The following is a 56,017-nucleotide window of genomic DNA, read 5'->3' as shown; positions in this document are numbered from 1 at the left end:
CTCATCGGCGGCGCTGCCGCCGTGGCGCTCTCCGGTGCGGTCATCGCCGGTTCGGCCCTCGCCGGTACGCCCGACAAGAGCAGTGGCACGAACAACGCGCGCACCCTCGCCGCCTCGCCCGGCACGATCACCTGCCCGGACGTCGCCTCCCAGCTGCCCGCGATCCCGGCCTCCGCGAAGGCCGAGGTGGACCGGAACCTCACGCTCCTCCAGACGCAGATCCAGGAGGCGAACAAGCGGCTGGTCGACACGGTGGGCCAGGGTGGCCCGAACTTCGTGAACAACGCGATCCTCGGCCCCCTCAAGGACAAGCGGGTGGCGACCATCAACCGGATCGCCACCGCGATCGGCCGGACGGCGGCCAAGCCGACCGGCCTGGACTCGCTGGCGCCGTGCACCCTGAACGCGAGCGGGACGAGCACGAACACGGGCAGCGGTACGGCGACGGGCACCGCCTCCGCCACGCCGAGCACCGCCGCCACCCAGCAGCAGTCGACGGGCAGCACCGGCAGCACGAACACGAACACCAGCGCCGTCGGCACGATCACCTGCCCGGACGTCGCCTCGCAGCTGCCGGCCATCCCTGCGTCCGCGCAGGCGGAGGTCACCCGCAACCTCACCCTGCTCCAGACCCAGATCCAGGAGGCCAACACCCGGCTCCAGAACACGGTCGGCCAGGGTGGCCCGAACTTCGTGCAGAACGCGATCCTCGGCCCGCTGGCGGACAAGCGGAAGTCGACCATCGACCGCATCGCCATCGCGATCGGCCGGACCTCGACCAAGCCGACCGGCCTCGACTCCCTGGCCGCCTGCACGCTCACCAAGTGACGTGACAGGCAGCTGTGGCCGCCCCGTGTACAGCGCCGGCCGGGGCGGCCGCAGTGGGGCCTGTCCGGATCCCGGAATTCCTTAGACGTGTGAAGTAACCGCGTCGATAATTTCCGGGTATGGGAAAGACCTATGAGCGCATCGACGGCAGGCTCCGCACGTTCATCGAGGAACAGCCCCTGTTCTTCACCGCCACGGCCCCGCTCGCGGGCGACGGCACGGTCAACCTCTCCCCCAAGGGCCTCAAGGGCTCCTTCGCCGTACTCGACGAACTCACCCTCGCCTACCTGGACTTCGCCGGCTCCAACGCCGAGACCATCGCCCATCTGCGGGAGAACGGCCGTATCACCCTGATGTGGTGCGCGTTCCAGGGCCCGCCGAACATCGTGCGGGTGCACGGCCGCGGCGAGGCGGTCTTCCGCGACGACCCCCGCTTCGCGGAACTCCTCACCCGTTTCCCGGACATCGACCCGGCCCTGCACGGCCTGCGCGCGATCATCGTCGTCCACGCCGAACTCATTCGCGACAGCTGTGGTTACGCGGTCCCCTACCTGGCGTACGAGGCCGACCGGGACCTGCACGGGAAGCGCTTCGCGCGGGAGGACGACGCCTCGCTGAGCGCGTACTTCGAGAAGAAGGACCACATCGCGGTGAGCCTGGACGGCCTACCCGGGCTGCCGTTGCCGCTGCCTCCGTCTACCGTCTGAGCCATGCGCCCAGGCTTCGTCGTCACCCTTGTCTCCGCGTCCCTGCTGCTGCTCGGTGCGGCACCGGGAGACGGGGACACCTCTCCGCTGCCGGCCCGGATGGCCGACACGGGCGGCGGCAGCCAGCTGATCACCGCCGAGGCGTCGGCACTGAGCTCGACGTCGGGGACCCTGACCTGGTGGGAGCGCCGGGACGGGCAGTGGGAGCAGGTGGGGTCGGCCGCCGCGCGGTTCGGGGCGAAGGGGCTGGTCGAGGGGGCCAAGCGGCAGCAGGGCACGAACACGACACCGACCGGGCTGTACGACCTCCCGTTCGGGTTCGGTCTCCAGGCGGCGCCGACGGGGACCACCGTCGAGTACCGGCCGGTGACCGCGAATTCGTGGTGGTGCCAGGACAACGACTCCGCCTCCTACAACCGTTGGGTCGAGCCGCTGCCGTCCGACTGCCGGGCCGCCGAGTCGGAGAAGCTGTCGTCGTTCACGACGCAGTACGGGTATGCGCTGGTGATCGGGTTCAACTATGCGCAGCCGGTGCGGGGGCGGGGGGCCGGGATCTTTCTGCATGTCAACGGGGCGGGGGCTACGGCCGGGTGCGTGTCGGTGCCGGAGGATGCGATGCGGCGGATTCTGCAGTGGGCGGATCCGAAGGAGGCGCCGCATATTGCGATCGGGACAGTGGACGGGGATACGGCTCTTACCCGGTACTGAGGGTGCGGTTGCGCCGTCGGGGTGCGGGAGTGTCGGCGGGTGCCGGTTGTGTGTGGCTGGTCGCGCCCACGCGGCGGAGCCGCAAATTGATACAGTCCCGCGCCCCTAGGTATCTCCGCTGGTCGCAAGTTCGACCGTGAACGTTGTTGACCCTGGGACGCTCTCCAAGGCGACCGTCCCCCCGTGCGCCTCCACCACCGCCGCCACGATGGACAGGCCCAGGCCCGCTCCGCCGCCGGGGGCGTCCGGGCGGCGGCGGTGTTCTGCTCGGGTGAAGCGTTCGAAGACGCCGGGCTGGATGTCCGGCGGGATGCCGGGGCCGTCGTCGTGGACGTGGAGGACCGCCGTCCCGTCGTCCGTCTCCAGGGTCACCGTCACCTTCGTGCCGGCGGGGGTGTGCAGACGTGCGTTGGCCAGCAGGTTGGCCAGTACCTGCTGGAGGCGGTGGGTGTCACCGGTCACCGTCACCGGTTCCTCGGGGAGGTCGAGGGTCCAGCGGTGGTCGGGGCCCGCGGCGCGGGCGTCCGTGACCGCGTCCAGGACGAGGTGGGTGAGGTCGACCGGGTGGCTCTCCAGGGGGCGGCCGGCGTCCAGGCGGGCCAGCAGGAGGAGGTCGTCGACCATCTCGCCCATGCGGGAGGACTCGGCGGCGATGCGTTCCAGGGCCCGGGTGATCCCGGGAGGCAGCGGGCCCGGGTGGAGCAGTGCCAGTTCCGCGTGGCCGCGGACCGAGGCGACCGGGGTGCGCAGTTCGTGGCTGGCGTCGGCCGCGAAGGAGCGCAGGCGTTCCTCGCTGGCATGGCGTTTCGTCAGCGCGTCCTCGACGTGGCCCAGCATGCGGTTGAAGGCGGCGGCCACCCGGCCGACCTCGCTGCGGGGGTCGGATTCGGGGGCTCGGGGCGGCAGCGCCACCTCACCGCTGGCGAGCGAGAGTTCGCTGACCCGGGTGGCGGTGGCCGCGACGCGGCTCAGCGGGCGCAGGGACCAGCGGACCCAGAGGGCGCCGGCCACCCCGGCCGCGGCGAGGGCGAGGCCGAAGACACCGGCGGCGACCAGTTCCAGGCGGTGCACGGTGGCCCGTACCGGTTCCAGGGGCAGACCGGTGATCAGGACGTCGCCGTCGCGGCCCGTCCAGGCCAGGAGCCGGTAGTCGCCGATCGAGGAGAGGCGGACCGTGTGGCCGCGGCCGTCCACCGGCAGTGCGGCGAGGGCCGCGCGATCGTGGTCGGTGAGGGCGACGGTCAGGTCCGGGTCGGCGCCGGAGGGGATCAGGGCCGCGTTGGTGACCCGGCCCTTGAGCGTGCGGGCGCCGAAGGTGCCGGCGGCCTGGCGGCGGGTGTCCCCGTGCTCGTCGCCGTCCCGGTCGCTGGGTTTGAACTTCCCGTGTTCGAGGGACTGCGGGAAGCTCGGGCCGGTCTGCTGGAGCTGCTGGTCCAGGCGCCCGGTGAGGAAGCCGTTCAGCTCGACCACCGCCGCGACGCCGACGGCCGCGCAGCTCACCGCCAGCAGCACGACCAGGCCGGCGGTGAGGCGGGCACGGAGGGTGCGGGGGATGCGGGGGCGGGGCAGGCGCCGCAGCAGCCGTCGTAGGAGATTCACCTGGTCACCTGGTCACTCACCTGGTCGCCGGCTTGAGGACGTAACCCGCGCCGCGGACCGTGTGGATCATGGGCTCGCGGCCCGCGTCCACCTTCTTGCGCAGGTAGGAGATGTACAGCTCCACGACATGGGCGCGGCCGCCGAAGTCGTAGGACCAGACGCGGTCGAGGATCTGCGCCTTGCTGAGGACGCGGCGCGGGTTGCGCATCATGAAGCGGAGGAGCTCGAACTCGGTCGGGGAGAGCTCGATCAGCTCGCCTGCCCGGGTCACCTCGCGGGCCTCCTCGTCCATGGTCAGGTCGCCGACGACCATCCGGGGGCCGTCCTCCTGCTGGCGGGCCATGCCGGCGCGGCGCAGCAGGCCGCGCAGCCGGGCGACCACCTCCTCCAGGCTGAACGGCTTGGTCACGTAGTCGTCGCCGCCCGCGGTGATGCCGGCGATGCGGTCCTCGACGGCGTCCCGGGCGGTGAGGAAGAGCACACAGACGTCCGGCTTGACCTGGTGCAGCGAGCGGAGCACGGCGAAGCCGTCCGTGTCCGGGAGCATCACGTCGAGGACCACCGCGTCCGGCAGCAGCTCCCGCGCCGTGGTCAGCGCCGCCGCGCCGTCGCCGGCCGCGCGGACCTCCCAGCCCTCGTAGCGCAGGGCGCCGGTGAGGACCTCCGCGAGGTCGGGGTCGTCGTCGACGACGAGGACGCGGAGCGGCGTGCCGTCGGGGCGGGTGAGGGCGGGGCGGCCGGAGCGGGTCGTGTTCATCGCGTCTACCAGCATCACCCCTGCGGGCGGCGGGGAGGGACCCCGGGTGCTCTGAGTTTGCTCTGAGTGCGCTGAGCGGGGTGGGGACTGAGAGGTCGCTCAGAGGTTCGGGCTGCACAGTGGCGGGACCGAACGGAGAAAGGACCTCCTCATGACGACCGTGGACGATCGGCGTGCGGCACCCGCCGTGCCCGCCGTGGCCACGCGCCGCTCCCCCGCCGCCGCCGTGCTCGCCGTGCTGTGGGCCGGGGCGGCGGCCGTGATCGTGCTGTGGTGGTCGGACACCGGCTCGGTCGTCGGAGCGGCGGGCTGGCTGACCGGGGCCGGGCGGATCGCCGGGCTGCTGTGCGGGTACGCCTGCGCGGTGCTCGTCGGCCTGATGGCCCGGGTGCCGCTGCTGGAGGTCCGGGTCGGCTCGGACCGGGTGGCCCGGTGGCATGCGATGGCCGGGCGGTACACGGTGTGCCTGCTGGTCGCGCACATCGTGCTGATCCTCACCGGGTACGCGGCCCAGGACCATGCCTCCATCGTCCACGAGACGCTGAACGTCGTCCTGGACTACCCCGACATGCTGAAGGCGACCGCCGGCACGGTGATCCTCTTCGCCGTCGGCATCACCTCGATGCGCGCGGCGCGCCGCCGTACCAGCTACGAGTTCTGGTACTACGTCCACCTGCTCACCTACGCGGCCGTCTTCCTCGCCTTCTTCCACCAGCTGACGCTGGGCAACGACTTCAACGGCAAGCCGGTCGCCACCGCCTTCTGGTACGCGCTGTACCTGGGGGTCGCGGCCCTGGTGGTGTGGTTCCGGGTGCTGGCGCCGGTGCGGCTCAACCTCCGGCACCGGCTGCGGGTGGAGTCCGTGCAGCAGGAGGCGCCCGGCGTGTACTCCGTCGTGGTGCGGGGCCGGCGGATCGGTGAACTCGGCGCGCAGGCGGGGCAGTTCTTCCGCTGGCGGTTCTTCGGCGGCGACGGCATGGGCTGGACGTCCACGCCGTACTCCCTGTCGGCGCCGCCGCGCGGCGACCTGCTGCGGATCACGGTCAAGGCGCTCGGCGACCACAGCACGGCCGTCGCGCTGCTGCGCCCCGGTACCCGGGTGTGGGCGGAGGGGCCGTACGGCTCCCTCACCGCCGACCGGGCGAGCGGGCACCGGTCCCTGCTGATCGCGGCCGGCGTCGGGGTCACCCCGCTGCGGGCGCTCTTCGAGACGCTGCCCGGCGAGGTCACGCTGCTCTACCGGGCGCGTACCGCCGAGGACCTGGCGCTGGGCGGCGAGCTGGAGGCGATCGCGCGGTGGCGCGGGGCCCGGGTGCTCTACGCCCTCAACGGCCCGCACGGCGAACGCCCCGCCCTCACGCCGGACGCGCTGCGGGCGACCGTCCCCGGTCTCGCCGGGCACGACGTGTACATCTGCGGCCCGCACGGCTTCGCCCAGGAGCTGTACGGCGCGCTGCGGGCCGCCGGAGTGCCGGACCGCCGTATCCACCACGAGTCGTTCGAGCTGTGAGGCCCCTGTCGTGCACGCACTGAACAAGAACCGGCCGCTGCGCCGCATCATGCTGGCGAGTGCCGCCACCGTCTCCGGGATAGTGATGCTGCTGGCGCTGAAGCCGCACACCGCCCCGACCGTGATCACCGACTCGGCGGCCGCCGCCCCGTCGGCCGGCGCGAGCGCCTCACCGGGCGCGAGCAGCGGCTCAAGCGGCTCCGGCTCCGGCAGCTCCGGCTCCAGCTCCGGCAGCTCCGGCTCCAGCTCCGGCAGCTCCGGCTCCAGCTCCGGCAGCTCCGGCAGTTCCGGCAAGTCCGGGAGCAGCAGCACCGGCACCAAGACCGTGACCGGGGACACCGTCCAGACCCGCTGGGGTCCCGTCCAGGTGAAGGTGACCATCAAGAGCGGCAAGATCACCGACGTCACGGCCGTGCAGTACCCGTCGGACAACCCCCGGGACCAGCAGATCAACGACTACGCCCTCCCCCAGCTGCGCAGTGAGGCGCTGGCGGCGCAGAGCGCGAGCATCGACACGGTCTCCGGGGCCACCTACACCAGCCAGGGTTACCAGCAGTCACTCCAGTCGGCACTGGACTCCGCGGGTCTCTGAACACTCGGGCAGTACGGCACGTATCTGTGGGCCAAGGGTCAATTCCCTACGGAGGAACCGTGACCACCACGCTCGCAGGCGGACGTGCCGCCCGACGACAGACGATGCGCCGCATCCGCCCGCGCCGCTCCCCGGCAGTTCCGCTGCTGCTCGCCGTATGGGCGGGTGCGGCGGCCGTGCTGTGGCTGTGGTGGCACAACACCCCGTCCATCGCCGACCAGAACGGCAAGATCCTCAACGCGGGCCGGATCACCGGCCTGCTGGCGGGCTATCTGATGGCGCTGGTGGTGCTCCAGATGGCCCGGGTGCCCGCGCTGGAGCGGCGGGTCGGCTCCGACCGTGTCGCCCGCTGGCACGCGATGAGCGGCCGCTACACGCTCTGCCTGGTCTTCGCGCACGTCTTCCTCATCATGTGGGGCTACGCGCTGCAGGCCGGCAAGACGCTGAACGACATCGTCCAGCAGACCATCGACTCCGTGAACCAGCTCCCCGACATGGGCAAGGCCGCCATCGGCACCGGCCTGTTCGTCGTCATCGGCCTGACCTCGATCGGCCCGGTCCGGCGCCGGATCCCGTACGACACCTGGTACCACGTGCACCTGCTGACGTACGCGGCGGTGTTCCTGACCTTCTGGCACCAGATCACCACCGGCAACGACTTCGCCCTCACGCCGATGGCCAAGACCTTCTGGTACGGCCTGTACGGCGCGGTCACCGCGCTGGTGGTCTGGTACCGGATCCTCACCCCGATCCGGCTCAACCTGCGGCACCGGATGCGGGTCGAGGCGGTCATCGAGGAGACGCCCGGCATCGTGTCGGTGCTGATCGGCGGGCGCAAGCTGCACCGGATGGGCGCGGAGGCCGGCCAGTTCTTCCGCTGGCGGTTCCTGGCCCCCGGGATGCGGTTCAGCTCGCACCCGTACTCCCTGTCGGCGGCACCCCGCCCCGGCATGTTGCGGATCACCGTCAAGGCGATCGGCGACCACAGCGCGCGGCTGCGCGAACTACGGCCCGGGACCAAGGTGTGGGCCGAAGGGCCGTACGGGGCGATGACCGCGTCCCGGCGCAGCCGCGGCAAGGTCCTGCTGGTGGCGGGCGGCGTCGGGATCACGCCCATGCGGGCGCTGTTCGAGACGCTGCCCGGCGCCGCGGGCGACCTGACCCTGCTCTACCGGGCCAACACCACGCAGGACCTGGCCCTCTGGGACGAACTGGCGAAGATCGCCAACGAGCGCGGGGCCCGGCTGATGTACGCGGTCAACAGCCCGGAGGGTGAGCGGCCGGACATCTCCGCCGAGAACCTCCAGCGGAAGATCCCGGACATCGACAACCACGACGTCTTCATGTGCGGCCCGCCCGGGTTCGCGCAGGGCGTGTACGAAGCACTGCGCGGCGCGGGAGTTCCCGCCCGCCGCATCCATCACGAGTCGTTCGAGATGTGAGCGACGGGACCACGCGGGAATCCAGGGAATCGGGAGTTCGTAAGCGATGAGGAAGAGTCACCCCATCAGGCGTGTGGTGCTGGCCACCGCGGCGACCGTGTCCGGTGTCGTGCTGCTGCTGTCGCTGAAGCCGTCGTCGGACCCAGCGTCCGCGTCGGCCGCGGGTGCGGCCCCGTCGGCCGCGGCTGCGGGCCAGGAGTCGCCGCAGGGCGGCACCGGCGCCGCCGGGGCCACGACCGTGGACGGAGACGCGACCCAGACGCAGTACGGCGTCGTGCAGGTCCGGCTGACCGTCGCCAACGGCAAGATCACCCAGGCGCAGGCGATCCAGGCGCCCAAGGGCGGCACCAGCGACCAGAAGACCGCGCTGTCGGTACCGACGCTGAACAAGGAGACGGTGGCGGCGCAGAGCGCCAACATCGACTCGGTCTCCGGGGCGACGTACACGAGCACCGGCTACAAGCAGTCGCTGCAGTCGGCGCTGGACAAGATGAAGGAGGCGGCCGCCTCCTCGTCGTCGGGCTCGTCCTCCTCGTCCGGGTCCGCGCAGGCGCAGGCCAAGACGGTGACCGGGCAGGTCGCGCAGACCCAGTACGGGCCGGTCCAGGTCCGGATCACCGTCTCCGGCGGGAAGATCACCAAGGCGGAGGCCGTGCAGGCGCCCAGCGGCGGCACCAGCGACCAGAAGACGGCGCTCTCCGTCCCGAAGCTCAACCAGGAGGCGGTGGCGGCGCAGAGCGCCAACATCGACTCCGTCTCGGGGGCCACCTACACCAGCACCGGCTACAAGCAGTCCCTGCAGTCGGCGCTGGATCAGGCTGGTGGCTGAGGCCGTGGCGGAGTCCGCGGAAGCTCCCGCCGCGGTGCGTCATGCGGAGGAGGTCATGGGGACAGTCTTCTCCTTCGACGTCCGCGGCGGGGATCCGGAAGCCGTACGGGCGGCCCTCGAAGAGGCCGTCGCCGGGCTGCACCGGGTCGACGAGGTGTTCAGCACCTACCGCGAGGACAGCCAGGTCTCCCGGCTGGCGCGGGAGGAGATCGGCGTCGCCGACTGCGATCCCGAGGTCGCCGAGGTGCTGGAGCTGGCGGCCGAGGCGGAGCGGGTGAGCGACGGCTGGTTCAGCACCCGCTACCGGGGCCGGCTCGACCCCACGGGGATCGTGAAGGGCTGGTCCGCCGAGCGGGCGGCCCGGCTGCTCCGGCAGGTGGCCGGGGTCAGCGGGGTGAGCGTGAACGGCGGCGGTGACGTCCAGATGTACGGCGCGCCCGAGCCGACGCGGGCGTGGCGGGTGGGGATCGCCGATCCGCTGCGGCCGGGCGGGCTGGCGGCGGTGATCTCGGCGGCGGGGGTGGCGGAACTGGCGGTCGCCACGTCCGGTACGGCGGAGCGGGGCGCCCATATCGTCGATCCGCGGACGGGCAAGTCGGCGGTGACGGACCTGGTGGCGGTGACGGTGGTGGGGCCGCGGCTGACGTGGGTGGACTGCTGGGCCACGGCGGCGTTCGCGATGGGGTCGCGGGCGGGGTTGGCGTGGCTGGAGTCGCTGCCGGACGTGGAGGGTCTGTTGATCACGGCCGGCGACGAGGTGCGCTGCACCGGGGGCCTGGCCGCGCGTCTGGGCTGAGGTGGGGGTGGGGACACTTACCCGCGCCGGCAGGGCGCAGCTATGCAGCCGACGCGACTACAGCGCCCCCGTAAGGGGCGCTGGGGGTACCCCCGGCCGAAGGCTGGGGGAGGAACTGCGCGACAAGCCCCCACCGGCCCGCAGCCGAACATCGACCGCAAAGTTTTTTCATTTCGTCCCGCAAAACGCCATCTCTCCCTCCCTTTCGGCCGTACCCCCTGTGAAGCAAGTTTCGGGAGGAACACCATGGCCGTCTTCAGCAACCTCATGCCGTTCAACCATCGGGACCGCGACCGCGATCGCAACGACCGCCACGGAGACCGTCACGGCCACGACCACAACCACGGCCACGACCGTCACGGGCACCGGCACGACCACGGCGGCGACCGGCACGGCCACGGCCACAACCACTACTGACCACCCCTGAAGGCTGAGCGGACCGGCGCCGGGTCGGCCGGTCCGCTCGCCGGCGGTTTCCGAGGAACCCTGTCATGGCGCCCGACACCGTGGTCACGGCCGCTCCCCCGGTCTCCCCGCGCGAGGTCTTCCGGCGGTTCTGGCCGTACACCCGAGGCGGCCGCCGCTGGCTCGTGCCGCTCGTCCTGCTGGGTCTGACCGCCCCCGCGGTCGACGCCGCGGAACTGTGGCTCTTCAAGTTCGTCGTCGACGACGTGCTCGTCGCGCGGGAGTTGCGACCTCTGCTGTGGATCGCACCGGCCTACCTCGGCCTCGTCCTGTGCTCCGGCGCCCTCGGCTCCGCCGACGACGTGACGTCCACCTGGGTCGGCGAACGCTTCCTGCTCACGCTGCGCTCCGAGGTGTTCCGGCATGTCCAGGGACTCTCGCTCGGCTTCTTCGAACGCCGTCGGCTCGGGGACGTGCTGTCCAGGGTCACCGGCGACGTCGACGCGGTGGAGGCGTTCCTGCTCTCGGGTGTCGCGGACGCCCTGTACTACCTGATCAGCCTGGGCGTCTACCTCGGCCTGCTGTTCTACCTCCGCTGGGACCTGACCCTGCTCGCCCTCGTCGTCGTACCGCTGTTCTGGGGCGCGGCCCGGCACTTCTCGCGGCTGATCAGGGAGGCCTCCCGGGAGCGCAGGCGCCGTGGCGGGGCGCTCGGCGCGATCGCCGAGGAGTCCCTGGGCAACGTCGTCCTCGTGCAGGCGTACAACCGGCAGGCGTGGGAGGCGGGCCGGTTCGAGCGGGAGAACGCCGGGCGGTTCCGGGCGGCGATGGCCTCGGCACGGATCCACGCCGTGTACGAACCCGCGGTCGAGTTCGTGGAGGTGGCCGGCGGCCTCGCGGTGCTGGCTCTCGGCACCTGGGAACTGGCCCAGGGCCGGCTCACGCCCGGCGGACTGCTGGTGTTCCTCGCGCTGATCGGCAAGCTGTACAGCCCGGTCCACGGGCTGTCCGGGCTCGGCACCACCTTCTACACGGCCTCCGCCGCCGCGGAACGCATCATCGAACTGCTCGACGAGCGGCCCCAGGTGACCGAGGCGGCCGGGGTGCGCCGGATCCGCCGGGCGCGGGGTGCGGTGGAGTTCGACGGGGTGTGGTTCCGCTATCCCGGTACCGCGGCCTGGGCGCTGTCGGACGTGTCGTTCCGGGCGGCTCCCGGGGAGACGCTGGCGCTGGTCGGGGCGAGCGGGGCGGGCAAGTCCACGCTCGCGAAGCTGCAGTTGCGGTTCTACGACCCCGACCGGGGGGCGGTCCGTCTCGACGGCATCGATCTGCGCGACCTCAGCCTGACCGACGTCCGGGAGAACATCGCCGTGGTGCTGCAGGAGACGCTCGTCTTCCACGGCACCGTGCGGGAGAACATCGCCTACGGCCGGCCGGCGGCCACGGACGCGGAGATCGTCGCGGCGGCGCGGGCCGCGGACGCGCACGAGTTCGTCGAGCGGCTCCCGGACGGCTACGACACGCTCGTCGGACAGCGCGGCAGGACGCTCTCCGGCGGGCAGTGCCGGCGGCTGGCGATCGCCCGGGCGATGGTCCGGGACGCGCCGGTGCTCCTCCTGGACGAGCCGACCGCCGGGCTGGACGTCCGCTCGGCCCGGCGGGTCATGGAGCCGCTGCGCCGGCTCATGGCGGGGCGGACCACCGTGGTCGTCTCGCACCATCTGCCGGCCGTCCGCGACGCGACCCGGATCGTGGTGCTCGACCGCGGCCGGGTCGTCGAGGACGGCGCGCCCGCGGAGCTGCTCGGGCGGGAGGGGCCGTACGCCCGGCTGCACCGGCTCGGCGCGGGAGCGGTGCTCTCCTGATGCCGCTCTCCTGATGCCGCTCTCCTGATGCCGCTGTGCTGATCCCCCGGTCACGTCTCCGGGGTCACCACCTGGCCCTTCTGCAGCTGGGCGGTGGCCAGGACGGTGCCGGTGGGAGAGTCGAGGCGGGCGGCGGAGTACCTGGTGAGGTCGACGGGGACGGCGACGCCCCAGTTGCCGCGTCCGGCGCGCAGGGGGAAGTCGCCGACCCGTGTGGTCGTACCGTCGGCGCGGGCGAGGAGGCAGCTGACCTTGCCGTTGTAGGGGGCGCCGGGGAGGGCGACGGAGACGAAGATCCAGGCGGGGCTGCCGGGGTGGGCGTAGACCTCGCCGACGGGCTCCCCGCCGCCGGCCGGGATCATGTCGCCGACCAGCACGGGCTCGGACTCGACCGCGGGCGCCGAGGCGGTGACGGCCCCCTCGACGGCGCTGCCGATCGCCCAGCCGGCGAAGCCGACGGCGACCGCGGCGGTGGCGGCGACGGCCGCGAGCCGCAGCCGGAGGCGCCGGACACGGCTGCGTCGGCCCTGGGCGGCGGCGCGGGTGGGCCCGGCCCCCTCCGCCCCGGTGGCCTGCTCGGCCAGGCTGCGCGCCACCCGGGTCTCGAAGCCGGGCGGCGGTTCGCTCTCCGGCAGCAGGCCGATCAACCGGTCGCCGATCCCGGTGAGTTGGCGTACGTACTCCCGGCAGTCCGCGCATCCGTCCAGATGGGCGACCGCCTCGGCCCGCTCGCGGCCGGGCAGGACGCCCAGCGCAAGTTCGGCGCCGACCTCGCGCAGCTTCTCGCAGTGCGCGTCACCGGACATGGTCGCCTCCCTTCGGGGACGCGAGCGCGGTGCGGAGTTTCGCCATCGCGGCTCTGATCCGCGTCTTCGCGGTGCCCAGCGGGATCCGTTCCGCGTCGGCGATCTGCTGGGCCGTCATGCCGTAGATGCCGGCCATCATCAGGGCCCGGGCCTGGTCCCGCGGCAGCCGGGCGAGCGCGGCCCGGAGCTGGGTGGAGGCCTCGTCGGCCAGGGCCCACCGTTCGGGGGTCTCGGTGACGGCGTCGAGGAGGGGGTCGAGGTCCTCGGGTGCCATCGGTTCGGTCCGCCGGGCGCGGACGGCGTCGACCGCGAGGTTGTGCGCGATGGTGGTGAGCCAGGTCGTGACCGAGCCGCGGCGCGAGTCGTAGATCTGGGCGTGCCGCCAGGCGCGCTCGAACGTCTGCTGGGCGACGTCCTCGGCGAGCTGCTGGTCCCCGGTCACGGCCATCGCGACCCCGAAGACCCGGTGCTGGAACCGCCGTACGAAGAGCTCGGCGAGCTCCGGGTCTCCGGTGGCCAGCCCGGACAGCAGAGCCTCGTCCGGGAGGCGGCCGACGGGGAACCGGAATCCCGACACACCCCTGTATACGTTCGACGGCCGCCAGGGGATTGCCCGCCCGCCTGACCGCTCGCCGCGGAAGATCACACAGCCATTGTCCGTCGGCCGGCCGGGCCCCGCACGCGGGTCGGCGGCCGGTCGACGGCGGGTCGGCGGCCGGTCGGCGGTGGGTCGGTGGTGGGTCGGTGGCCGCCGTCAGTGGCGCTCAGTGGCCGTTCTGGGCCAGGCGCAGCAGGTGGTCCGCGAGGGCCTGGCCGCCGGTCGGCTCACGGCTGATGAGCAGCAGGGTGTCGTCCCCGGCGATGGTCCCGAGGATGTCGTGCAGTTCCGCCTGGTCGATCGCGGAGGCGAGGAACTGGGCCGCGCCGGGCGGGGTGCGCAGGACGACCAGGTTCGCCGAGGCCTCCGCCGAGATCAGGAGCTCCTGGGAGAGGCGGCGCATCCGCTCCTCCTTGGCCGACTCCCCCAGCGGGGCGCGGGGCGTGCGGAAGCCGCCCTCGCTGGGTACCGCGTAGATCAGCTCGCCGTCGGTGTTGCGGATCTTCACCGCGTTCAGCTCGTCGAGGTCCCGGGAGAGCGTCGCCTGGGTGACCGTGAGGCCGTCGTCGGCGAGCAGCTTCGCGAGCTGGCTCTGCGAGCGCACCGGCTGCCGGTTGAGGATGTCCACGATCCGGCGGTGCCGGGCGGTCCGGGTCTGCGGTACCGCGGGCCCCGCCCCGCCCGACTGGTCGAACTCCTGCGCCTGGCTCATCGTCGTCTCATTCTCCGGATCGTCCGTCCCCGCTCGCTGCGTCGAGGATGCCGGGCAGGGCGCTCAGCAGCGCGTCCGCCTCGGCGTCGCGGAGGTTCAGCGGCGGCATCAGCCGTACGACGTCGGGAGCGGGCGCGTTCACCAGGAACCCGGCCTCCTGAGCCGCCTGCTGCACCTGCGCTGCCAGCGGCTCGGTGAGCACGATACCCAGGAGGAGACCCGCGCCCCGGACATAATCGATCAACCCGTGCCCGAGACCCTCGATTCCGTCCCGCAACCTCTCGCTCTGCCGCTTGACGTTCTCCAGCAACCCCTCGTTCTCGATGGTGTCGAGGACGGCGAGGCCGGCGGCGCAGGCCACCGGGTTGCCGCCGAAGGTGGTGCCGTGGTGGCCGGGCTGGAGCAGTTCGGCGGCGCGGCCGAAGGCCACGGTCGCGCCGAGCGGCAGCCCGCCGCCGAGCTGCTTGGCGAGGGTGACGACGTCGGGCAGCACGCCCTCGTGGGCCTGGTAGGCGAACCAGGTCCCGGTGCGGCCGGTGCCGGTCTGCACCTCGTCGAGGACGAGGAGCGCGCCGGTGGCGGCGGTGATCGCGCGGGCCGCCTTGAGGTAGCCGGGGGGCGGTACGACGACGCCGTTCTCGCCCTGGACCGGCTCGATGATCACGAGGGCGGTCTCCTCGGTGACCGCGGCGGCCAGGGCCTGTGCGTCGCCGTAGGGCACGTGGGTGACGTCGGCGGGCAGCGGGCGGAACGGGTCCTGCTTGGCGGGCTGTCCGGTGAGCGCGAGGGCGCCCATGGTCCGGCCGTGGAAGCCGCCGTCGGTGGCGACCATGTGGGTCCGCCCGGTCAGCCGACCGATCTTGAAGGCGGCCTCGTTGGCCTCGGCGCCGGAGTTGCAGAAGAAGACCCTGCCGTCCCGGCCGAAGAGCTGGATCAGCCGCTCGGCGAGGGCGACGGTGGGTTCGGCCATGAAGAAGTTGGAGATGTGGCCGAGGGACGCGATCTGCCTGCTGACGGCCTCGACGATCGCCGGGTGGGCGTGGCCGAGCGCGTTGGTGGCGATGCCGCCGACGAAGTCGTGGTACTCGCGGTCCTCGGTGTCCCAGACCTTGATGCCCTCGCCGCGGACGAGGGGCAGCCGCGGGGTGCCGTAGTTGTTCATGAGCGCGCCCTGCCAGCGCGCGGTCAGTTCCTGGTTGCTCATGAGTCCCCCTCCGCGTCCGGCACGACCATGGTGCCGATGCCTTCGTCCGTGAAGATCTCCAGCAGGATCGAGTGCTGGACCCGGCCGTCGATGACCCGGGCGGTGGTGACGCCGTTGCGTACGGCGTGCAGGCAGCCCTCCATCTTCGGCACCATGCCGGAGCTCAGCTCCGGCAGCAGCTTCTCCAGTTGGGAAGCGGTGAGACGGCTGATCACCTCGTCGGAGTTCGGCCAGTCCTCGTAGAGGCCCTCGACGTCGGTGAGGACCATGAGGGTCTCGGCGCCCAGAGCAGCAGCGAGTGCCGCAGCCGCCGTATCAGCATTGACGTTGTAGACATGCCCTGAGTCACAGTCGTCCTCGGAGCGGGCGATGGAGGAGACGACCGGGATCCGGCCGTCGGCGAGCAGTGCCTCGATCGCGCCCGTGTCGATCGCGGTGATCTCGCCGACCCGCCCGATGTCGATCAACTCGCCGTCGATCTCGGGCCGGTGCTTGGTCGCGGTGATGGTGTGGGCGTCCTCGCCGGTCAGTCCGACGGCGAGCGGCCCGTGCTGGTTGAGCAGGTTGACCAGCTCGCGCTGGACCTGCCCGGCGAGCACCATCCGTACGACGTCCATGGCGTCCTCGGTGGTGACCCGGAGCCCGGCCTTGAACTCGCTGACGATGCCGTGCCGGTCGAGGGCGGCGCTGATCTGCGGGCCGCCGCCGTGCACGACGACCGGCTTGAGGCCGGCGTGGTGCAGGAAGACGACGTCCTGGGCGAAGGCGGCCTTCAGGTCCTCGTCGATCATGGCGTTGCCGCCGAACTTGATCACGACGGTTTTGCCGTTGTGACGGACCAGCCAGGGCAGGGCCTCGATGAGGATCTGCGCCTTGGGCAGCGCGGTGTGCTTACGCGTCGAGGACTTTCGCTCTTCTGAGTGATTGACCGTCATAGCCGACTTTCGGAAAGATCTCGGATCAGCCGCCGGGCGGGCGGTGTTGGCCTGCGGAGGCGATGTGAGACTCGTCCCGGACTCGTCCGGGGCAAGCGGTCGCCTGTGAAACAGGAACCCTCGTCGGCGACGACGAGGACCCGCGACAACCAAGCGGGCACGTCAAGACGAGTAGGCGCTGTTCTCGTGGACATAGTCGGCCGTCAGGTCGTTGGTCCAGATCGTCGCAGACTCATTGCCTGCCGCGAGGTCCGCCACGATGTGGACCTCGCGGTAGCGCATGTCCACTTTCTCGCGGTCCTCCCCCACCCCGCCGTTCTTGCACACCCAGACGCCGTTGATGGCGACGTTGAGCCGGTCCGGCTCGAAGGCGGCCCTGGTGGTGCCGATGGCGGAGAGGACGCGGCCCCAGTTGGGGTCCTCGCCGTGGATGGCGCACTTGAGGAGGTTGTTGCGGGCGATGGAGCGGCCCACCTCGACGGCGTCGTCCTCGCTGGCCGCGTTCACGACCTCGACCTTGATGTCCTTGCTGGCGCCCTCGGCGTCCCGGATCAGCTGCTGACCGAGGTCGTCGCAGACGGCGCGGACGGCCTCGGCGAACTCCGCGTGTTCCGGGGTGACTTCGGAGGCGCCGGAGGCGAGCAGCAGCACGGTGTCGTTGGTGGACATGCAGCCGTCGGAGTCGACGCGGTCGAAGGTGGTCCGGGTGGCGGCGCGCAGCGCGCTGTCGAGCGCCTCGCTCTCGACGACCGCGTCCGTGGTCAGCACGACCAGCATGGTGGCGAGGCCGGGGGCGAGCATGCCGGCTCCCTTCGCCATCCCGCCGACGGTCCAGCCGTCCTTCGTCACGACGGCCGTCTTGTGCACGGTGTCGGTGGTCTTGATGGCGATGGCGGCCTTCTCGCCGCCGTGCTCGCTCAGGGAAGCGGCCGCGGTCTCGACCCCCGGGAGCAGCTTGTCCATGGGCAGGAGCACGCCGATCAGGCCGGTCGAGCAGACGGCCACCTCGATCGCGCCCCGGCCCAGCACCTCCGCGGCCTTCTCGGCGGTCGCGTGGGTGTCCTGGAAGCCCTTGGGGCCCGTACAGGCGTTGGCGCCGCCGGAGTTGAGGACCACGGCCGAGACCTGGCCGCTCTTGAGGACCTGCTCGGACCAGAGCACGGGGGCGGCTTTCACGCGGTTGGAGGTGAAGACGCCCGCGGCGGCGCGGCGCGGCCCGTTGTTGACCACGAGGGCCAGGTCCGGGTTGCCGCTCTCCTTGATCCCGGCGGCGATGCCCGCGGCCGTGAATCCCTTCGCTGCCGTCACGCTCACGGCGCAACTCCGATCGTGGTCAGCCCGGTGGACTCGTCGAGTCCGAGGGCGATGTTCATGCTCTGCAGGGCGCCACCGGCGGTGCCCTTGGTCAGGTTGTCGATGGCGCTGATCGCGATGATGCGGCCGACGGCCTCGTCGTATGCGACCTGCACCTGAACGGCGTTGGAACCGTGGACGGACGCCGTGGCGGGCCACTGGCCCTCGGGGAGCAGGTGGACGAAGGGTTCGTCGGCGTAGGCCTTCTCGTAGGCGGCGCGCACGGACTCCCCCGTCACCCCTGCCACGGCCTTGGCGCTGCATGTGGCGAGGATGCCCCGGGGCATCGGCGCGAGCGTCGGCGTGAAGGAGACGGCGACCCTCTCCCCCGCCACCGCGCTGAGGTTCTGGATCATCTCGGGGGTGTGCCGGTGGCCGCCGCCGACGCCGTACGGGGACATGGAGCCCATGACCTCGCTGCCCAGCAGGTGCGGCTTGGGCGCCTTGCCCGCGCCGGAGGTGCCGGACGCGGCGACGATCACCGCCTCGGGCTCGGCGATCCCTGCGGCATAGGCCGGGTAGAGGGCGAGGGACACGGCGGTGGGGTAGCAACCGGGTACCGCGATGCGCCTGGACCCCTCCAGCGCGGCGCGGGCACCCGGCAGTTCGGGGAGGCCGTAGGGCCAGGTGCCGGCGTGCGGGGAGCCGTAGAAGCGCTCCCAGTCGGCCGGGTCCTGGAGGCGGAAGTCGGCGCCCATGTCGACGACGAGGACGTCCGGGCCGAGCTGCTCGGCGACGGCGGCGGACTGCCCGTGCGGGAGCGCGAGGAAGACGACGTCGTGCCCGGCGAGGGCTTCGGGGGTCGTCTCCGCCAGCACGCGGTCGGCCAGCGGGAACAGGTGCGGCTGGAGCGCGCCCAGGCGCTGGCCCGCGTTGGAGTTGCCGGTCAGGGTGCCGATCTCGACCTCGGGGTGCGCGAGGAGCAGCCGCAGGACCTCTCCGCCCGCGTATCCGCTCGCTCCGGCAACCGCCGCACGTACCGCCATGTCCATCCTCCTCCAGATGGCATGACTATACGGTTCGCTGCACGTTTATGCAACGCGCTTCATCGCCGCGCACACGACCACGGGCAGGCCGCACCCCGATCATGCCCAGGAGGCGGCGACAGGGAACGTCCTCCCCAGGCACCCTCTCTCGCGCTCCGCGGCCGTCCTCGATGACAGGATGTCCGGCGGGGAGCCGGCTTGCCGGGATCACGGGGACGAGGGGGGGCGGACGTGGCGGACATGGCCGTGGGGGCGCTGGGCGATGCGCCGAGGGAGCGACTGGAGTCCGCCTGCGGGGATCGCCTCACCGAGGAGATGCGACACGCCCTCCTGCACCTGATGGACAGGGGCGGAGCCGCCACGGAGGAGGACTGCGACGCCCTGTACGAGCACATCGGGCCACGCCACGGGCACCTGGACTCCGCCTCGACCGCAGCCCTGCCGTTCGTCGTCGCCCTTGCCGGTGATCCCGGGATGGGCGCCCGGAACTGGCTCGTACAGCTGCTGGTGAGCCTGTCCAGGGCGGCGGCCGCGCCCGAACCGGACCGGGTGGACCCGGGATGGCACGAGATGTGGCGGCACCAGCGTCCGGTGTTGCGGAAACTGCTCGCGGACCCCGATCCCGTGGTGCGGAGGGAGGCGCTGCCCTTCGCGGAGGGGGTCGAGGTCCTGCTTGAGCGGTGGAGCGCCGAGACGGACCTGACCGTGCGGCTGCCCTTGCTGCTGGCGCTGGGTACCGCCGCGGCGGACGCCGCCGAGGCCATGGGCCGGGTGCGCGCCGTGGTGCAGGAGGTCCTGCGGACCGGTCCCGCCGTCATGCGGGTCGCGGCCGTGCACGCCTGGACCGCCTTCGACGCCCAGGCGCCGGTCCGGGAGCTGGACCTGCTGGTGGAGACTCTCTCCGATCCGACCGTGCGCCCCCGGTTCAAGGACATCTGGTACGTGCCGGACATCGACGACGCCTTCAGCCGTACGGACGTGGTCTCCTGGACGGCCTTCCTGTTCGAGGACGCGCCGGCCGCCGCGCTCCGCTTCCTCGTCCGGCTCATCGACGTGGCGCGCCGGACGGGCGACGCGCCGCTGTGCGGAGCCGCGCTGGACGAGGCGTGGCGACTGCTGGTGGTCCGGCCGTCCGCGGCGCCCGAGTTGCTGCCCCTCGCAGGTGAACTGCTCGCCGACCCGGACGCCGGTGTGCGGTACCGGGCGGCCCACCTGCTCGCGGTCCTGGGTGCGCGGGCGGCCCCTTACGCCGACGGGCTGGCCGCGCTCCTGGACGACCCCGGCGAGGCCGGGTTCCTGGAGGGCACCGTCGGCGACCACGCCCGCTGGGCGCTGACGCGCATCGGGGATCCGCGCGCCATGCCGGGGCTGGTCGAGCGGCTTTACGAGCCGTACCGGGGTCAGTACTCCCGCTCGTACACCATGGGCGATCCACGCCTTCCGGAGGTCGAGGAGGTGCTGGCCCCCCTGCGGGCACACGCGGAGAGCCTGCTGCCCGCGATGCGCGCACTGCTGCGCGAGGACGGCGCGGACGGCCCGCTCACCGGCACCTTCCTCAAGGCCCTGACGGCCTGGGGACCGGCCGCGACGCCGGCCCTGCCGGAGGTGGTGGCCCTCCTGGACAGCACCCGGCACTCGCCGGCCGCGGTCGACGCCCTGGTGGCGATGGGGCCGGCCGCAGCATCCGCAGAGCCCGCCGTGCGCGGCTGTGCGGTCCTCGACTTCCCTGGCAACCATCAGCGGGTGGCCTGGGCGTCCTGGCGTCTCGGCGGCGACCGTGACCGGGCGTTGCGGCTCGTCGGCGAGGCCGTGCTGACCGAGGAGCGGCCTTACGGCGCCGTCCGCCTCCTCGGCGACTTCGGTCCGGCGGCCCTGCCGTACGCCGACCGGGTGCGGCAGGTCATGGACGACGGCGACACCTGGTGCGAGATCTGGGCGGCGGTCGCCCTGTGGTCGATCACGGGCGAGACGGAGCCGAGCCTGTCCGTCCTGGAGAAGTACGTCCTGCCGGTCGCCGACGGAGGCGACTCCTTCGGCGCCTTCCTCGAAGCGCTGCGCGCCATCGCGCGGATCGGCGCGGTCTCTCCGGGCGTACGCGCCGTCCTGCGCACGGTACGGGGGTCGGACCGGCGGCTGTCGCCGTACCGGGACTACCGCGCGTTCCTGCAGGACGAGGAGATCCGGTCGGTGATCGACGAGGTGCTCGCCCTGGGAGAGGGCAGCACGCCTACGCCGCCTCCACCTTCGGCAGCATGACCCACCGGGACACCACGAAGGTGACCGGAATAGCGGCCGCCGATGCCATCAGCGGTGCGAACTTGCTCCCCACGTGCAGCATGTCGACGATCACGTACACCCCCACCGTGGTGATCACGAAATTCGTCGCATTGGTCAGCGGAAACAGCAGGAATTTCCGCCACGTGGGACGCGTCCGGTAAGTGAACCGCGCATTGAGAAAAAACGAGCCGATCATACTCAGCAAAAACGCGAGGATATGCGCGGCGAGGTACGGCAAATACATCAGAAAAAGCAGGTAAAGGCCGTAGTACGTGGCCGTGTTGACGACGCCCACCAGCGCGAAGGTGATGATCTGCCCGGATATCGGACGAGTGGGTCCGGTGGCGGTCGACAGGGTGGCGTTCGGCATCAGGGGATGAGGTCCTTCGTCGTGCCGCGGGTGCGGTCTTCCGTTCGGTCCACGTTCGTCGCCTTCACCAGGAAGTGGGGGCGCCCCTTGACCTCGTAGTAGATCCGGCCGGTGTACTCGCCGATGACCCCGAGCATGATCATCTGTACGCCGGCCAGGGCGGTGACGGCTGTAATGATGGTGACATAGCCGGGCGTCTGCACGCCGTTGATCATCGCGGCGCCCACGATCCAGGCCGTGTACGCGCCGGCCAGCGCCAGCAGGGTCAAGCCGAGGTAGAGCGCGGCGCGCAGCGGGCGGTTGTTGAAGGAGAGCAGCCCGTCGAGGCCGTAGTTGAGCAGGCTGCGGAACGACCAGGAGCTGCTGCCGTGTTCGCGTACCGCGTTCTCGTACTCGAAGGTGGTGCTGGGGAAGCCGACCCACGCGAACAGGCCCTTGGAGAACCGGTTGTACTCGGTGAGGCTCACGATCGCGTCCACCACCCGGCGCGACATGAGCCGGAAGTCACCGACGCCGTCGACGAGTTCGACGTCGACCATCCGGTTGATGAGCCGGTAGTAGAGGCGGGCGGTGAGGGTGCGGGTGACGCGGTCGCCCTGCCGGGTGCGCCGGGCGATGACCTGGTCGTAACCCTCGCCGCGCAACTCGACCATCCGCTTGATGAGTTCGGGCGGATGCTGGAGGTCGGCGTCCATGACGATCACGGCGTCGCCGGTGGCGTGCTTCAGGCCGGCCAGCAGGGCCGATTCCTTGCCGAAGTTGCGGCTGAAGGAGACGTACCGGACGCGCGCGTCGCGCTCGGCGAGCCGGCTGAGGAGGGTCAGGGTGCGGTCGCGGCTGCCGTCGTCGACGTACACGAACTCCATGTCGTGGCCGAGCGGCAGGAGTTCGTTGGCGATCTTCTGGACCTGCTCATGGAAGCGTTCTATGACGTCTTCCTCGTTGTAACAGGGCGCGACGATCGATATCAGCATGGGTTCTTCCCCCTGGGGACGGGTCAGTGAGCGGTGGTCGTGCGCTCGCCGGAGCGGACGGCGGTTCTGCGGCGTACGGCCGAGACGGTGCCGATGAGGATCAGTGCCAGCAGCGAGGCGCCACCGACGGCGGTGCCCAGACGCAGACCGGGCGGGTGGAAGGTGCAGGTGAGGCTGGTCGCGGAGGCGCCCAGCGGGACGGCGATCAGGCCGTGGAACTCGCTCGCCGCGACCTCGTCGCCGCCGTCGGCCGAGCAGCGCCAGCCGGCGATCCGGGGCGCCGCCACCACGGCGGTTCCCGTGCTCCCGGCGGGCAGTCGGGCGTGCAGGGTGCCGTCGGAGACGGTCACCTCGGTCGCGCCGGTGGCCTTCAGGTGCTGTACGGCGGTGCGCAGCCGCGCGGTGTCGAGGCAGCCGACCGCGCCCTGCGCCGGGACGCGGCTGAGCCGGTTGGGCTTCAGGTCGATCCGGACCTGTCCCGCGGCGCGCACCGTGCCGAGCGGCTGCATCGCGGCGATCTTCGTGTTCTCGGCGTCGGACCGGTACAGCTTCTGCTCGCCGCCACTGGCGAGTTGGGCGGTACCCGAGTAGTGCGGTGCCCAGAGGAAGACCGAACTCCCGGGCCGGCAACGGGCGGTGATCGTCTGCGCTCCGTCGACCAGCAGGCCGCGTGCCGCGTCGCCCTTGTGCGCACCACTGAGGGTGGTGCGGGGCAGGGTGTACACGCGGGCGCCGAGCAGGAGTTCCTGGTTGTGGTACGGGGAGGGGCCGAACGCGGCCGGGGTGGAGTGCGCGGCGGTGGGCCGTACCGTCACCAGCGGCGGGACGTCCTCACGGGTGACGGTGGAGGGGCCGCCGCCCTGGGGCAGCCACTTCTGGTGCGGGTCCGGCGGGTTGTGCACCCGGGCGCCCACCGCGAAGACGGCGTCGGTGACCGGGTTGTCGAGGCTCTGCAGGCTGCGGCCGCGCGAGGTCCAGCCGTCGCCGAGCGCGGTGAGGGTACGGCTGAGGACGTCGGCGGTGAGGCTGCTGTAGTACTGGGAGCCCTGACCGCCGACCATCATGGGGTCGTTGGCGACGGTCTGGTCGCGGCCGGGCTCGGTGCGGTACGCGGGCCAGGCGTCGGCGCTCGCGACCGCGTCCGCCTCCTGCTGCTGGCGGTCGCCCCAGGGCGCGTAGTCGTCCATCTGGCCGAGCCGCATCCGGGTGGCCACCGCCGAGGTGGCGGCGGCCTCGCCGAACTGCGCGCCGATCAGCAGCGCCACGGCCAGCCCGGCCAGCAGCGGCCTGCCGTTGCGCACGCTGAGCAGCGCGAGCCCGCCGAGTGCGCCCGCGACCGCGAGCAGTACCACCGGCCAGGTGTGGTGGCTGTGCTGCTGGGTGAGGGTGCTGCGGCTCGCGGCGGCGGCGATCAGGACCAGCAGCACGGCGGCCGCGCCGAGTGCCCGCAGATCCGGCAGCCCGTCGGCGACCGCGTGCCAGGCGGCGACGACCAGCAGGGCGCAGAGCACGAAGGCCTGCCGGTAGGAGCTGCCGTTCGGGGCGGCGAAGGCGTGCCATGCCAGGCTGGTAGGCGCCCACTGCAGCGACAGGGCCACCGCGAGCACCAGCACCGTCCAGCCGGCCCGCACCCGGACCGGGACCTTCCGGTGGAAGGGCAGGGCGAGGGCGAGCACCAGCGCGGTGATGCCGACGTAGAGGGCCGGTGAGCTGTAGCTGTACGTGGTCGGCAGCAGCCGCGCGAGCAGGTCCTCGGTCCCGACCGGGGCGAAGTGGCCCTCGCGGCCCGGGTAGGCGTGCTTGGTGCCGGAGTACACGACGATCACCAGCGGCGCGGCCAGGCCGACGCCCAGTGCGACGGTCAGCGCGGCCCGGCCGACCACGGCCAGGGCGCGCCGCCACGGCAGTTCGGCGAGCACCAGCCGGAGCAGCAGCACCAGGGCGGCGCCGAGGGTGGCCATGTAGGCGGTGTAGAAGTTGGCGATCCAGGCGAGCGCCACGATCAGCACCCCGAGCAGTGGGCGCCGGCCGGCCATGGCCCACTCGCCGACCAGGCACAGCAGTGGCAGTGCGATCAGGCCGTCGAGCCACATCGGGTTGTAGGAGGCGAGGGCGATGCTCCAGCCGCACAGGGCGTAGGAGGCGCCCAGGATGCCGGCCGCCCACCAGCGGCCGCGGCGCAGGCTGAGCAGCAGCCAGGCCATGGCGGCGCCGGCGGTGGCCGTCTTGAGCACGGTGATCGCGTACACCGCGAGGTCGATCTCGTCGCGCGGGAAGAGGGCGACGAGGAGTGCGAACGGACTGCTCACATAGGTGCCGAGGTCCGGCAGGAAGCTGGAACCGTAGCCGGACTGCCAGTTGACGAGGAGGCCGCCGTCGGCCCTGCCGTGCAGCAGGTCCCAGAGGTGGGCGTGGAAGGGCACGTACTGGTTGCCGAGGTCGTTGACGCTGCGGGTGCGGGGCCCGAACGGGTAGCTGCGGGCGATCACGTCGGCGGCGCAGAACGCCATGGTGGTGAGAAGCGCCGCGAGCAGCGCGGCGGTTGCTCGCGGATCGGCGCGCCGCCATTTCACGGGGCCGGTTTCCCGTTCCTCTTCGCGCCCTGCCGGTTTCGCCCCCTGTTCGCGCCCGGTCAGGGTGGTGCGATTCATTCTGTGCGGCCCCCAGATAAAAAACGGGGTCGTCACTCCCCGCAGGTCGGTGTTTCGCCGACTTAGACGGGGTGAGGTTCCTGATGGTTGTGCCACGCCTGTGAAGTAATAAGTCGAATTCCGATTCCATGTGCGCTATCGGAAAGAATCCGCGACCTCAGAGGAAACGAAAGATTTCCAGTAAATGATGCACAGGTTAACGAGCCTGTGGGGCCCCTGTACCGGCACTGTGCCGGACCGTGTCGCGCACCGTCGCCGGGGCGGGCCGGCGATGGGCGCGTTCGACGGCCTGGCCCCAGTACGTTCCCGCGACGATCAGCGCGGCCCCCAGGACGGAGAGCCCGGTGAACCGCTCGCCGCCGAGGACGGCGCCGACCAGCAGGGCCCACACCGGTTCGGTGCCCAGCAGGAGCCCGGCCCGGGTCGCCGAGGTGCGCTGGACCGCCCAGGTCTGGGCGAGGAAGGCGAACAGGCCGCAGAAGAGGGCCAGGTAGAGGAGCTGGGCCCAGGTGACGGCACCGGTCCGGGCCAGCGCGGGCAGCCCGGGGGCCGCGGGCAGCAGGAACAGGACGCTGCCGACGGCACACTGCACGGCGGTCAGCTGCAGCGGGCGCAGGGCCCGGCCCGCGGTGACCCGGCCGACCAGCACCACATGACCCGCGCGGACCACGGCCGCCGCGAGCATCAGCAGGTCACCGGCTCCGGGGGCGCGGAGCCCGTTGCCGGAGACGAGCAGTCCGACACCGGCCATGCACACCCCGGCGGCGAGGAAGAACCTGCCCGGCAGACCGACCCGGTCCAGCACGGGGGTGAGGACGAGGGTCAGGCTGATGATCAGGCCCGCGTTCCCGGCGCTGGTGTGGGCGACGCCGTACGTCTCCAGGACGAGGACGGCGGCCTGGGTGAGGCCGAGCAGACCGCCGTAGCGCCTCTCGTCCCGGGTGAGGCCGCCGAACCGGCGCAGCACGACCGCGCAGGCGAGCGCGGCGACGGCGTAGCGCACGAAGAGGACGGTTGGGACGGGAAGGGCGTCCGTGGCGGTCTTCGCCGTCAGGTAGCTGGAGCCCCAGACGACGGCGACGGCCAGGAGCACCAGGTCGATGCGGCGGGTGGTCGGCATGCCGTTCACGATCCACGAGCCGCACGTTGAAGTAAACGACGTCTTTCTCAACCAATCCTTTAGCGAAGCTACACTCAGCTGGTGGACGAACGGCAGTTGCGGGTCCTGCGGGAGCTGGGCGAACTGGGCAGTGTCACGGCGGTCGCCGAGGCGCTGCGGGTGACGCCCTCGGCGATCTCGCAGCAGCTGCGCCTGCTCCAGCGCTCGATCCCGGTCCCGCTCACCGAGCGGGCCGGCCGCCGGCTGGTCCTCACACCGGCCGGGCAGGCCCTGGCGGACGCGGCGATCGGCGTGGAGACGGCGCTGGCCCGGGCCCGCCACACCATCGACGCGTACGTCGACGAACCCGACGGCACGGTGTCGCTGGCGGCCTTCCACAGCGGGGCCGCCGCGTTCTTCCCCCTGCTGCTACGACGGCTGGGCGAGCCGGGGTCCCCACGGCTCGCCCTCCACGACGAGGACGTGGCCCAGGCCGACTTCCCGCCGCTGACCCGCACCTACGACCTGGTCCTGGCCCACCGTCTGGACCACGCCCCGGCCTGGCCCCGGACCGCCGCGGCCACCCCGCTGCTGCGCGAACCGCTCGACATCGCCCTGCCGACCGACCACCCGCTGGCCGCGCGGCCCGCCCTGACCGCCCACGACGTCGCCGGGCAGCCCTGGATCACCGTGCACGACGGCTTCCCGCTGCTGGCCACGGTCGAGGCCATCGCGGCGGCGGCCGGGCGGGGAGTCGACATCGCCCACCGCGTCAACGAGATCGCCGTGGTCGCCGAGGTGGTCGCCGCGGGCGGCGGAGTCGCCCTGATGCCCCGCTGGACGTCCCGCCCGCATCCGGGTGTCACCCTCAGACCGCTCAGCGGCATCGAGGCCCACCGCCACATCGACGTACTGCACCGCCCCGAGCGGACGGCCCGCAGGGCCGTGCGCACCGTTCTCGGCGAACTCGTCGAGGCCGCGGAGGTCATCCGAGGCCGGGGTCACGGCTGACCGGGATGCCATCTCTTCGGGATGCCATCTCTTCGGGATCCCATCTCGTCGGGATCCCGTATCTTCGGAATCCCGTACCTCCGGGAGCGCTCCCACCTCATCGCACCGCACCGCACCGCCGGACGAGAGCGAGTCGCCGCATGCAGAGCCTGACCAAGCGCCGGCTGTCCGCCGCCGGACTCGACGCCCTCCTCCGCGAGGCGACGGGCGTCGGATGCCGGCTGGAGGAGGAGCTGACCGACGGGTGGTTCAACACCGCCTACCGCGTCCGCCTCGACGACGGACGCGCGGCCGTGGTGAAGCTCGCGCCGCCCGCCGAGGCCCCCGTGCTCCGCTACGAGCGCGGGATCATGTCGACCGAGGCCCTCGTCTACCGGCGCCTGGCCGGCCTGGCCGACGGCACGGTGCCGACGCCCGAACTGCTGTACCGGGGCGACGACTTCCTGGCCGTCTCCGTGCTGGCGGGCACCCCCTGGGACAAGGCCGCCGAGCACCTCGCGCCCGCCACGGACGCGGCGCTGCGCCGAGAGCTGGGCGCGATCACCGCCCGGCTGCACACCCTGACCGCAGAGGACGGACGCTACGGCTATCCCGCACCCGAGGCCGAACTGTCCGCCGCCGACTGGCGCACCGCCTTCACGGCGATGGTGGACGCCCTGCTGGCGGACGCGGTCCGCTGGAACACCGATCTCGGGGTGCCCGCCGCCGCGATTCGGACCCTGGTGGCCGCGGGCGGCCGGGCGCTCGACGAGGTCACCGAGCCCAAGCTCGTCCACTTCGACCTCTGGCCGGGCAACATCTTCGTCGACGACCGGGCGGACGCGCCCCGGATCACCGGCCTCATCGACCACGAGCGGGCCTTCTGGGGCGACCCGGCCGCCGAACTGGTCTCCCTCGGGGTCGGCGGGGACATCGGTCCGGACAGTGACCTGGTGGCCGGGTACCGTGCGGCGGGCGGCCGTCTCGACTTCTCCCCCGGACTGCGCCGTCGCCTCGCCCTGTACGGCCTCTACCTGGGACTGATCCTCGTCGTGGAGTGCGGCCCCCGCGGCTACGACGGGGACCGCACCGACTGGGCCCGGCGCCACCTGGGCGAACGGGTCGCCGAACTGCGCGCGCTGGGCTGACCCCGGCGCCCGCTTGACCTTGAGCGCGCTCCAGCTCCTAGCGTTCTCCCCGTGACCGGTTCCGAGGAGAACGGAAGAGCTGACATGAGCGAGAACAGCACCCGCGAAGAGCGTTTCGCCCACGGCCTGGAGATCCTGAGGACGGTCGACGGCGAGGCCGGGCAACGGGTCATAGACTCGCTCTCCGACATCAGCCCCGAGCTGGGCCACCAGATCGTCGCGTGGGGCTTCGGCGAGATCTACAGCCGCCCCCAGCTGGTGCCCCGGGACCGGCAGTTGGTGACCCTGGGCATGCTGACGGCGCTGGGCGGCTGCGAGCCCCAGCTGGAGGTGCACATCAACGCCGCCCTCAACATGGGCCTCACACCGGAGCAGATCGTCGAGGCCCTGCTGCACTCGGCCGGGTACTGCGGCTTCCCGAAGGCGCTCAACGCGACCTTCGTCGCGAAGAAGGTCTTCGCCGAGCGCGGGCTGCTGCCGGTCGGACAGCAGCCCGCGCCGGACGCTACTTCTGCCTGATCCGCAGGAAGGTGACCGAGTTCGCCCGGAAGGTGTAGGTGAACCGGTCGGCGACCCCGGTGAAGGTGGACGTGACCGGGGCGACCGCGGTGGACGTCTCGGTGTTCACCGCGTCGGGCGCCGCGGCGAGCGTGGTCACCCTGGCCTTCCTCGCGACCTCGGCGCCGCCGAGGTCGATCGCCGTACGGGCCGCCGCGGACTGGGCGTTGACGACCTTGACGATCAGGTCGCCGGTCTTCTCGTCCGCGGTGACGACCTGCCGGAACGGCTCGGCCGGCTTGTCGTCGGTGAAGCTGCCCCACTCCTGCCCGTCGAGGTACAGGGTCACCTGCCGGCCCCGCACCTTGATGTCGACGTCGTAGGCGCGGCCGGTGTCGACCGACCCCGGTTCGGCGATCAGCGTGGACTTGCCGCCGTCGACGGCCTGCTCGACCGCGGTCTGGGTGTTGTTCCAGCCGCCGATGTTCCACCAGTAGTAGGTGCCGGTGTCCTTGACGCCGAAGGCGACGAGGAAGCCCTCCTTGCCGGACTTCTTGGTGGCCTTCACGTGCAGGTCGTAGTCGTGCCAGGACGGGTCCCCGGCCTGGACCATGGTGTTCTCGGCGGTGTCGGAGGTCTCGACGTACTGCCCGTCCTGGACCGCCCAGCTGCCGCCGCCGGTGTGTGTCCACTGCGACGCGTCACCGGAGAAGTCGTCGGTGAGCAGCGTGCTCCCGTCGGCGTCCGTCACCTTGACGTCGTCGTAGGCGGCGCTGGTGTTCCAGGTGGACAGGCCGACGGCCCCGGTGATCGGGGCGAGCAGGGAGGGGGTGCCGGTGGCCGTGGAGGGCACGACCCGGTCGCCGACGTTGTTCATGAACAGCTTCTGGACCTCGTAGTTCGCCGAGCCCCAGGAGGCGTGGTTGTTGAACCACACCAGGTCCGGGCGCCACTGGACGTAGTCCTCGTTGGCGAACAGCGGTGCGTAGGAGGCAAGTTTGACGACGTCCGCGTTGCGTTCGAGGCCGGTCATGTAGGCGGCCTCGGCGAGTCCGTTCTTGAAGGTGTTGCCGCCGGAGGCGTACTCGCCGACGAAGACCTTCGGCCCGCTGCGGTCGTAGGAGTCGTAGCGGTCGTTGTTCTGCAGGAACCACTGCGGGCTGTTGTAGTAGTGCTCGTCGACCATGTCGACCTTGGCGTCCTTGTTGAGCTGCCAGGCCGTGTCGAAGGTCGTACCGGAGTCGTCCGGGCCGGAGTTGGAGATCACCTGCATGTACGGGTACTCCGCCTGGACGGCCGCCCGGAACTGCGTGAAGCGGGCGAAGAACGCGGCGGGCAGGTTCTCCTCGTTGCCGACCTCGATGTGGGTGAGGTGGAAGGGCTTGGGGTGGCCCATCTGCGCGCGCAGCTTGCCCCACTTGGAGCTCACCGGCCCGTTGGCGAACTCGACGAGGTCGAGGGTGTCCTGGATGTGCCGCTTGAGCAGCGCGTCGTCGTCGACGGCCTGGTTCTGGCCGCAGCCGGTGACCAGGGCCGGGACCACGGGCAGCGGCATGGCTCCGACGTCCTCGGCGAAGCGGAAGTACTCGTAGTAGCCGAGTCCGTAACTCTGGTTGTAGCCCCAGAAGTTGGCGTTGGTGGCGCGGGTCTCGACCGGGCCGACGGTGTCCTTCCACTGGTAGGACCGCTTGCGCTGGTAGCCGGAGGCCTCGCTGTAGTCCTGCATCGAGCCGGTGTTGACCAGGCAGCCGCCGGGGAAGCGGACGAAGCCCGGGTGCAGGGCGGCGATCTTCTCGGCGAGATCCTTGCGCAGGCCGTTGGGCTCGTGCTTGTAGGTGTCGCGCGGGAAGAGGGAGACCATGTCGAGCGCGGCGGCGTCGGCCGTGGCCACGGTGAGGCGGCCGACGGAGCTGGTCCGGGTGGCGGTGAAGGTCGCCTTGTACCGGGCCCAGCCGTTCTTCTTCACGGTCACCTGACGGGCGGTGGCGAGGGCGCCCCCGGAGTCCTGCAACGACACGGTCAGTGCCGTACGGCCCGCGGCGCGCGCCCAGACCGAGAAGTCGTACTTCTTGCCGTCCTCGACGCGGATGCCGGTGTTGTAGCCGGAGTTGGTGACGGCCGAACCGGCGGACAGGGACAGGTAGTCGCGGTTGCGGGCGTTCAGGCGACCGTCGTCGTTCACGACCTGGGCGCTGCCGGTGACCGTCCAGGCGGTGAGCGGGGTGTACGACTTGTTGTCGTCGGTCGTGTACTCGAAGGACCGGTTCTGGACCAGCTCCGCGTACAGACCGCCGTCGGCGGCGCGGTTGATGTCCTCGAAGAAGACGCCGTACATCGTCTTGTCGATCGCGGCGCCCCGGGCGGCCGGGTCGACGGTGATCGCGTAGTCGGTGACGTCCTCGGCGTGGGCGGGGGCCGGGAGGAGTCCGGCGGCAAGAAGGAAAGCGCTTGCCCCGAGGCCGAGTCTCAGCCGGGTGCGCGTGGTGCGTGACATGGATTCTCCGCGGCTCGTGAGGAGGATTACGTCATTCACGTCATTCGGGTTGTTCGCTATACCGAACAACGGTCAGCACTTCGAACGGCAAGATAGGGAGAGGGTCATGAGCGCGTCAATGGGGCGGGTTGGGCGGGCGCCTCGGCCGCGGGTCGGGGCGGCGTAGGGTTGTGGGCCGACGAAGGGACGACCGTGAGCGAGTTCTGGCCGGTGGCGGACGTGCTGGCCCATCTGGCCGGGCGGTGGCGGGTGGACCGGACCGTGCGGGACCTGGCGAGCGGGGACGAAGGCCGCTTCGAGGGGGCCACGGTGTTCCGTCCACTGGACGGCGGCGGCCTCCTGCACGAGGAGTCGGGGACGTTCAGCTGGCAGGGCGTGGCCCGGCCCGCCGAACGCACCCTGCGCTTCCTGCCCGGCCCGCGCCCCGGCACGGCGGACGTGCGCTTCGCCGACGACCGCCCCTTCCACGACCTGGACCTGACATCGGGCCGGCACATCACCGACCACCCGTGCTCGGCCGACCTCTACCGGGGCGAGTTCACCGTCCAGGACGCCGACCACTGGCACACGGTGTGGCGGGTGGCGGGCCCGGCGAAGGACCTGCTCCTGACGACCGACTACGCTCGGGCGGGCCGGGTTGCGTCGTCGGTCGGCTGCGGCGCCGTCGTGGCTGGTCGCGCCCACGCGGCGGAGCCGCATATGGATACAGCCCCGCGCCCCTTACGGGGCGCTCCAGCGCGGCGCCTACCTCCGCGAAGCCTGAGCCGCCGCCGTGTCGAAGCGCAGGTTCCAGCGGCCGCCCCGGCCCGTCACCGTGGTGGTCGAGAGCGGGCGGACGTCGATGTTCCAGTAGGTCGAGGGCGGCGCCTTGAGCGCGTAGACCAGGGCGGCCCGGATCACCGAGGGCTCGGCGACGGCCACGATACGGCCGCCGTCGTCCACGGGACGGGTGTCGAGCCAGCCGCCGACCCGGGAGATGAACGCCAGCAGTGACTCGCCGCCGTGCGGGGTGGCGCGCGGGTCGGTGAGCCAGGCGTCCACCTGGTCCGGTTCCCTGGCCATCGCCTCGCCCAGCGTCAGCCCGCGCCAGCGGCCCATGTCGCAGTCGCGCAGGGCGAGCTGGACCAGCGGGGCATAGCCCAGGGCGTCACCGGTCGCGCGGCTGCGCGGGGTGGGCGAGCAGTAGCGCAGCTCGGCCGCGGCCAGGGGCACCAGCTCGGCGGCAGCGTGCTGCACCTCGTCCCAGCCCGCCGTGTCCAGCGGGCGATCGTCCTCGAAGCGCTCCGCGAGCAGCGGTGAGCTGCGCGCGGCCGCGACGAACGTGACCCGAAGTGGCATGCGGCGATGGTGTGACGCGCATGTGCGCAGGTCAAGGGCGATCGGGCTGTGAGTTGTCGGACGTGGAGGAAATGTTACTCAAAGGTCAGGAGGTGTCCGACAAGTCGGCCGGAATGTCACTCGGGCGACGGGTAGTAGAGCGCCATCCACTGGTCCGGGCGTTCGAGCGGGGCAAATCCGAGCCTCGCGTAGACCCCGTGGGCGTCGTGGGTGGCGAGCAGCACGCGCCGCACGCCGGACGGCCGCAGGTGCTCGCGGACCGCGCCGACCATCGCCGTGCCCACGCCCTTGCCGCGCACCGACGGGTCGACGTACACGTCGCAGAGCCAGGCGAACAGCGCCCCGTCGGTCACCACGCGCGCGTACGCCACCTGCTCACCGGTGACGCCGTCGTAGACCCCGAAGTTGAGCGAGCCCGCCATCGCGCGCTCCTGCTGCTCCAGCGGGCGGCCGGTGGCCCAGTAGGCGTCGGTCGACAGCCAGCGGTGGACGCGCGGGACGTCCACGCGGTCGGTGTCGGCGGAGAACTCGTAGCCCTCGGGGAGGCCTGGTGCGTCGCTCATGCGGGGATCCTCGCCGGTCGGGGCCCCGGCGTCGATCGGATTTCAGGGTCTGGGACGCAGCACCTCGTCGCAGGCGGCCCGCAGCCGTCGTACCCCCTCCAGGATCTCCCCCGTCCCGGCGACCGCGGCGAAGCTCAGGCGGATGTGGGCGGCCGGGGGCTCGGCGCTGAAGTAGGGCCGGCCGGGGGTGATGGCGACGCCCGCGCGGAGGGCGGCGGCGGTCAGGGTCGCGTCTCCCCCGGAGCCGAAGGCCTGGGAGGTGCCCCCGAAGCCCTCGGGGAGGCGCAGCCAGAGGTGATAGCCGCCGGAGGGGATGTGCGGCAGGGCGAGTTCGGGGACGTGGTGGGCGAGGGCGCCGGTGAGGGTGTCCCGGCGGGTCTTCAGCTCGGCCGCGAGGTTGCGCAGGTGACGGGGCCAGGCCGGGGAGCCGACGAGTTCCAGGGCGGCCTCCTGGAGCGGGCGGGGGACGAAGAAGGTGTCGACGATCTGGATGGCGCGCAGGCGTTCCAGGACGGGACCGCGGGCGGCCAGGGCGGCCACCCGGAAGCTCGGCGAGGTGGCCTTGGTGAGCGATCCGACGTGGACGACGACCCCGTCGGGGTCGTCGGCTGCAAGGGGGCGGGGCAGCGGGCCCGCGTCCGCGTGCACGAGCCGCCGTACGAAGTCGTCCTCGATCACGAACGCGCCGGCCTCGCGGGCGATGCGCAGCACCTCGGCGCGGCGGTCGGCGGCGAGGACGGCGCCGGTCGGGTTCTGGAAGAGGGGCTGGCAGACGAAGACCCGGGCGCCGGTGGCCTTGAAGGCGTCGGCGAGGAGGGCGGGCTTCACGCCGTCGGGGTCGACCGGGACCGGGACCGGACGCAGGCCCGCGGCGCGGGCGATGGCGAGCATGCCGGGGTAGGTGGGCGACTCGACCAGGACCGGGGCGCCGGGCGGGGCGAGTGCGCGCAGGGCGGTGGCCAGGGCGGACTGGCCGCCGGACGCGATCAGTACCTCGGCGGCGGTGACGGCGCCGCCGATGTCCCGGGCGAACCACTCGCGCAGTTCGGGGAGCCCGTCGAGCGGCGGGCGGCCCCAGGCTCCTGGGCGGCGGCCGGCGCGTGCCAGTGCCGCCGCCATGGCGCGCTCGGGTTCCAGGGAGGCGTGCAGGTAGCCGCCGCTGAGTTCCAGCACGCCGGGCGGCGGGGCGGCCAGGCACACCGTGACCCCGGAGGCGTCGACGGTGCGCGGGACCACGTCGAGGGCGCCGTCGGCGCTGAGCGCCACCTCCTGCCAGGAGGTGTCTCCGGTGGGCTCGGCCGCGGTGCGGGGCGGGGCCTTGAAGGCGCCGGCACCGGGCCGGGTGACGACCAGGCCCTCCGCGACCAGCTGGGCCAGGGCCCGGGAGACGGTCACCGGGCTCACCCGGAACCGCTCGACCAGGGCCCGGCTCGACGGGAGCTTTCCACCTGGCGAGTAGCGGTCGAGGTCCTGCCGCAGCCGTTCCGCCAGCTCCAGCACACTGCTACGCTCTTGCATGAGAGCACAGAGTAGCGCTATCGGCCTGACTTCGATAGCGGTCAGCACACCCCCGGCGGCCGCCCCGGCCCCACCCGCGGCCGCTCCAGCGGCCGCCCCCGCAGCCATCCGCTCCTCCCACCGGCGCGGCACCCTGCAGGCCGCGCTCGGTGTCGTCGCCTTCTCCCTCACCTTCCCGGCCACGGCCTGGGGCCTGGAGGGCTTCGGGCCGTGGGCGCTGGTGGCGGTGCGCAGCGTGCTCGCGGCGGCCATGGCGGGCGGCTGCCTGCTGTTCCTGCGGGTACGGCTGCCCGAGCGCCGGCACTGGGCGGGGCTTGCGGTCGTCGCGGCCGGGGTCGTCCTCGGCTTCCCGATGCTCACCACGCTGGCCCTGGAGACCTCCACCACCTCGCACGCGGCCGTGGTGGTGGGCCTGCTCCCGCTGACCACCGCCCTCTTCTCGGCCCTGCGCATGGGCATCCGCCCCTCCCGCACCTTCTGGGCGGCGGCCCTGGCGGGCGCGGCGGCCGTGCTGGCGTTCACGGTCGCCCAGAGCGGCGGGGCGTTCACGACCGCCGACGGGTATCTCTTCGCGGCGCTGGTGGTGTGCGCGGCCGGTTACACCGAGGGCGGCCGGCTGGCCCGGATCATGCCGGGCTGGCAGGTCATCGGCTGGGCGCTGGTGCTCTGCCTGCCGCTGACCGTGCCGGCCGCGGTGGTCGCGCTGTCGTACGAGCCGGTGGTCTGGAACGCGCACGGTGTGGCCGGGGTGCTGTGGGTGGCGGCGGGCTCGCAGTTCCTCGGTCTGGTGGTCTGGTACCGCGGCATGGCGGCCGTCGGCATTCCGAAGGCCAGCCAGTTGCAGTTGGCCCAGCCGCTGCTCACACTGGTGTGGTCGGTGCTGCTGCTGGGCGAGCACCTCACCGCGGCCGCTCCACTCACGGCCGCCGCCGTGCTCGTGTGCATCGCCGTCACCCAACGATCGCGATCGTGAGGAGGCCCTGGAGATGCGTGCATCCGAGGGCGACCAGCTTGTCCAGCACGGCAGGGTGGTCGGACAGCACGACCAAGTCTCGGAAATCGTCCAGGTACTCGGCCCCGAGGGCACCCCGCCCTACCGGGTCCGTTTCGAGGACGGCCACGAGGCCATCATGTCCCCCGGTCCGGACTGCCAGGTCAGGCACCGGGAGATCCACGAACAGCACTGAGCGCTCCGCTGGAAGGGCCGCGATGTGCCGTCGGTCGACTGCGGCGCCGTTGTGGCTGGTCGCGCCCACGCGGCGGTAGCCGCATGTCAGATACAGCCCTGCGCCCCTCACGGGGCGCAGTGGCGAACGCTCGCCGGTCAGCCAGGCGGCGTCGCCGGCTGCTGGTAGTGGTCGGCGACCACCCGGGACAGCGCCCCGATCGGATCGGTGGCCACCTCCTTCGCCGCGAAGTAGACATGTCCGCCGACCTGCGGGTACTGGTCGGCCAGCGTGAGGTGCCGGGACAGCTCGGCCGGGTCCTGCCAGGCCGAGGGGGCGCCCGCGGCCCCCGCCTGGTAGAGCGCCTCCCCGATGTACAGCGCGGTGCCCGACCCCTTGGCCACCCCCGCCCACCAGTCGACCACCTTGGCGTAGTCCGCGGCGGAGTTGCCGATCTGCCAGTACACCTGCGGGACGATGTAGTCGATCCAGTTCTTCTGCACCCACGTGCGGGTGTCCGCGTACAGGTCGTCGTACGTCTCCACGCCCGCCTTGGTGTCCGAACCCCGGGAGTCGGTGGTGGCGTTGCGCCACACCGCGAACGGGCTGATCCCGAAACGGGTGCCGGGCCGGAGCTTCCTCACCCCGTCGGCGATCTCGGTCACCAGCTTGTCGATGTTGTCCCGCCGCCAGGCCGCCCGCGACGAGAAGTCGCCGCCGTGGGCGTCGTACGCGGCGTCGTCGTCGAAGGTCTGGCCGGCCACCGGGTACGGGTAGAAGTAGTCGTCGAAGTGGACCGCGTCCACCGGGTACTTGGCGACCGCGTCGAGGATCGCCTGCTCCACGAAGGTGCGGACGGCCGGGATGCCCGGGTTGTAGTAGAGCTTGCCGCCGTACGGCACCGCCCAGTCCGGGTTCTTGCGGGCCGGGTGCGAGGCGACCAGCCTGCCCGGGTCGGTGTGGTTGGCGATCCGGTAGGGGTTGAACCACGCGTGCAGTCGCAGACCCCGGGCGTGCGCCTCCTCGACGGCGGTGCCCAGCGGGTCCCAGCCGGGGTCCTTGCCCTGGGTGCCGGTGAGGTACTCCGACCAGGGCTCGTGCGGCGAGGGCCAGAAGGCGTCGGCGGTGGGCCGCACCTGGAGCATCACGGTGTTGAGCCGGTGGTGGACCGCCTTGTCGAGGAAGGCGGTCAGCTCCTTGTGCTGGTCCGCGGCGGACAGCCCGGTGCGGGAGGGCCAGTCCCGGTTGGAGACGGTCGCCAGCCACATGCCGCGCATCTCGGTGGCCGCCCGGCGGGGCCGTCCCGGCGGCCCGGCCCGGCCCGGGGTCGCCGACGCGCCCGGTGCCGCAGAGCCGCCCGGTGCCGCCGACGCGCCGGGTGTCACCGAAGCCGCCAGGGACAGGGCCGCCAGCGCGAACGCCCTGCGAGACACTGGTGCCATCGTGAGACCCTCTCACTCTCCGGATCCGCCCGGTCACGGATCGCCTCCGCGGCAATGGATGCCCCCACCCGGACGATCGATCATCGATACTTACGGGTAACGTGCACGAACGGAGCAGGCACCGGATCCGGAGGTCCTGCCGGCCGCCCGTAGATCAGCGAAGGGGACGATGTGACCGACATCGAGAAGGTCGGAGTCGTGGGCTGCGGCCAGATGGGAGCGGGCATCGCCGAGGTCGTCGCCCGCGCCGGCCTGGACGTGCGGGTCGCCGAGACCACCGGCGAGGCCCTGGAGATCGGCCGCACCCGGCTGATCAACTCCCTGGCGAAGGCCGCCGAGCGCGGCAAGATCTCCGAGGAGGAGCGGGACGCCACGCTGGCGCGGCTGAGCTTCACCACGGACCTCGGCGAGTTCGCCGACCGCGACCTGGTGATCGAGGCGGTCGTCGAGAACGAGCAGGTGAAGACGGAGATCTTCCAGGTGCTCGACCAGGTGGTGACCCGCCCGGACGCGATCCTGGCCTCCAACACCTCGTCGATCCCGCTGGTGAAGCTGGCCGTGGCCACCTCCCGCCCGGACCACGTCGTCGGCATCCACTTCTTCAACCCGGCCCCGGTGCAGAAGCTGGTCGAGCTGATCCCCGCGCTCACCACCTCCGAGGGCACCCTCGGCCGCGCCCAGGTCTTCGCCGAGAAGCTGCTCGGCAAGCACGCGATCCGCGCCCAGGACCGCTCCGGCTTCGTGGTCAACGCGCTGCTGGTGCCGTACCTGCTCTCCGCCATCCGGATGTTCGAGTCCGGCATCGCCGGCCGCGAGGACATCGACAACGGCATGGAGCTGGGCTGCGCCCACCCGATGGGCCCGCTGAAGCTGTCCGACCTGATCGGCCTGGACACCATCGTCTCCATCGCGAACAGCATGTACGCCGAGTACAAGGAGCCGCTGTACGCCGCTCCCCCGCTGCTCCAGCGCATGGTCGAGGCGGGCCGGCTGGGCCGGAAGACCGGCTCGGGCTTCTACACGTACGACTGATCACGCCCCGCTGACTACAGGGAGCGATGCTCGACGGGCCCGGCACCTGCTTCGGTGCCGGGCCCGTGTGTTTCACACACCGTGTGCACTCCGGGCACGCATATGCCCTTCGCACACTCTCCCCACGCGCTCACCAGGCGAGTTCACTCTTCATGCGCATGTAAAGGGATGCGGAACAACACCCTCGATCACGCAAAGGAGTGGACCGTGACCGCCGAACCGGAGCATCCCGTGGTCCAAGGAGAACTCGCAGAGTTACGCCGTCGCCTCGATGTGGCCTACGCCCAGGTCGAGGGAGGGCTGAACCTGCTCAGCCACCGGACCAAGGAGACCGCCAAGGAGCTGGACGAGCTCAACACCCGCCTGGCCTCGCTGGAACACGCCCGCTGGCCCCTGCCCTCCCTCGCCGCGCTCACCGCACTGGGCGCCCTCGTCGTCACGGTCTGGCAGGCGCTGGCCCACTAGTCCTCAGTGAGCCTCATGTGATGCAACAGGAGTAATGCGGCCGCCATGTTGGCGGCCGGGACCTCCCCGCGGGCGATCATGTCCGGGACGAGCTTGAGAGGGACCCACTCCCTGCGGTCCGATTCGAAGTCGTCCACGGGGTGTCCGACGTACTCGCCCTCGTCGGACCAGTAGATGTGGTGCCGGGCGTCGGTGAGGCCGTTGGACGGCTCCACCGTCATGAGATGGTGCAGGGTCCCCGGCCGCCAGCCGGTCTCCTCCTCCAGTTCCCTGGCGGCCGCGACGGCGATGTCCTCGCCGTCCTCGACGACTCCCGCCGCGAGTTCCCAGCCCCAGCTGTCGGTGATGAAACGGTGGCGCCACAGGAGGAGGACCTCGCCCGCCTCGTTGACCACCGTCGCCACGGCCACGGGCCGCAGCCGTATCAGGAAGTGGTCGAGGTGCCGGCCATCCGGCAGCTCGACATCTGCGAGATTGACGCTGAACCAGCGGTTTTCATACACAGTTTGTTCGTTCTGTTTCGTCCACTGCACGGTTCTGCCACCTTCCGCCGAGTAAGTGGCAATATCGCAGCAGCGGCTTCGAAGGCCTACCGCGCCTAGAGCGGTACGCGCAGTGCGCCGTCGATCAGTTCGGCGGCCTCGGCGGTTCCGGAACCGCCGCTGCGCACGAGGTGCTCGCGTACCGCGCGGAGTCTGTCGCGCAGGCGCTGGGACTCCATTCCGCGGGCCTGCTCGGCCATCTGCACGGCCGTGGCCACCGCGTTGTCGGCGTTTCCCTGGCGCAGTTCGATGGTGCTCAGCATGGCGAGGCGGTGCACCCGCCCCCGGTCGTGGGCGGGGTTGTCGACGGCGGCCGCGGCATGCTCACGGGCGGCGGCGAGTTCGCCCAGGCTGAGCAGCGCCTCGGCCACCTGCACATTGACCAGGCCGGGCTGGACATAGCCGGTCTCGTCGGGTTCGACGCCCCGGCGGATGCGTTCGGCGGCCGTCTCGGCCCGCCGGATGCAGGACAGCGCGCTCGTGCCGTCGCCGAGGTGGGCGTACGCCTTGGCCTGCATCGCGTAGAGGTCGGAGGCGAGGGCGGGGGTGATGTGCTTGCCGGCGGTGCGCAGGGCGGCCTCCGCGAAGGCGACGGCCTGCCGGAACTCCCGCATGAACAGCGACTGGTTGACGAGCAGTGCGATGACGTAGGCGCCGAGTCCCCGGTCCCCGCTGGCCTTGGCCAGCCGCAGCGCCTGGTGGAAGTAGCGCTGGGCGAGCCCGTGCGCGTCCGAGTCGTACGCGCAGATGCCGGCGATCGCCACCAACCCGCCGGTCGCCCGGTGCAGTTGACGGCCCGTGGCATCCGTGTAGCTGCCGCGCAGCAGCGGGGCCGCCTCGGAGTTGAGGAAGCCGACGACCCGGGTGCGGGTGGCCATTCCGCCGGCCTTGCGGTACATCTGCTCGTAGTGGGCCCGGGCGGCACGCAGCATCTCCAGGTCGGCCGGGGTGACCCGGTGCCGCCCGCCGCGCGAGACGTCCACGTCCTCAGGCGGGTTCTCCCACTCCCACACCGGCATCACCGCGGGCGTGCCGGTGACGGCGGGGGCGCCGAGTATGTGCGGGCGCTGCTGTTCGTCGGAGCGCCACAGGGCGGTGGCCCGCTCCACGAAGCCGGAGAGCGAGGTGGCGTGCGGGACGCTGGGCTCGCCGGGGACGCCGAGGCCGATGTCGTCGAGGGTGACCTGGCGGTGCAGGCGGGCGGCGAGCACCTCGCAGATCAGGTCGGGCACCTGGCCGCGCGGCCGCTGGCCCTTCAACCACCGTGCGACGGCGGTGTGTTCGTAGCGCAGCGAGAGTCCACGGGCCCGGCCCGCCTGGTTGACGTGGGCGGCGAGACCGGCGTGCGAGATCCCCGCCTCGTCCAGGATCGCGTCGAGCAGAGAGTTGGGCTGCATGGATGCCCCCCGAGTGGCCTGGTGCCGTCAGCGTAGTGCGGTTGCGTTCACACGGGGTGTGAACGAAGTGCGCGCATCCGTAGCGTGCGCGCACTGTCGCGGAGAGTGTCGGTCCGGTTGACTTAATTGCCTCGCAAGAGGCCGGCCGGGCCGCCGGCTCCCCCTCGTACAGTGCGGTGGCCTGGCCGTTGGCTTGGCCGACGTTCGGGGGCTAGCCGTGCGTTGTCGGCTGCGGGTGCGTTGTGGCTGGTCGCGCAGTTCCCCGCGCCCCCAGGAAGGGGCGTTGCGGCTGGCGTTCGTTGTGAAGCACCAGGAGTGCGATGTCGTCGGTGGGGCGGCCGTTGGTGTGGTGGAGCAGGGCGGTGAAGACCGCTCGGAGGATGGTCTGAGGAGAGACCGGGCGGTCTCGGACCGCTTCCCTGAGCGCTTCCGGCAGGGAGAAGAAGTGGCCCTTCGGGCTTCTCGCGTCCTCCGCACCGTCCGTGAAGAGGACGAGCGACTCGCCGTCGAGCAACTGGCCGCAGTCGGTTGCGGCCAGGTCCGTCGGCAGCGGGAAGGGGCCGAGAGGCGGTAGCGGATCGGCCGTCGACAGGGGCTCCACGCGCGCACCGCTGATCAGATACGGCCATGGATGACCGCAGTTGAGGGCGCTGAGCCCGCCGTCCGCCGCGATCTCCAGGAGCAGCAGCGTGACGAACTCCTCGGCCACCGGGCCGTCCGGGTCCTGGCCGCTCGACGGGTGCTCAGCCCTGGCTCGTTCTCGTAGGTGCCGGGCGAGGGCGCGGTCCAGGCGGCCGAGCACCCTGCCCAGTTCGGGTTCGTCGTGGGCGGCCTCGCGGAAGCTGCCGAGGACGGCGGCGACGGTGCCGATGGCGGACAGTCCGTGCCCGCGTACGTCGCCCATCACGACCCGTACGCCGTGTTCGGTGGCGACAGCCTCGTAGAGGTCGCCGCCGATGCTCGCGCCCCGGTCGGCGGAGAGCTGGGCGGCGGCGACGTTCAGCCCGGCGAGCCGGGGCGGCAGCGGCCGCAGCAGCACGCTCTGGGCGGCGCCGGCGACCATGCGGGCCTGCCGCAGCTCCCGGAGCAGGGCTCGGCGGACATGCAGTATCAGCCCGGTGCCGACCGCGAAGAACACGGCGCTGGTGACGATCCGCGCGCCGAGCCCGGTCTGCTCGGCCAGCGGGCATCCGAACTTGTAGCCGACCGCGACGGCGCCCCACACCGTGGGCAGCCCCAGGGCGAGAGCACGGCGCCCGGGCCGTGAATTCGTCCGGGGCCGCCTGCTGCGGGGAACCCCGGCTTTGATGCGGATCATGCCAATGGCCCCCATGTAGGCGCCTGACAGAACAGACGGACCGACCCCGAAAGGCCGGTCCGATTCTGTCGACGCCATGCCCCGAAAGGGCCATGTCTCGGATGGATCTCACCCAAATGAGTGACCACCCACGAGACACCCGCATTTATGCAGGTGGCAGTACATGTAAGTACCCTCGCGGCTGCGCCCCTTCAGGGGTGCGGGGAACTGCGCGATCAGCCACCACGAACCCGCAGCCGGCCGACAACAGTTCCCCCAACGGCGACTAGCCGCGCAGCACCGCTCCCGTACGCTCCCCCGCCAGGGCAACCGCAGCGTCACGGGCCGCCGACGCCTCATCGACCGTCAGCGTCCGGTCACCGGCCCGGAACCTCAGCGCATACGCCAGCGACTTCTTCCCGTCGCCGAGCTGCTCGTCGTTGACATACACGTCGAACAGCCGGATGGCCTCGAGGAGTTCACCGGCACCCTCACGCAGCGCCGCCTCGACCTCCGCCGTCGGCACCGGCTTGTCCACCACGAGGGCGACATCCTGCGTGGCCACCGGGAACGTCGAGATGCTCGGCGCCTGCGGGGTGCCGTCGCCGACCTGCTCCAGGGCGTCCAGGTTCAGCTCCATCGCGCAGGTGCGAGCGGGCAGCCCCAGGGCCTTGAGCACCCGCGGGTGCAGCTCACCGGCGTGGCCCACGACCTGCTCGGCGCCGTCGGCGACGACGACCAGCTCGGCGCACCGGCCGGGGTGCCACGGCCCGTACTGGCCCTTGCGGACGATCAGCTCGGCCCCGGCCTCACGTGCGACCGCGCGCCCCGCCTCGACCGCGTCGGCCCAGTCGGCCGGACGGCCCTTGCCCCACCAGCCGGCCTGCTCGCGGGCGCCCGCGAGGACGACGGCGACATGGCGCGGCTGCTCGGGCAGCACGGCGTTCAGCGCGGCGAGCTCCGCGCCGGTCGGGCGGCGGTCGACCGGCAGGTGGCCGGCGACGCCCTGCTCCTCGCGCGGCAGGAAGACCAGGCCGGTCTCGAACAGCGCCAGGTCGTGCGCGCCCCGCCCGTCGTTGCGCCGCAGCGCACCGAGCAGGCCCGGCAGCAGCGAGGTGCGGAGCGCGGGCTCCTCGTCGTTGAGCGGGTTGGTGAGCCTGACGACGCGGCGGGCCGGGTCGTCGGCGGCCAGGCCGAGCTGGTCGAAGACGCCCTCGCCGATGAACGGGTAGTTAGGCGCCTCGACGTAGCCGGCCCCGGCCAGCGCGCGGCCCACCCGGCGGTGCAGCCGCTGCCGGTGGGTCAGGCCCCGGCCGGACGGCGGCTTGGGCAGCGTGGAGGGCAGGTTCTCGTAGCCCTCCAGGCGGATGACCTCTTCGGCCAGGTCGTTCTGCTCGAGGAGGTCGGGCCGCCAGGACGGGACGGTGACGAGCAGCTCGTCCTGCCCGTAGACATCGCAGCCGACCTCCTGGAGGCGGCGTACGACGATCTCCCGGCCGTACTCGACGCCCGCGACCTTGTCGGGGTGGTTCGCCGGAACGGTGATGGTGTGCGGCGCGGACGGTGCGATGACCTCGGTGACCCCGGCCTCGGCGGTGCCGCCGGCGAGCAGCACCAGCAGGTCGACCGTGCGCTGCGCGGCGGCGGCCGCGGCCTGCGGGTCGACCCCGCGCTCGAAGCGGCGGGAGGCCTCGGAGGACAGCTTGTGGCGGCGGGCGGTGCGCGCGATCGCGACGGCGTCGAAGTGGGCCGCTTCGATGACCACGTCGGTCGTGGCGTTCTCCACGTCCGCGTGGTCGGCGATCTCGGTGTCGGCGCCGCCCATGACGCCCGCGAGGCCGATCGGGCCGCGGTCGTCGGTGATGACCAGGTCCTCGGCGTGCAGCTTCCGCTCGGTGCCGTCGAGGGTGACGATCTTCTCGCCCTCGGCCGCGCGGCGGACCCCGATGGTGCCCTGGACCAGGTTGCGGTCGTAGGCGTGCAGCGGCTGGCCGAGCTCCATCATCACGTAGTTCGTGACGTCGACCGCAAGGGAGATCGGGCGCATGCCGACCTTCTGCAGGCGGCGCTGGAGCCAGATCGGGGAGCGGGCCTCGGGGCTCAGGCCGGTGACGGTGCGCGCGGTGAAGCGGTCGCAGCCGAGCGGGTCGGAGACCTGGACCGGGTAGCCGAAGGCGTTCGGTCCCGGCACGTCGAGGAGGGCCGGGTCGCGCAGCGGCAGGCCGTAGCCGATGGCGGTCTCGCGGGCCACGCCGCGGATGGACAGGCAGTCGCCGCGGTTGGCGGTGACGGCGATGTCCAGGACCTCGTCGACCAGCTCCAGGAGCTCGATGGCGTCCTTGCCGACCTCGGTCTCCGGCGGCAGCACGATGATGCCCTTGGTGCCGTCCTCGCCCATGCCCAGCTCGTCGCTGGAGCAGATCATGCCGTGGGAGGTCTTGCCGTACGTCTTGCGCGCGGCGATGGCGAACCCGCCGGGCAGCACGGCGCCCGGGAGCACGACGACGACCTTGTCGCCGACGGCGAAGTTGCGGGCGCCGCAGACGATCTCCTGGGGCTCACCGGTGCCGTTCGCCGTACCGACGTCGACGGTGCAGAAGCGGATCGGCTTCTTGAAGCCGTCCAGCTCCTCGATGGTGAGCACCCGGCCGACGACCAGGGGGCCCTTGAGGCCGTCGCCGAGCTGCTCGACGGTCTCGACCTCCAGACCGGCCGAAATCAGCTTGGCCTGCACGTCGCGGCCGGTCTCGGTGGCCGGCAGGTCGACGTACTCCCGCAGCCAGGAAAGCGGGACCCGCATCAGATCTCCATCCCGAACGGCCGGGTGAACCGGACGTCACCCTCGACCATGTCTCGCATGTCCTCGACGTTGTGGCGGAACATCAGCATCCGCTCGATGCCGAACCCGAAGGCGAAGCCGCTGTACTTCTCCGGGTCGACGCCGCAGGCGGTGAGCACCCGCGGGTTGACCATGCCGCAGCCGCCCAGCTCGATCCAGCCCTCGGAGGAGCAGGTACGGCAGGGGCGGTCGGGGTTGCCCACGGACTCGCCCTTGCACACGTAGCAGAGCATGTCCATCTCGGCGGACGGCTCGGTGAAGGGGAAGAAGTTCGGCCGCAGCCGGGTCTTCATGCCCTCGCCGAACAGCGACTGGACCATGTGGTCCAGGGTGCCCTTGAGGTCGGACATGGTCAGGCCCTCGTCGACGGCGAGCAGCTCGACCTGGTGGAAGACCGGGGTGTGGGTGGCGTCCAGCTCGTCGGTGCGGTAGACGCGGCCCGGGCAGATCACGTAGACCGGCAGCTCACGGTCGAGCAGCGAGCGGATCTGGACCGGCGAGGTGTGGGTGCGCAGCACGACACCGGACTCGGTGCCGCCCTGGGGGCCCTGCACGAAGAAGGTGTCCGCCTCGCCGCGGGCCGGGTGGTCCGGGCCGATGTTGAGGGCGTCGAAGTTGAACCACTCGGCCTCGACCTGCGGACCCTCGGCGACCTCGTAGCCCATGGCCACGAAGATGTCCTCGATGCGGTCGGACAGGGTGGTCAGCGGGTGGCGGGCGCCGGCCGGGACGCGGTCGTACGGCAGCGTGAGGTCCACCGCCTCCTCGACCAGCACCCGGGCGTCGCGCTCGGCCTCCAGCTCCTCCTGACGGCCCGCGAGAGCCTTGTTCACCGCGCCGCGGGCCTGGCCGACCAGCTTGCCGGCGGCGGCCTTGGCGTGCGGGGGCAGCGCGCCGATCTCGCGGTTGGCGAGGGCCAGCGGGGAGGCCCCGCCGGTGTGGGCGACCTTGGCCTCCTGGAGCGCGTCGAGGGAGTCCGCGGCGGCGAAGGCGGCGAGCGCCTCGTCCCGCATGCGCTCGATCTCTTCCGGTTTCAACGCCTCGACCTCGACAGGGTCGTACGACTTATTCGGTGCCGACATCTCTTCCCGTGCTTCCGATTGGGTGGCGGATGGTCCCCGAGACCGTTGATGGGCCGTGAGAAGGACACAAAGGTGCCAAAGGCCGAGTCTAACGGGGTGGAGGTATACGAAGAGCCCGTGGGCCGTCAGGCGAGATACGCCGGGACGCTCACGGGCAACGTAAATCGGAACTCGGCGCCGCCGCCGGGGGCGCGTCCGACCGTGATGGTGCCGCCGTGGGCCTCGACGATGCCCTTGACGATGTACAGCCCGAGACCGGTGCCACCGCGCTTGCTGCCCCGCCAGAAGCGGGTGAAGACGCGGTTCATGGATTCCTCCGGGATGCCGGGCCCTTCGTCGCTCACCGTGACCGACGTGGCTGCGTTCTCATGGCCTTCGCCTTCGCGCGGGGACGCCGCGGCCGTGATGTCGATGGTGACAGTTCCCTCGCCGTGCCGCACGGCGTTTTCGATGAGGTTGCTGAGGACCTGGTCGACCTTGTCGGGGTCGGCCCACAGCGCGGGCAGCGGCTGCTCGACGCGGAGCAGGAAGCGGTCGGCGGGCTGCCCGGCGGCGACGTACGCCTGGATGTGCCGTCCGACGGCGGCGCCTATGTCCACCGGCTGCCGACGCACCTCGAGCCGCCCGCTGTCGATCCTCGAGATGTCGAGCAGCTCGGCGATGAGCCGGGTGACCCGGTCGGCGTCCGCGTCGACCGTCTCCAGCATCAGCCGCTTCTGGTCGTCGGTGAACCGTTCCCACTTGGCGAGCAGGGTCGCCGTGAACCCTTTGACGGAGGTCAGCGGCGAGCGCAGCTCGTGCGCGACGGTGGCGATCAGCTCGGCGTGACTGCGTTCGGTACGGCGCCGGGCCTCGGTGTCCCGCAGCGACACGACGACCCGGCGCACGGGCCCGGTCGGCTCGGCCCGCACGTACCTGGCGGACACCAGCACCTCCCGGCCGCCGGGCAGCAGGAGGTTGCGCTCGGGCTGGCCGACCCGGATGGCGAGGCCTCCGTACGGATCGGTGAGCTGCCACCAGCGCCGCCCCTCCAGGTCCTCCAGGGGGAGGGCCTTCTCCAGGCGCCGGCCGAGGGCGTCGGCGGGGGCGGTGGCGGTGATGCGGGCGGCGGCGGCGTTGAAGCAGACGACGAGGCCGTGCTCGTCGGCGATCACCAGGCCGTCGGGCAGTTCGTCGGGGTCGATGCACAGCCCGGTGAGGTCGCCGTGCCGGGGTGCGGGTACGCGGCCGGTGCCACGGCTGCCCGGCGTGTTGCTGGTGCCGACACTCATACCCCGTACTCCACCTCTCAGACGGCGCAGCAGGCCCCCGAGCTGGTCACCCTACTAGCTCAGGGTGACGGAACGGCACCCTCCGGAGGCGCGCTGTGCACGGGCCGATGCGTAGAGACATACGGCGGCGGCGGTGGCGAGGTTCAGGCTCTCGGCCTTCCCGTGGATCGGGACGCGCACGACGGCGTCCGCCAGCGCGCGGGTCTCCTCCGGGAGCCCCCAGGCCTCGTTCCCGAACACCCAGGCCGTGGGCCCGCCCATGGTGCCGTTGTCGAGCTCGTCGTCGAGGTCGTCGGTACCCGCCCCGTCGGCGGCGAGGATCCGCACGCCGACGCCCTTCAGCCCGGCCACGGCCTGCTCGACGGGCACGCCGACGGCGACGGGGAGGTGGAAGTGCGATCCGACCGAGGCCCTGACGGCCTTCGGGTTGTACAGGTCCACGGACGCGTCGGTCAGGACGACCGCCTCTGCCCCCGCGGCATCGGCGCACCGCAGCACGGTGCCGGCGTTGCCGGGGTCGCGGACGTTGGCGAGGACGGCGACGAGCCGGGGGCGGGCGGCGAGGATCTCCTCGAACGGCGTGTCCAGGAACCGGCACACCCCGACGAGCCCCTGGGGCGTCACGGTGGTGGAGATGTCGGCGATGACGTCCTCGGAGGCCAGGTGGATCCGGGCGCCGACCGCCCTCGCCTCCCCCACGATGTCGGCGTACCGCTCCGCGGCCTCGACGGTCGCGAACAGCTCGACGAGCGTCGGCTCGTCACCGACCCGGTGCCCGGCGGCCTCCCGCACGGCCTGCGGTCCCTCGGCGAGGAACAGCCGCTCCTTGCCCCGGAAGTTCCGCCGCTCCAGCCGCCGGGCGGCGGCGACACGGGCAGAGCGGGGGGAGATGAGCTCGGGGGTGGCGGGAGGCATCTGTGGTTCACCTTCACAACGACGGTCGGTCACGGCGGGCGGCAGGTCCGCACCGCCGCCGTACCAGTCTCCCGCACCCGGGGCGGGCGGCGCGGCGGGGTCAGGGCTCGTCGAGCAGCCGGCGGGCCGTGCTGATGTCGGTGACCAGCGTGGTGATCCAGCGGCCCCGCACCGCGCCGCGCACCGCGCTGTACTTGCGGTCGCCGCCCGCGACGGCGATCCGGCGCGGGGCGCTGCGGAGCTGGTCCACGGAGACCCCGATGGTCCGCTCCCCGAGGCCCGCGTCGACGTGCACGCCGTCCTCGTCGAAGAAGCGCTGGCAGATGTCTCCCACCGCGCCGAGCCGGCGCAGCCGGGTGAGCTCCTCGTCGGCGACCGCGTTGCCGCTCAGCTGCAGCAGCGGGGAGGGCTGCAGGCTGCCGATGCCGACCAGGACGGCGGTCAGCCGGTCCCAGGCCTGGCCCACGTCCAGGACGGTCGCGTCGTGCAGCAGGGACAGCCGGGCCTGGGCCGACCCAACCAGCCCGGGGGCCCGGACGAACAGCGGTCCGGCGCCTATGAGTTCGGCGAGCCGCGCGGTGAGCCGGGTGGCCTGTACCTGGCCCTGCGGGTCGCCCATGCCGCCCATCAGCTGGACGACCTTCTCGACGCCCCGCACCCGGGCGGGCTGCATGACCTCGACGGCCGCGAGCAGGGTCTCGCTCCAGGTCGAGACGCCGATCACGTCCCCCGGCCGGAAGGCCGTCTCCAGGTAGGTGGCCGCCGCCGAGCCGAGCGCGCGCAGCAGGGTGCGCGGGTGGTCCGGCAGGTCGTCGCTCTCGACGATGACCACGTCGGTGAGGTCGTAGCGGTCGGCGAGCGCGTCCTCCAGTTCGCTGTGGATGCCGGGCGGCGACACCACGATCGTCCGCACGACACCGCGTTCGGCCGCCTGGCGCAGCAGCCTGGACACGCCCGCCTGGGAGAGTCCGAGGGCCTTGGCGATCTCCGCCTGGCGCAGCCCCTGCTCGTGGTACATGCGCGCCACCCGGACGATCAGCCTGAGCTTGTCCGCGGATTCGTTGCTGCTGAGGTCGGCATGCTGGAACACAGGTCGCACCCTACTGGGCCCGGGGGCGGCGCTCGGAGTGCTCATGGTGTGCCGCGGTCCGCGGATCCACGGCGGCGACAGCTCCGTGGGCTGCCGGATCCCCGGCGGCGCCGCCGTCGCGGGCCGCGGGATCACCGGCGACGGCACCACCGCGGGCCCGGGCGACCGCCTCGTGCCAGGACCGGATGCCGCGTTCCCGTTCCGCCTCCGGCAGCCGCGGGCGGTACACCTCCTCGGCGCGGGCCTGGCCGGCGAGTCCGTTCCTGGTGAACATCCCCAGTGCGCAGCCGGCCAGCCGGGCCGCGCCGAGGGCGGACAGGTCGCGGTCCCGGGGGCGGCGCACGATCCGCCCCGAGATGTCCGCCTGGAGCTGCATCAGGGCCGCGTTGTCGGTGGCGCCGCCGTCGGCGAGCAGCGCGGTGACGCGTCCGCTCGCGGTGTCGAGGCCCGCCACCACGTCCTCGATCTGGTAGGCGACGGACTCCAGGGCGGCGCGGGCCAGCTGGGGCAGGCCGGTGCCGAAGGTGAGTCCGCTGAGCAGGCCTGTGGCGTCGTTGTCCCACCAGGGAGCGGCGAGGCCGCCGAACGCCGGGACGAGGTGCACGCCCGCGGCGTCGGGTGCCGCGAGCCCGGCCAGCTCGGCCTCGCCGACGCCGAACAGTCCGGCGAGCCAGCGCAGGGTGGCGCCGGAGGAGCGGATGTTGCCCTCCAGGGCGTACGCGGGGATGCCGTCGTCCCAGGCGATGGTCAGGCAGAGCGGGGAGTCCTCGGCCCGGTCGGGTCCGGAGATCAGGCCCATGACCGAGGAGCCGGTGCCGTAGGTGACCTTGACGCTGCCGGGAAGGAAGACGCCGTGCCCGAACAGCGCGGCATGGGAGTCGCCGAGCACCGAGAGCACGGGGGTGCCGTCGGTGAGGGGCGGCAGGCCGTGGACGGCGGGGAAGGGCCCCGTCGACGCGGTGATCCGGGGCAGTGCCTCCCGGGGGACGTCGAAGACGTCGAGGAGCCGTTCGTCCCAGTCCCGGCGGCGGACGTCGAGCAGCTGGGTGCGGGCCGCGTTGCCCAGTTCGACGAGGTGGTCCCCGCCGCCGCCCAGGCGCCACAGCAGCCAGGAGTCGACCGTGCCGAGGCACAGCTCGCCGCGCCGGGCGCGGGTGCGGTCCGGGTCGTGGGTGTCGAGCAGCCACTGGGCCTTGAGGGCGCTGAACATCGGGTCCAGGGGGAGCCCGGTGACGGCGCGGACGTGCTCGCCGAGGCCGTCGGCGAGCAGGGTGGCGCACCGGTCGGCGGTGCGCCGGTCCTGCCAGCCGATCACGGGGCCGAGCGGGCGTCCGGTGGCGCGCTCCCACAGCAGACACGACTCCCGCTGGTTGGTCAGCCCGACACCGACGACGAGGCCCGGATCGTGTCCGGCCAGGCATGTGGCCACGGCGGTCAGGACGCTGTCCCAGATGTCGTCGGGCGACTGCTCCGCCCAGCCCGGCCGGGGATGGCCGATGGCGAGCGGGGCGGACGCCGAGGCGACGACCGCGCCGTCGGCGCGCACCAGGAGCGCCTTGGTCGCGGAGGTGCCCTGGTCGACGGCGAGCAGCAGCGGCTGGTTCATGACGCCGAGGATGTCAGGCCGAGGACCTCGCGGGCGGCGCGGTGGACGCCGTCCGCGGTGAGCCCGAAGTGTTCCAGGAGACCTGCGGGGCTGCCGGTCGGGGCGAACCCGGTGACGCCGAGGAGTCTCAGCGGGACCGGGTGGTGCTGGCCGGTGAGCGAGGCGACGGCGGCGCCCAGGCCGCCGCTGAGGGTGGCCTCCTCCGCCACGACCAGGCCCCGGGTCTCCTCGGCGGCCCGCAGGATCGCGGCCCGGTCGAGCGGGTCGACGAAGGGGACGTTGAGGACGCGTGCGGAGATGCCCTCGGCGGCCAGCCGGTCCGCGGCGGTCAGGGCGCGGGAGACCAGGGTGCCGATGGCGACGAGGGTGACGTCGGCGCCGTCGCGCAGCACCTGGGCGCGCCCGTGCTCGAAGGGGGCGTCGGGCGGGGTGACGTCGGGGACCTTGAAGCGGGGGACGCGCAGGTAGCTGGGGCCGTCGTGGGTGTACGCCCAGCGCAGGGCGGCCCGGGTCTGGGCGCGGTCGGCCGGGACGACCACGGTGAGGTCGGCCACGGCACGCAGCCAGGACAGGTCCTCGACGGAGTGGTGGGTGGGGCCGAGTTCGCCGTAGGCCATGCCGGGGCTCTGGCCGCACAGGATCACCCGGAACCCGCTGTAGGCGCAGTCGGCCTTGATCTGTTCCAGGGCGCGTCCGGTGAGGAAGGGCCCGGCGGCGGAGACGAAGGGGACGAAGCCGGCGTTGGCGAGGCCGGCGCCCACGCCGACCATGTTCTGTTCGGCGATGCCGACGTTGACGAGCCGGTCGGGGAACTCCTCGCGGAAGGCGACGAGGTTGCTGGAGCCGACGGAGTCGTTGCAGACGACGACCACGCGTTCGTCCTGGCGGGCGAGGGCGGCCAGTTCCTCGGCGAAGACCGTGCGGCAGTCGTACACGGGCGCCTCGACGGCGGCGGGCACGGCGGCGGAGCCTGCGGTGGGGGCGGAGTCGGCGGCGGGCACGGCGGCGCGGGCGTGCGGGGCGTGGGTCTCGGTCACCGGGTCAGCTCCTCGACGGCGGCGTGCACCTGTTCCTTGGTGGGCACCTTGTGGTGCCACTCGGCGCGGTCCTCGATGAACGACACGCCCTTGCCCTTGACGGTGTGGGCGACGACGGCGACGGGCCGGCCGGTGGTGGAGGGGGCGAAGGCGGCGCGCAGCGCGCCGTGGTCGTGGCCGTCCGTCTCCCGGACCTCCCAGCCGAAGGCGGTGAACTTCTCGGCGAGCGGATCGAGCGCGACGGTGTCCTCGGTGCGGGCGCCCTGCTGGAGCCGGTTGCGGTCCACGACGGCGCAGAGCGCGGCCAGCCGCTGGTGGCCGGCGGTCATCGCGGCCTCCCAGTTGCTGCCTTCCTGGAGTTCGCCGTCGCCGAGCACGACGACCGTGCGGGCGCCGTCGCCGCGCAGCCGGGCGCCGAGCGCGCAGCCGACGGCGACCGGGAAGCCGTGTCCCAGGGGGCCGGTGTTGGTCTCGACGCCGGGGACCTTGCGGCGGTTGGGGTGGCCGTTGAGCGGCGAGTACGGGGCCATGTAGCCGGTCAGCTCGCTCTTCGGGAAGTAGCCGCAGTGCGCCAGGGTGGCGTACAGGGCGGCGGCGCAGTGCCCCTTGCTGAGGACGAACCGGTCCCGGCCCAGGGCCTGCGGCCGTTCGGGGTCGACGTCGAGGACGGCGCCGAAGAGGGTCACGAGGATGTCGGTCACGGAGAGGTCGCCGCCGATGTGTCCCATCCGGGCCCGGTCGATCATGTCGAGGACCGTCAGCCGGACGTCGGTGGCCAGGGATTGCAGCAGGCGCACGGCGTCCGGGGGGTCCGCGGCGCGGACGGCCTGCCGGAGTGCGCGGTAGTCCGCGGCGGCGGAGTGATCAACAGCGAGCACCTGAATATCCATTCAGCCATGTGATTTCTAAGCAGTCGGATCATGCGCCGCGCCGCGCCGCACCGTCAACCCCTCGAAACAAGGCCCGAAAATCTACAGTTGCACCACTCTTGACGCGCACCCTCGCCGGAATCTACGGTCCCGGCCATCGAAGGCAGCACATCGAGAATAAATATTCAAAAGGAGTTGTCGTGGCCCCGCACCCGGTCCCCCGCACCTTCACCGGTGGCATGTGGACGTTCGGCCGCATCATCGACCGCTATGCGACGGACGGCTACGGCCCCGTCGTCCCGACCCTGGACACCATCGAACTGGCCGCGGAATCGGGCGATCTGGTCGGCCTGGATCTCAACTACCCCTTCGACGGCGGCGTGACGGTCGAGGATGTCGGCAAGTCCCTCACGGCGCACGGTCTTTCCGCGGTCTGCGTCACGCCCGTCATCTACGACCGCGGCTTCCGCACCGGCTCGTTCACCGCGCCCGACCCGGCCACCCGGGTCCGCGCCCTGGACCTGGCGCACGAGTCGGTCGACGTGGCCCGCCGGCTGGGCGCGGGCTATGTGAAGTTCTGGCCCGGACAGGACGGGTACGACTACCCGTTCCAGGTGGACTACGCGACCCTGCGCCGGCACGCCGTCGAGGGCATCCGGGACGTCGCCCGCGCCTTCCCCGACGTCACCTTCGCCATCGAGTACAAGCTCAAGGAGCCCCGCAACCGGCTGTTCTGGTCCACGGCCGCCGCCACGCTGCTCGCGATCGAGCAGATGGGCGTGGACAACGTCGGGCTGGTCGTCGACTTCGGCCACTCGCTGTTCGCCAAGGAGAACCCGGCCGAGGTGCTCACCCTCGCCCACTCGATGGGCCGGCTCGTCGACATCGAGCTGGACGACAACTACCGCGAGTGGGACGACGACCTCACCGCGGGCGCCCTGCACCTCGTGGAGACGCTCGAATTCCTGCACGTGGTGCGGGAGATCGGCTGGGACAAGCCGCTCAAGCTGGACCTCTTCCCCTACCGGGAGCACCCCGGTGACGCGGTCCGCGAGTCGGTCGCCACGCTGCGCGCGCTGGAGGCCAAGGCCGCCGCGCTCCCCCTCGACGCCCTGCGGGCCGCCCAGGCCGCGCACGACGCGATGGCCGTCCAGCGGATCGTCCGCACCGCACTGCTCGGCTGAGCCGGCCGGCGTCCGCGGCAGCCGCACCGCGACGCCGGCCGCCCGGCCCACCCTCAGGAGCCGCCATGTCCCACCCCTGCACCCTCCCTTGCGGGAGCCCGTGATGCCCTACGGTCCCGCGTCCATCCTCGGAGACGTCCTGCGCAACAAGCGGGCCGAGGCGGTGGTGCGCAAGCACCTCACCGGAATCGTCAACGCGCCGCTGGAGATCCAGCTCAGGTACGCGCCGCTGGAGCGGGTCGTCGGTTTCCTGGAGGAGACCCGGGCCGACACCGCCGCCCGGGACGCCTTCTTCGCCGAGCTGGCCGCCGTCGACGAGACCGCCGCGGAGCCGCCCCGGCCGGCGGAGCAGGCGATCGTGCCCTCCCCCGACCACGAGTCCGCGGACGTCCCGGTCGGCAGCGCCGAGCTGGTGCGACCGGCGACGGCGACCCGCTGGCGCACCTTCGAACTGGAGCTCCACGGGCCGGCGCACGGCAACCCGTTCACGGACGTCGAGCTGCGCGCCGAGTTCCGCCACGGCGACCGCGTGCTCACCGCGTACGGCTTCCACGACGGCGAGGGCGTCCAGCGCGTCCGCTTCCTGCCCGACGAGGAGGGCGACTGGTCGTACCGCACCTTCAGCAACGCCCGCTCGCTCGACGGGATCACCGGCTCCGTCGCCTGCGGCCCGCCCGCCGCCGGGGACCACGGACCGGTACGGGTGCACGCCACCCACCACTTCCGGCACGCCGACGGCACCCGCCACCTGCCGGTGGGCACCACCGCCTACGCCTGGACCCACCAGGGCGACGAACTGGCGGAACGGACCCTGCGGAGCCTGGCCGGCAGCCCCTTCAACAAGGTGCGGATGTGCGTCTTCCCCAAGGCCTACCTGCACAACACCAACGAGCCGGTGCGCTACCCGTTCCAGGGGTCACCCGATGACGGCTGGGACTTCACCCGGCCCGACCCCGAGTACTTCAGGGACCTGGAACACCGCGTCGCCCAGCTCGGCGCGCTCGGCATCCAGGCCGACGTCATCCTCTTCCACCCGTACGACCGCTGGGGCTTCTCCGACATGGGCCCCGCCGCCGACGAGCGCTATCTGCGGTACGTGGTGTCCCGACTGGCGGCCCACCCGAACGTGTGGTGGTCCCTGGCCAACGAGTACGACCTCATGTGGTCCAAGGACACCGACCACTGGCACCGGTCGGCCGCGACCGTGCGCCGCTACGATCCGCACGGCCATCTCCTCGGCGTCCACAACTGCTTCGAGTTCTGGGACAACGGCCTGGACTGGGTGACCCACTCCAGCGTGCAGCGCGTCGACGTCTACCGCACGGCCGAGAACACCGATGCCTGGCGGGCCCGTTGGGGCAAGCCGGTGGTCGTCGACGAGTGCGGCTACGAGGGCGACCTCGACCAGGGCTGGGGCAACCTCACCCCGCAGGAACTGGTGCGCCGCTGCTGGGAGGGGGCCGTACGCGGCGGCTATGTCACCCACGGCGAGACGTACCTGGCGGACGACGACGTGCTGTGGTGGTCCAAGGGCGGCGAGCTGAAGGGGGAGAGCCCCGCCCGCATCGCCTTCCTGCGGCGGATCCTGGAGGAGACACCGGGGGCCGGCATCGACCCGCTGCCCTCCGACTGGGACGTCCCGACCGGCGGCGTCGAAGGCCGCTACCACCTCACCTACTTCGGCTTCGGCCAGCCCCGCCGCCGTACGTTCGCGATGGCCCCCGGCATCCGCTACGAGGCCGAGGTCATCGACACCTGGAACATGACCGTCACCCGGCTCCCGGGCACGTACGAGGGCGTCTTCACCCTGCCGCTGCCCGCCCTCCCCTACATCGCGGTCCGGCTCAGGGCGTGCGAGGGCACACCGACACCCGCGACGACAGCCGACTGACGCGACACCGCACCCCCGGCTCCCCCGGGGAGCTTCGGCTCGATCTCCCCCACACCTGGCCATCAGAACCGCGGGCGGCCCTGCCTCGCCGCCCGCCACGAACGTGGAGTTACCCATGCGACGCATCATGCTGACGGCCGTGGCGGCCGTCGTGACCCTGGCCGCGACGGCCTGCGGATCCGGATCCGGCGACAGCGGCGGAACCGGCGCCTCGGGGGGCACCCTCACCCTGGCGCCCCTCGTCCAGGCCCAGCCGTGGGACCTGGCCGACGCCGGACTCGGCAACAACACCCAGTACTACCAGCCTGTATACGACTCCCTGCTGCGGCTCTCGCCCAGC

49 protein-coding genes and 2 pseudogenes (1 of these 51 cut by a window edge) are annotated in these 56,017 nt (G+C 72.1%); 22 read left to right on the top strand and 29 right to left on the bottom strand.

Annotated elements, in window-relative coordinates; genetic code table 11:
- The 3 genes from ACFWPQ_RS10590 to ACFWPQ_RS10580 all read left to right on the top strand — a co-directional run.
- Window positions 1-828, top strand: the 3' portion of a protein-coding gene (locus ACFWPQ_RS10590; protein WP_384032029.1) for a hypothetical protein. The gene continues 42 nt to the left of window position 1, outside the view; only the last 828 of its 870 coding nucleotides appear in the window; its start codon lies beyond the left edge, outside the window; its stop codon occupies window positions 826-828.
- 119 nt (window positions 829-947) lie between these two features.
- A complete protein-coding gene (locus tag ACFWPQ_RS10585) occupies window positions 948-1,535 on the top strand; it encodes a pyridoxamine 5'-phosphate oxidase family protein (RefSeq protein ID WP_384032027.1) in 588 nt (195 codons plus the stop codon).
- A gap of 3 nt (window positions 1,536-1,538) precedes the next feature.
- Window positions 1,539-2,243: a L,D-transpeptidase gene (locus ACFWPQ_RS10580; RefSeq protein ID WP_384032025.1), complete on the top strand. Its 705-nt coding sequence runs from the start codon at window positions 1,539-1,541 to the stop codon at window positions 2,241-2,243.
- Between the two features lie 105 nt (window positions 2,244-2,348).
- On the opposite strand, the gene ACFWPQ_RS10575 is transcribed toward ACFWPQ_RS10580, so the two are convergent.
- Both ACFWPQ_RS10575 and ACFWPQ_RS10570 read right to left on the bottom strand, forming a co-directional pair.
- Window positions 2,349-3,842, bottom strand: coding sequence for a sensor histidine kinase (locus ACFWPQ_RS10575; protein WP_384032023.1), 1,494 nt, complete (start codon window positions 3,840-3,842; stop codon window positions 2,349-2,351).
- A gap of 16 nt (window positions 3,843-3,858) precedes the next feature.
- A complete protein-coding gene (locus ACFWPQ_RS10570; RefSeq protein WP_384032021.1) occupies window positions 3,859-4,599 on the bottom strand; it encodes a response regulator transcription factor in 741 nt (246 codons plus the stop codon).
- A gap of 151 nt (window positions 4,600-4,750) precedes the next feature.
- On the opposite strand from ACFWPQ_RS10570, the gene ACFWPQ_RS10565 reads away from it, so the two are divergent.
- The 7 genes from ACFWPQ_RS10565 (at window position 4,751) to ACFWPQ_RS10535 (ending at window position 12,038) form a co-directional block, all read left to right on the top strand.
- Entirely contained in the window at window positions 4,751-6,109 is a 1,359-nt protein-coding gene (locus ACFWPQ_RS10565; protein WP_384032019.1) for a ferric reductase-like transmembrane domain-containing protein, read from the top strand.
- Between the two features lie 10 nt (window positions 6,110-6,119).
- Entirely contained in the window at window positions 6,120-6,701 is a 582-nt protein-coding gene (locus tag ACFWPQ_RS10560; protein WP_384032017.1) for an FMN-binding protein, read from the top strand.
- A 59-nt stretch (window positions 6,702-6,760) separates the two neighbouring features.
- Window positions 6,761-8,143, top strand: coding sequence for a ferric reductase-like transmembrane domain-containing protein (locus tag ACFWPQ_RS10555; protein ID WP_384032014.1), 1,383 nt, complete (start codon window positions 6,761-6,763; stop codon window positions 8,141-8,143).
- 46 nt (window positions 8,144-8,189) lie between these two features.
- Complete coding sequence (locus ACFWPQ_RS10550) at window positions 8,190-8,972, top strand: FMN-binding protein (protein ID WP_384032012.1); 783 nt, start codon at window positions 8,190-8,192, stop codon at window positions 8,970-8,972.
- Between the two features lie 55 nt (window positions 8,973-9,027).
- Complete coding sequence (locus ACFWPQ_RS10545; RefSeq protein WP_361291303.1) at window positions 9,028-9,768, top strand: FAD:protein FMN transferase; 741 nt, start codon at window positions 9,028-9,030, stop codon at window positions 9,766-9,768.
- Window positions 9,769-10,014: 246 nt separating this feature from the next.
- Window positions 10,015-10,185: a hypothetical protein gene (locus tag ACFWPQ_RS10540; protein ID WP_384032011.1), complete on the top strand. Its 171-nt coding sequence runs from the start codon at window positions 10,015-10,017 to the stop codon at window positions 10,183-10,185.
- A gap of 74 nt (window positions 10,186-10,259) precedes the next feature.
- Window positions 10,260-12,038: an ABC transporter ATP-binding protein gene (locus ACFWPQ_RS10535; protein ID WP_384032009.1), complete on the top strand. Its 1,779-nt coding sequence runs from the start codon at window positions 10,260-10,262 to the stop codon at window positions 12,036-12,038.
- Between the two features lie 50 nt (window positions 12,039-12,088).
- Here the strand turns inward: ACFWPQ_RS10535 and ACFWPQ_RS10530 are convergent, their stop codons facing one another.
- The 7 genes from ACFWPQ_RS10530 to argC form a co-directional block, all read right to left on the bottom strand.
- On the bottom strand, window positions 12,089-12,844 hold the full coding sequence (locus tag ACFWPQ_RS10530; protein ID WP_384032006.1) for a zf-HC2 domain-containing protein: 756 nt from the start codon (window positions 12,842-12,844) through the stop codon (window positions 12,089-12,091).
- Window positions 12,834-13,421, bottom strand: coding sequence for an RNA polymerase sigma factor (locus ACFWPQ_RS10525; protein ID WP_384032004.1), 588 nt, complete (start codon window positions 13,419-13,421; stop codon window positions 12,834-12,836). The genes ACFWPQ_RS10530 and ACFWPQ_RS10525 overlap by 11 nt, the downstream gene beginning before the upstream one ends.
- A 187-nt stretch (window positions 13,422-13,608) precedes the next feature.
- Window positions 13,609-14,154: an arginine repressor gene (locus ACFWPQ_RS10520; protein WP_189264716.1), complete on the bottom strand. Its 546-nt coding sequence runs from the start codon at window positions 14,152-14,154 to the stop codon at window positions 13,609-13,611.
- Between the two features lie 7 nt (window positions 14,155-14,161).
- Window positions 14,162-15,358: an acetylornithine transaminase gene (locus ACFWPQ_RS10515; protein ID WP_384032002.1), complete on the bottom strand. Its 1,197-nt coding sequence runs from the start codon at window positions 15,356-15,358 to the stop codon at window positions 14,162-14,164.
- The gene (gene argB / locus ACFWPQ_RS10510) at window positions 15,355-16,293 is read right to left on the bottom strand and encodes an acetylglutamate kinase (RefSeq protein WP_384032000.1); all 939 of its coding nucleotides are present in this window, start codon (window positions 16,291-16,293) and stop codon (window positions 15,355-15,357) included. Before argB ends, ACFWPQ_RS10515 begins: the two co-directional genes overlap by 4 nt.
- Before the next feature lie 162 nt (window positions 16,294-16,455).
- Window positions 16,456-17,607, bottom strand: a complete 1,152-nt coding sequence (argJ, locus tag ACFWPQ_RS10505) for a bifunctional glutamate N-acetyltransferase/amino-acid acetyltransferase ArgJ (RefSeq protein WP_384031998.1) — start codon at window positions 17,605-17,607, stop codon at window positions 16,456-16,458.
- Window positions 17,604-18,632: an N-acetyl-gamma-glutamyl-phosphate reductase gene (gene argC / locus ACFWPQ_RS10500; protein WP_384031996.1), complete on the bottom strand. Its 1,029-nt coding sequence runs from the start codon at window positions 18,630-18,632 to the stop codon at window positions 17,604-17,606. The genes argJ and argC overlap by 4 nt, the downstream gene beginning before the upstream one ends.
- Before the next feature lie 231 nt (window positions 18,633-18,863).
- Here argC and ACFWPQ_RS10495 point away from each other — a divergent pair, with 231 nt between their 5' ends.
- The gene (locus tag ACFWPQ_RS10495; RefSeq protein WP_384031994.1) at window positions 18,864-20,888 is read left to right on the top strand and encodes a HEAT repeat domain-containing protein; all 2,025 of its coding nucleotides are present in this window, start codon (window positions 18,864-18,866) and stop codon (window positions 20,886-20,888) included.
- On the opposite strand, the gene ACFWPQ_RS10490 is transcribed toward ACFWPQ_RS10495, so the two are convergent.
- The 4 genes from ACFWPQ_RS10490 to ACFWPQ_RS10475 form a co-directional block, all read right to left on the bottom strand.
- Window positions 20,860-21,279, bottom strand: a complete 420-nt coding sequence (locus ACFWPQ_RS10490; protein WP_384031992.1) for a GtrA family protein — start codon at window positions 21,277-21,279, stop codon at window positions 20,860-20,862. The genes ACFWPQ_RS10495 and ACFWPQ_RS10490 overlap by 29 nt on opposite strands.
- The gene (locus tag ACFWPQ_RS10485; protein ID WP_384031990.1) at window positions 21,279-22,253 is read right to left on the bottom strand and encodes a glycosyltransferase family 2 protein; all 975 of its coding nucleotides are present in this window, start codon (window positions 22,251-22,253) and stop codon (window positions 21,279-21,281) included. The genes ACFWPQ_RS10490 and ACFWPQ_RS10485 overlap by 1 nt, the downstream gene beginning before the upstream one ends.
- A 23-nt stretch (window positions 22,254-22,276) precedes the next feature.
- Window positions 22,277-24,763 carry a YfhO family protein gene (locus ACFWPQ_RS10480; RefSeq protein WP_384032325.1) on the bottom strand — a complete coding sequence of 829 codons (2,487 nt, stop codon included), beginning with the start codon at window positions 24,761-24,763 and terminating at the stop codon, window positions 22,277-22,279.
- Window positions 24,764-25,100: 337 nt separating this feature from the next.
- Complete coding sequence (locus ACFWPQ_RS10475) at window positions 25,101-26,024, bottom strand: DMT family transporter (protein WP_384031988.1); 924 nt, start codon at window positions 26,022-26,024, stop codon at window positions 25,101-25,103.
- 81 nt (window positions 26,025-26,105) lie between these two features.
- Between ACFWPQ_RS10475 and ACFWPQ_RS10470 the strand changes: the two genes are divergently transcribed.
- The 3 genes from ACFWPQ_RS10470 (at window position 26,106) to ACFWPQ_RS10460 (ending at window position 28,660) form a co-directional block, all read left to right on the top strand.
- The gene (locus ACFWPQ_RS10470; protein WP_384031986.1) at window positions 26,106-27,014 is read left to right on the top strand and encodes a LysR family transcriptional regulator; all 909 of its coding nucleotides are present in this window, start codon (window positions 26,106-26,108) and stop codon (window positions 27,012-27,014) included.
- Between the two features lie 140 nt (window positions 27,015-27,154).
- On the top strand, window positions 27,155-28,141 hold the full coding sequence (locus ACFWPQ_RS10465) for a phosphotransferase family protein (protein ID WP_384031984.1): 987 nt from the start codon (window positions 27,155-27,157) through the stop codon (window positions 28,139-28,141).
- 84 nt (window positions 28,142-28,225) lie between these two features.
- Window positions 28,226-28,660 carry a carboxymuconolactone decarboxylase family protein gene (locus ACFWPQ_RS10460; RefSeq protein ID WP_384031982.1) on the top strand — a complete coding sequence of 145 codons (435 nt, stop codon included), beginning with the start codon at window positions 28,226-28,228 and terminating at the stop codon, window positions 28,658-28,660.
- Here ACFWPQ_RS10460 and ACFWPQ_RS10455 read toward each other — a convergent pair.
- On the bottom strand, window positions 28,647-31,133 hold the full coding sequence (locus ACFWPQ_RS10455) for an alpha-L-arabinofuranosidase C-terminal domain-containing protein (RefSeq protein ID WP_384031980.1): 2,487 nt from the start codon (window positions 31,131-31,133) through the stop codon (window positions 28,647-28,649). The two genes, ACFWPQ_RS10460 and ACFWPQ_RS10455, sit on opposite strands and share 14 nt — an antisense overlap.
- 192 nt (window positions 31,134-31,325) lie before the next feature.
- Here ACFWPQ_RS10455 and ACFWPQ_RS10450 point away from each other — a divergent pair.
- Window positions 31,326-31,766, top strand: a pseudogene (locus ACFWPQ_RS10450) (DUF6314 family protein); the annotation flags it as partial.
- Window positions 31,767-31,877: 111 nt separating this feature from the next.
- Here the strand turns inward: ACFWPQ_RS10450 and ACFWPQ_RS10445 are convergent.
- The 3 genes from ACFWPQ_RS10445 to ACFWPQ_RS10435 all read right to left on the bottom strand — a co-directional run bounded on the left by ACFWPQ_RS10445 (window position 31,878) and on the right by ACFWPQ_RS10435 (window position 34,552).
- Window positions 31,878-32,471, bottom strand: a complete 594-nt coding sequence (locus ACFWPQ_RS10445) for a histidine phosphatase family protein (protein ID WP_384031978.1) — start codon at window positions 32,469-32,471, stop codon at window positions 31,878-31,880.
- 116 nt (window positions 32,472-32,587) lie between these two features.
- Window positions 32,588-33,034 (bottom strand): GNAT family N-acetyltransferase, encoded by a 447-nt coding sequence (locus tag ACFWPQ_RS10440; RefSeq protein ID WP_384031976.1) that lies wholly within the window; start codon window positions 33,032-33,034, stop codon window positions 32,588-32,590.
- Window positions 33,035-33,076: 42 nt separating this feature from the next.
- Window positions 33,077-34,552 carry a PLP-dependent aminotransferase family protein gene (locus ACFWPQ_RS10435; protein WP_384031974.1) on the bottom strand — a complete coding sequence of 492 codons (1,476 nt, stop codon included), beginning with the start codon at window positions 34,550-34,552 and terminating at the stop codon, window positions 33,077-33,079.
- Between ACFWPQ_RS10435 and ACFWPQ_RS10430 the strand changes: the two genes are divergently transcribed.
- Window positions 34,551-35,525: a DMT family transporter gene (locus ACFWPQ_RS10430; RefSeq protein ID WP_384031972.1), complete on the top strand. Its 975-nt coding sequence runs from the start codon at window positions 34,551-34,553 to the stop codon at window positions 35,523-35,525. The genes ACFWPQ_RS10435 and ACFWPQ_RS10430 overlap by 2 nt on opposite strands.
- 13 nt (window positions 35,526-35,538) lie before the next feature.
- The gene (locus ACFWPQ_RS10425) at window positions 35,539-35,739 is read left to right on the top strand and encodes a DUF1918 domain-containing protein (protein ID WP_361291372.1); all 201 of its coding nucleotides are present in this window, start codon (window positions 35,539-35,541) and stop codon (window positions 35,737-35,739) included.
- Between the two features lie 137 nt (window positions 35,740-35,876).
- Here the strand turns inward: ACFWPQ_RS10425 and ACFWPQ_RS10420 are convergent, their stop codons facing one another.
- Entirely contained in the window at window positions 35,877-37,160 is a 1,284-nt protein-coding gene (locus ACFWPQ_RS10420) for a glycoside hydrolase family 10 protein (RefSeq protein WP_384031970.1), read from the bottom strand.
- A 171-nt stretch (window positions 37,161-37,331) separates the two neighbouring features.
- On the opposite strand from ACFWPQ_RS10420, the gene ACFWPQ_RS10415 reads away from it, so the two are divergent.
- Together ACFWPQ_RS10415 and ACFWPQ_RS10410 are read left to right on the top strand one after the other, a co-directional pair.
- A complete protein-coding gene (locus ACFWPQ_RS10415) occupies window positions 37,332-38,192 on the top strand; it encodes a 3-hydroxybutyryl-CoA dehydrogenase (RefSeq protein WP_361291378.1) in 861 nt (286 codons plus the stop codon).
- Window positions 38,193-38,399: 207 nt separating this feature from the next.
- Window positions 38,400-38,657 (top strand): hypothetical protein, encoded by a 258-nt coding sequence (locus ACFWPQ_RS10410; RefSeq protein WP_089103368.1) that lies wholly within the window; start codon window positions 38,400-38,402, stop codon window positions 38,655-38,657.
- Here ACFWPQ_RS10410 and ACFWPQ_RS10405 read toward each other — a convergent pair.
- The 11 genes from ACFWPQ_RS10405 to ACFWPQ_RS10355 form a co-directional block, all read right to left on the bottom strand.
- On the bottom strand, window positions 38,654-39,190 hold the full coding sequence (locus ACFWPQ_RS10405) for an NUDIX hydrolase (protein WP_384031967.1): 537 nt from the start codon (window positions 39,188-39,190) through the stop codon (window positions 38,654-38,656). The genes ACFWPQ_RS10410 and ACFWPQ_RS10405 overlap by 4 nt on opposite strands.
- Window positions 39,191-39,255: 65 nt before the next feature.
- Window positions 39,256-40,596 (bottom strand): transcriptional regulator, encoded by a 1,341-nt coding sequence (locus ACFWPQ_RS10400; RefSeq protein ID WP_361291384.1) that lies wholly within the window; start codon window positions 40,594-40,596, stop codon window positions 39,256-39,258.
- 211 nt (window positions 40,597-40,807) lie between these two features.
- Entirely contained in the window at window positions 40,808-41,914 is a 1,107-nt protein-coding gene (locus tag ACFWPQ_RS10395) for a PP2C family protein-serine/threonine phosphatase (protein ID WP_384031965.1), read from the bottom strand.
- A 265-nt stretch (window positions 41,915-42,179) separates the two neighbouring features.
- A complete protein-coding gene (gene pheT / locus ACFWPQ_RS10390; protein WP_384031963.1) occupies window positions 42,180-44,693 on the bottom strand; it encodes a phenylalanine--tRNA ligase subunit beta in 2,514 nt (837 codons plus the stop codon).
- Window positions 44,693-45,814: a phenylalanine--tRNA ligase subunit alpha gene (gene pheS / locus ACFWPQ_RS10385; RefSeq protein ID WP_384031961.1), complete on the bottom strand. Its 1,122-nt coding sequence runs from the start codon at window positions 45,812-45,814 to the stop codon at window positions 44,693-44,695. The genes pheT and pheS overlap by 1 nt, the downstream gene beginning before the upstream one ends.
- A gap of 125 nt (window positions 45,815-45,939) precedes the next feature.
- Window positions 45,940-47,085, bottom strand: a complete 1,146-nt coding sequence (locus tag ACFWPQ_RS10380; protein WP_384031959.1) for an ATP-binding protein — start codon at window positions 47,083-47,085, stop codon at window positions 45,940-45,942.
- A 54-nt stretch (window positions 47,086-47,139) separates the two neighbouring features.
- On the bottom strand, window positions 47,140-48,000 hold the full coding sequence (locus ACFWPQ_RS10375; protein WP_361291399.1) for an RNA methyltransferase: 861 nt from the start codon (window positions 47,998-48,000) through the stop codon (window positions 47,140-47,142).
- A gap of 100 nt (window positions 48,001-48,100) precedes the next feature.
- Window positions 48,101-49,090 carry a sugar-binding transcriptional regulator gene (locus ACFWPQ_RS10370; protein WP_361291402.1) on the bottom strand — a complete coding sequence of 330 codons (990 nt, stop codon included), beginning with the start codon at window positions 49,088-49,090 and terminating at the stop codon, window positions 48,101-48,103.
- Window positions 49,091-49,100: 10 nt separating this feature from the next.
- Window positions 49,101-50,696 (bottom strand): FGGY family carbohydrate kinase, encoded by a 1,596-nt coding sequence (locus ACFWPQ_RS10365; protein WP_384031957.1) that lies wholly within the window; start codon window positions 50,694-50,696, stop codon window positions 49,101-49,103.
- Window positions 50,693-51,733 carry a transketolase family protein gene (locus ACFWPQ_RS10360; RefSeq protein ID WP_384031955.1) on the bottom strand — a complete coding sequence of 347 codons (1,041 nt, stop codon included), beginning with the start codon at window positions 51,731-51,733 and terminating at the stop codon, window positions 50,693-50,695. The genes ACFWPQ_RS10365 and ACFWPQ_RS10360 overlap by 4 nt, the downstream gene beginning before the upstream one ends.
- On the bottom strand, window positions 51,730-52,623 hold the full coding sequence (locus ACFWPQ_RS10355; RefSeq protein WP_384031953.1) for a transketolase: 894 nt from the start codon (window positions 52,621-52,623) through the stop codon (window positions 51,730-51,732). The genes ACFWPQ_RS10360 and ACFWPQ_RS10355 overlap by 4 nt, the downstream gene beginning before the upstream one ends.
- A gap of 179 nt (window positions 52,624-52,802) precedes the next feature.
- Between ACFWPQ_RS10355 and ACFWPQ_RS10350 the strand changes: the two genes are divergently transcribed.
- From ACFWPQ_RS10350 to ACFWPQ_RS10340, 3 genes and pseudogenes are all read left to right on the top strand, one after another.
- The gene (locus ACFWPQ_RS10350; protein WP_384031951.1) at window positions 52,803-53,786 is read left to right on the top strand and encodes a sugar phosphate isomerase/epimerase family protein; all 984 of its coding nucleotides are present in this window, start codon (window positions 52,803-52,805) and stop codon (window positions 53,784-53,786) included.
- A 103-nt stretch (window positions 53,787-53,889) separates the two neighbouring features.
- Window positions 53,890-55,677 (top strand): DUF5605 domain-containing protein, encoded by a 1,788-nt coding sequence (locus tag ACFWPQ_RS10345; protein WP_384031949.1) that lies wholly within the window; start codon window positions 53,890-53,892, stop codon window positions 55,675-55,677.
- Window positions 55,678-55,792: 115 nt separating this feature from the next.
- Window positions 55,793-56,017 (top strand): annotated as a pseudogene (locus tag ACFWPQ_RS10340) (peptide ABC transporter substrate-binding protein); the annotation flags it as partial.

Origin of the sequence: Streptomyces sp. NPDC058464 (genome assembly GCF_042721035.1) — a bacterium.
Taxonomy (GTDB): Bacteria; Actinomycetota; Actinomycetes; order Streptomycetales; family Streptomycetaceae; genus Streptomyces.
The sequence above is the reverse complement of the archived record's forward strand: the minus strand, read 5'-3'. Positions and strand labels throughout refer to the sequence as shown.

Coding starts and splice junctions, on each gene's coding strand:
- ACFWPQ_RS10355 (WP_384031953.1), bottom strand. CDS start 52,623: ATGGATATTCAGGTGCTCGCTGTTGATCACTCCGCCGCCGCGGACTAC.
- ACFWPQ_RS10485 (WP_384031990.1), bottom strand. CDS start 22,253: ATGCTGATATCGATCGTCGCGCCCTGTTACAACGAGGAAGACGTCATA.
- ACFWPQ_RS10530 (WP_384032006.1), bottom strand. CDS start 12,844: ATGTCCGGTGACGCGCACTGCGAGAAGCTGCGCGAGGTCGGCGCCGAA.
- ACFWPQ_RS10535 (WP_384032009.1), top strand. CDS start 10,260: ATGGCGCCCGACACCGTGGTCACGGCCGCTCCCCCGGTCTCCCCGCGC.
- ACFWPQ_RS10455 (WP_384031980.1), bottom strand. CDS start 31,133: ATGTCACGCACCACGCGCACCCGGCTGAGACTCGGCCTCGGGGCAAGC.
- ACFWPQ_RS10365 (WP_384031957.1), bottom strand. CDS start 50,696: ATGAACCAGCCGCTGCTGCTCGCCGTCGACCAGGGCACCTCCGCGACC.
- ACFWPQ_RS10465 (WP_384031984.1), top strand. CDS start 27,155: ATGCAGAGCCTGACCAAGCGCCGGCTGTCCGCCGCCGGACTCGACGCC.
- ACFWPQ_RS10570 (WP_384032021.1), bottom strand. CDS start 4,599: ATGAACACGACCCGCTCCGGCCGCCCCGCCCTCACCCGCCCCGACGGC.
- ACFWPQ_RS10375 (WP_361291399.1), bottom strand. CDS start 48,000: ATGCCTCCCGCCACCCCCGAGCTCATCTCCCCCCGCTCTGCCCGTGTC.
- ACFWPQ_RS10580 (WP_384032025.1), top strand. CDS start 1,539: ATGCGCCCAGGCTTCGTCGTCACCCTTGTCTCCGCGTCCCTGCTGCTG.
- ACFWPQ_RS10490 (WP_384031992.1), bottom strand. CDS start 21,279: ATGCCGAACGCCACCCTGTCGACCGCCACCGGACCCACTCGTCCGATA.
- ACFWPQ_RS10395 (WP_384031965.1), bottom strand. CDS start 41,914: ATGATCCGCATCAAAGCCGGGGTTCCCCGCAGCAGGCGGCCCCGGACG.
- ACFWPQ_RS10545 (WP_361291303.1), top strand. CDS start 9,028: ATGGGGACAGTCTTCTCCTTCGACGTCCGCGGCGGGGATCCGGAAGCC.
- ACFWPQ_RS10440 (WP_384031976.1), bottom strand. CDS start 33,034: ATGAGCGACGCACCAGGCCTCCCCGAGGGCTACGAGTTCTCCGCCGAC.
- ACFWPQ_RS10460 (WP_384031982.1), top strand. CDS start 28,226: ATGAGCGAGAACAGCACCCGCGAAGAGCGTTTCGCCCACGGCCTGGAG.
- ACFWPQ_RS10480 (WP_384032325.1), bottom strand. CDS start 24,763: ATGGCGTTCTGCGCCGCCGACGTGATCGCCCGCAGCTACCCGTTCGGG.
- ACFWPQ_RS10380 (WP_384031959.1), bottom strand. CDS start 47,085: ATGAGTGTCGGCACCAGCAACACGCCGGGCAGCCGTGGCACCGGCCGC.
- ACFWPQ_RS10425 (WP_361291372.1), top strand. CDS start 35,539: ATGCGTGCATCCGAGGGCGACCAGCTTGTCCAGCACGGCAGGGTGGTC.
- ACFWPQ_RS10520 (WP_189264716.1), bottom strand. CDS start 14,154: ATGAGCCAGGCGCAGGAGTTCGACCAGTCGGGCGGGGCGGGGCCCGCG.
- ACFWPQ_RS10435 (WP_384031974.1), bottom strand. CDS start 34,552: ATGCAAGAGCGTAGCAGTGTGCTGGAGCTGGCGGAACGGCTGCGGCAG.
- argC (WP_384031996.1), bottom strand. CDS start 18,632: ATGGCGGTACGTGCGGCGGTTGCCGGAGCGAGCGGATACGCGGGCGGA.
- ACFWPQ_RS10445 (WP_384031978.1), bottom strand. CDS start 32,471: ATGCCACTTCGGGTCACGTTCGTCGCGGCCGCGCGCAGCTCACCGCTG.
- ACFWPQ_RS10400 (WP_361291384.1), bottom strand. CDS start 40,596: ATGCAGCCCAACTCTCTGCTCGACGCGATCCTGGACGAGGCGGGGATC.
- ACFWPQ_RS10420 (WP_384031970.1), bottom strand. CDS start 37,160: ATGGCACCAGTGTCTCGCAGGGCGTTCGCGCTGGCGGCCCTGTCCCTG.
- pheT (WP_384031963.1), bottom strand. CDS start 44,693: ATGCGGGTCCCGCTTTCCTGGCTGCGGGAGTACGTCGACCTGCCGGCC.
- ACFWPQ_RS10565 (WP_384032019.1), top strand. CDS start 4,751: ATGACGACCGTGGACGATCGGCGTGCGGCACCCGCCGTGCCCGCCGTG.
- ACFWPQ_RS10540 (WP_384032011.1), top strand. CDS start 10,015: ATGGCCGTCTTCAGCAACCTCATGCCGTTCAACCATCGGGACCGCGAC.
- ACFWPQ_RS10550 (WP_384032012.1), top strand. CDS start 8,190: ATGAGGAAGAGTCACCCCATCAGGCGTGTGGTGCTGGCCACCGCGGCG.
- ACFWPQ_RS10585 (WP_384032027.1), top strand. CDS start 948: ATGGGAAAGACCTATGAGCGCATCGACGGCAGGCTCCGCACGTTCATC.
- ACFWPQ_RS10345 (WP_384031949.1), top strand. CDS start 53,890: ATGCCCTACGGTCCCGCGTCCATCCTCGGAGACGTCCTGCGCAACAAG.
- argB (WP_384032000.1), bottom strand. CDS start 16,293: ATGACGGTCAATCACTCAGAAGAGCGAAAGTCCTCGACGCGTAAGCAC.
- ACFWPQ_RS10430 (WP_384031972.1), top strand. CDS start 34,551: ATGAGAGCACAGAGTAGCGCTATCGGCCTGACTTCGATAGCGGTCAGC.
- ACFWPQ_RS10515 (WP_384032002.1), bottom strand. CDS start 15,358: ATGAGCAACCAGGAACTGACCGCGCGCTGGCAGGGCGCGCTCATGAAC.
- pheS (WP_384031961.1), bottom strand. CDS start 45,814: ATGTCGGCACCGAATAAGTCGTACGACCCTGTCGAGGTCGAGGCGTTG.
- ACFWPQ_RS10475 (WP_384031988.1), bottom strand. CDS start 26,024: ATGCCGACCACCCGCCGCATCGACCTGGTGCTCCTGGCCGTCGCCGTC.